This window comes from Rhodococcus sp. P-2, assembly GCF_016598535.1.
In the GTDB taxonomy this organism is placed as follows: Bacteria; Actinomycetota; Actinomycetes; order Mycobacteriales; family Mycobacteriaceae; genus Rhodococcus_F; species Rhodococcus_F baikonurensis.
Map to the genome: position 1 here is coordinate 3,148,248 of NZ_CP066779.1, position 57,671 is coordinate 3,205,918.

The window sequence follows — 57,671 nt, forward strand, 5'->3', positions numbered from 1 at the left end:
GAGCAGAGCGAGAGATGTTCGTCCTTGATCGTGATCAGTGCCGAACCGGGTGCACCGTCGTCGATCCTCGGAGTCGAGACTCTAGGCGAAGCACTGGCATCCGTGTCCGGCACGGAAACGCCTGCAGCCGCGGTTGTTCGTGAACCGACGGATACCGCGGTCATTCTCTACACCAGCGGCACGACCGGAAAGCCCAAGGGCGCCGAACTCACTCACTCCAACATGGTCTTGAACGCACTGTCGACCAACCGGTTGTTCGAGAGCGTTCCGTCCAGGCATGAGCGATATCTCCTGACTTTGCCGTTGTTCCACTCGTTCGGCCAGACAGTGACCATGAATGCGGGAATCTGCGTCGGTGCCACCTTGGTGTTGATGCCGCGCTTCGATGCGACCGCGGCACTCGAGATCATGGAACGCGAAAAGATCTCGGTCTTCGCGGGCGTCCCGACCATGTACTGGGGACTGCTCGGCGTGCTGGACGAGGTAGTGGAATTCGGGGTGGATGTCGAGACCGTTGCACAGAACATGCGGTGCGCGATCTCCGGTGGCGCAGCGCTTCCCGTCGAAATCTTGACACAGTTCAAGGAACGCTTCGGTGTTCAGATTCTCGAAGGATACGGCTTGTCCGAGACCTCTCCGCTGGCCTTGTTCAGTGACCCCGAGAGTGACCCCCGGCCCGGTTCGATCGGCGTGCCGATCTGGGGTGTCGAAGCGAGGCTTGTCGATGACTTTTGGCACACGATCACCGGCCCCGATGAAGTGGGCGAGTTGGCCATTCGCGGGCACAACGTCATGAAGGGCTATTTCAACCGACCCGAGGCGACGGCGGAAGTCATGTGCGACGGATGGTTTCGCACCGGGGATTTGGCACGGGTCGATACCGACGGAAATTACTACATTGTCGATCGTGCGAAAGACATGATCGTGCGGGGCGGATTCAACGTCTACCCACGCGAAATCGAAGAGGTTCTGCTCACCCACCCAGCCGTCTCACTCGTCGCTGTCGTCGGGGTGCCGGACACGAGCCTCGGCGAAGAAGTTGTCGCGTTCGTGATCCGAGAGCCGAGTGAAGAGATCTCCGAATCGGATCTCGTGGAATGGTCGCGGGAACAGATGGCCGCCTACAAATATCCGCGCCGCATCGAGTTCGTGCCGTCGCTGCCGATGACGGCAACCGGAAAGATTCTCAAACATGAACTGAATCAAGAATTTTCGATGGCCGGAGGAGATCGATGACTGACGTTCGAGCAAGTGAAGCATTTCCCGTCACCCAGGCCATGAAGGATTCAGGTGGCTGGAATCCGTTGTGGGACGGCCTTTCGGAGCTGGATCCCGAGTGGACCGAGCTGTACATGACGACAGCGATGCAGCCCTGGAACAGTGGGGTGCTGTCACCTCAGGTGATCCAGTTGCTGTGCATAGCCGTCGATGCGGCGAGCACACACATGTACGCGCCCGGCGTACGACGCCATATTCGCGCCGCGCTCGACATGGGAGTGACCCCGAAGGAGATTCTCGAGGTGCTGAAACTGACCACCGTCGTCGGGATTCATTCCTGCAATGTCGGCGTTCCGATCCTGATGGAGGAAATCGCGAACCGGTGAGGGCGGTCAGTCCCGCTCGCGGTTCTCCCGTTCCTCACGCTGACGCTGGAGGAACGGGCTGGGGTTCTGTCCACCGATCGGACCGTGGCCGAGGACTCCGTGCTCGTAGGCCGACTCCGCGTGCAGTGCAACGTCGATTCCGCGGGCCTCGTCTTCACGCGAAATACGGAAGCCGAAGGTCTTGTCGATGAGCTTTCCGAGACCGTAGGTCACACCGAAGGCATAGAGCGCGACCACGACGACACCGACGAACTGCTTGCCCAACTGCGCGAATCCACCGCCGAAGAACAAACCTTCCGGACCGCCCGTCATCACGGCCGTCGCGAGGAGTCCGATCAGCAACGAGCCGACGATTCCACCGACGAGGTGCACGCCGACGACGTCGAGGGAGTCGTCGTAGCCGAGCTTGTGCTTCCATCCCACGGCGTACGAGCAGACGATGCCGGCGATCAGACCGATGACGAGCGCACCGAACATGTTCACCGTTCCGCACGACGGGGTGATCGCGACCAGACCGGCGACGACGCCCGAAGCTGCGCCGAATGTGGTGGGGTGTCCGTCACGGTTCTGCTCGACGAACAGCCAGCCGAGTAGTCCGGTGCAGCCGGCGACGAGGGTGTTGAGGAAGATCTGCGAGGCCATACCGTCGGCCGCAAGGGCCGACCCGGCGTTGAATCCGAACCAACCGAACCACAGCAGGCCGACACCGAGCAGGACGAACGGCAGATTGTGCGGACGCATCGACTCGGCCTTGAAACCCATTCGCTGGCCGAGGACCAGTGCCAATGCCAGGCCTGACGCTCCGGACACGATTTCGACCACGAGGCCACCGGCGTAGTCGAGTGCGCCCATCTGGGCGAGCCATCCCTGCGGATTCCACACCCAGTGAGCGACGGGGACATAGACGAGCAAGGACCAGATGGGGACGAAGATCATCCAAGCGGAGAACTTCGCGCGGTCGGCGATCGCACCACTGATGAGTGCTGCAGTAAGGATTGCGAACGTCAATTGGAAGGTTGCGAACAACACTTCCGGAACGTTCCCGTGCACGGTCGACGGGTCGATGCCCGCCATGCCGATGTGCTCGAGTCCGCCGATGATGCCACCGTGATCGTCGCCGAACACGAGGCTGTAGCCCACGAACAACCACGCAACCGTGACGAGTGCGATGGAGACGAAGCTCATCATGATCATGTTGAGTACGCCCGTCGAGCGGACCATGCCGCCGTAGAACAGCGCGAGTCCTGGCGTCATCAGAAGTACCAGTGCAGTACTGACGAGCAACCAGGCAGTTGCTCCGGCATCGATGGTGGCGGGCACAGTCTTCTCCTCACGCACGCGGACCAGCCCGCGTGCACGGAACCCACGATGAGTGCGCGCGGTTTCCTCCGCACTGCGATTGTGTTGCGAACATGTTTCGGGAGAAGTCGACGGTGCACCCGCACCGGACCACCTGTCGTGGGTCGCCGGTAGTCTTTGCGCGTGGCCCTGTACCGGAAGTATCGACCCGCGTCCTTCGCCGAGGTGGTGGGGCAGGAGCATGTCACCGCACCGCTCAGCACGGCCCTCGACACCGGACGCATCAACCATGCCTACCTGTTTTCCGGCCCGCGCGGCTGTGGAAAGACGTCGTCGGCGCGAATCCTGGCGCGTTCGCTGAACTGTGAGCAGGGACCGACATCGACGCCGTGCGACGTGTGCGACTCGTGCGTTTCGCTGGGCCCGGGCGGCACAGGCAACCTGGACGTGACGGAACTCGACGCCGCAAGTCACGGTGGCGTCGACGACACCCGAGAACTCCGAGACAAGGCGTTCCACGCACCCGCCGCTTCTCGCTACCGCGTCTTCATCATCGACGAGGCACACATGGTGACGGCGGCGGGCTTCAACGCGCTGCTCAAGATCGTCGAAGAGCCGCCGGAGCACCTCATCTTCATCTTTGCGACGACGGAACCGGAGAAGGTTCTCCCGACCATTCGTTCGCGTACACACCACTATCCGTTCCGCCTGTTGGCGCCGTCGACCATGCGCGGACTCCTGGAAAAGATCTGCGCCCAGGAAGGGGTACCGGTCGAGCCCGCTGTATACCCGCTGGTCATCAAGGCTGGTGGCGGTTCGCCTCGTGACTCGTTGAGTGTCCTCGATCAGCTGCTCGCGGGAGCCGGCGAAGAAGGCGTCACGTATCCGCGAGCGCTCTCTCTTCTCGGGGTCACCGACGTCGCGCTCATCGACGAAGCAGTCGACGCTCTCTCCGCCAGTGACGGTGCCGCCTTGTTCGGCACTGTCGATCGCGTGATGGACGCCGGTCACGACCCACGCAGATTCGCGCTCGATCTCCTCGAACGTCTGCGTGATCTGATCTTGATGCAGGCCGTCACCGACGCCAGCGAACGCGGGTTGGTCGACGCGCCAGAGGCCGAGCTGGTCACGATGCGTGAGCAGATTCAACGGGTTGGTCCCGCCACGCTCACCCGCTTCGCCGAAACCGTCCACGCTGGTCTCAGCGAAATGCGAGGGGCAACGGCGCCGCGGCTGCTGCTCGAAGTGATGTGCGCGAGAATGCTGCTCCCTTCGGCCTCCGACACCGAGTCGGCCGTGTTGCAGCGGCTCGAGCGCCTTGAACAAGGTATTCCGGCTGCTGGAGTCGCGGCTGCCGCCGCCCCTCGCGCGGCAGCAGCGCCGGCACCGACCGTGCCGCCGCTCGAACCGGAGATTGCTTCCAAGTTCCAACGGCCCTCGCAACGCAAGGCCGAGCCTGAGGCACGGCCGGAACCAGCGGCACCTGCGCCAGCGGCGACGCCGCCGGTTGTGGAGGCTCCTGTTGTCGAACCGCCGGTAGCGGCAGTTCCCGTCGTCGAGCCTCCCACGGTCGAGATCGTCGATCCGCCAGTTGCCGAAGCTCCAGTGGTTGAAGCTCCGGCTGCCGAGGCTCCAATAGTTGAAGCTCCAGTCGTTGAAGTTCCAGTAGTTGAACCACCGGTTCCTGCTCCAGCCGAAGCGGAAGAGCCCATCGGACTCTCGGAGCCGGAACCGGACTACGAGCCTGAGTACGAGGAGCCGGCGGTTGCAGAAGCTGCGCCGGTCTCGGCAGGCCCCACAGTCGAGACTCTCCGTGAATCGTGGAACACCTTGCGCAACAAGGTCGGTGAACGAAACAAGGTTCTTCCGGCCATGCTGTCCGCGGCGACGGTTCACGATGTGCGTGGACATGTCGTGGTCATCGCTCACGGCTCGCCGGTCCTGGGTGCTCGTGTGACACAGCCGCACAACGCGGCGGTCATCTGCGAGGTCCTTGCCGAGATGTTCGGTGGCACTTGGCAAGTCGAGTATCAAGAAGGTGCACCTACGGCGCCGGCAGCGTCGAGTGCTCCCAAGTCGTCTGAAGCTCCGAGCCGCCCTGCCGCTGCGCCGCGATTCTCTCGCCCCAGCCAGGAGCGCGCAGCGCAGCAGCCCAAGGCTCCGCAGCCCCAGCGCGGGGATTCGGACGACATTCCGCCGCCTGAGGCTCCTGACTATCCGGAAGACCCTGGACCGGCCCCTGCTCCGGAGGTCGACTACGAGGCAACTCCTCCGCCTGCAACGCCGGAGGACGAGGACGAGATGTTCGCGGAGGCTGCTGAGCCCGCTGATCCGACTGCCAGACGTGATCCCGAGGATGTTGCAAAGGAACTCCTCAAGGACGTCCTCGGAGCTCGCCGCCTCGAAAGCTGAGTTGCCCCCTTGGCCTGTGTGCGTGAAACAGCTGTCGGAATGTCGCAGCACCACTGTGTGATCGAATTGTTATAAGTGCCGTTCCCTTGTGCGCGCACGTGCCGAAAGCGCACCTGCTCGGCCCGGCAAAGCTGAATTGTGTGTGGCCGGTTTGCTGGCACATTCGTTCGCTCAGTTCCGGTGTAACGAAATGCCGATCCGGACGATGGTCGCCGAAGAATATCTGGAATTTCTCGTAGTCTGATCGACATTCGAGTGCCGCTGTTAATTCTCTGTGTGTCACGAATGCCAGATTGAAAGTTGCCGGATGTTTGTTTTGCGGCGATCGACCAATTTGGGACATTCGGCGAATTGGCCACATATTCGGCATTGTGCCATTTCAGAGAGTACTCAACTAACTATTTGCCGATCTCGAGTAGATGATCGCCGTGACGCCGGGTTCCGGTACGTATGTTCAAACCCGCCATTGACCGGCCATGAAGCAAACAAGTAACTTCAAGTTACAGCTAACTATGGATTGCTGAAAAATTGCCGTGGTTCGTTCATGGTACTGAGCGACCTTTGTTATTTGTTTATGCCTTGAGGTGAATCTGCGTTTTACACACCGATGAATGCGTGGTTAGTCTTCGGTCGATTGAGTCTCCCGTGGATGCGCGTGAAAATAGGAAGTGTAAGATGACTGAAGATTCAACTAATCCCGCGATCGCGATAGTCGGGATGAGCATGTGGTCTCCCGGAGCCCATGATCTGCAAGGATTTTGGGAGAACGTCCTCGCGCGTCGGATGCAATTCCGAAAGTTTCCCGAGTCACGGATGTCCCTCGACGACTACTGGAGCGCGAGCCCTGACGACGTCGACAAGACATACGCCGACCGCGGCGCGTTCATGGATGGTTTCGAATTCGACTGGGTCGGTCGCCGGATACCGGAGCGGACCTTCAAGTCGACAGATCTCACGCACTGGTTGGCCCTGGAAACAGCACTCGGGGCTTTGACGGACGCGGGGTACAGCCGAGGATCGGTGCCCACCGGACGCAGCGCCGCAATCGTCGGCAACTCCCTCACCGGTGAAGAATCCCGGATGTGGTCGATGCGTTTGCGGTGGCCTTACGTCAAGCGCGCACTCGCTGTGGCAGCCGAAGCACGCCAGTTGGACCCTTCTGTCGTCGATGCTCTCGCCGAAACGATGGAAGAGGTCTACAAAGGCCCATTGGTGGAGCCGAGTGAAGACACCCTGGCCGGGATGTTGTCGAACACGATTGCAGGCCGGATCTGCAATTACCTCGATTTCAACGGCGGCGGGTACGTCGTGGACGGTGCGTGCGCGTCCGGAATGCTCGCGGTGGCGACTGCCGCCGAAAAGCTGGCGTCCGGCGCGGCCGACTTCGTCTTGGCCGGTGGAGTCGACGTCAGCCTGGATCCTTTGGAACTGGTGGGATTCGCCCGTTTGGGTGCACTGACCCGTGGCGACATGAACGTGTACGACGCAAGCCGAAGCGGATTCATCCCGGGTGAAGGTTGCGGATTCGTGGCCTTGAAACGACTCGAGGACGCCAGGGCGGACGGCGACTACGTGTACGCGACGATTCGCGGCTGGGGCATCTCCACCGATGGCAAGGGTGGAATTACCAAGCCCCGCGCCGAAACTCAGGCCGAAATGATCCGTCGCGCATATTCGGGAGCGGGATTCGCGGCCGGCGAGGTTGCCTTTGTCGAAGGACACGGAACTGGTACTCCCGTCGGGGACCCTGTCGAATTGGCCGGCGTCCAGCAAGCCGCGCAGACGGACGGGCCCGTCGAGGCTCGCAGCATCGGCATGACGTCGCTGAAGTCGCTGATCGGGCACACGAAGGCGGCGTCGGGCATCCTTGCGCTGATCAAGGCGACCATGGCCGTCAATCAACGAATCCTTCCGCCGCTCGCCGGTTGCACCGACCCGAACCCGGCGTTCGCAACCGAAGCACCGGCACTCTTTCCGCTTGTCAACGGCGAGATCAGAGATCCGTCGGAGAAGATGCGTGCCGGTGCGCAAGCCATGGGTTTCGGCGGTATCAACTGCCATGTCGCCATCGAATCGGCTGATGCACCGTCCAGCAAGCTGACACCCTCGCGGGACGTCCGCACGATGATGGCGTCGTACCAGGACACCGAGGTATTTGTTCTCTCCGCGGATTCGGCCGTGGACTTGGCGACGCGAGCGCGCGATGTCGCAGATCTGGCAGTTCCGTTGAGTGTTGCCGAACTGCTGGACTTTTCGGCGAAGCTCTCGCGAGTGATCTCGCCGACGGCACCCTTCCGCGCTGCAGTGGTGGCTGGTCGTCCCGCGCAGTTGGCCGAACGCATGCGTCAGCTAGCCGTGATCTGCGAGAACTCCGCTCCCGCTTCCGGCCAGGTGAAGGTCGTGAGCAACGAGATCTCGATCTCGAACAACGTTCGCCACGACATCGGATTCCTGTTCCCTGGACAGGGATCCCAACAACTCGAGATGGCTCGTGTGCTGATCGAGCGCTTCGAGTGGGCACGCGAACTGGCGGCCAAGGCGGACGGCTGGTTGGAGGGAGTCGGAGCGGAGGCGATCACGCCGCGGATTCTGCGGAACCCGGTCAAGAGCGCTGACGCTGCGGAATTGGCGAAGTGGAAGCTGGACCTCGCCCAGACGCAGTTCACCCAGCCCGCCGTCGCCTTGGCTTCGCTGCTCTGGTTCGAGTACCTCCGACGATTGGGTGTCACACCCAGTGCCGTCGCCGGCCACAGTCTCGGGGAGTTGACCGCACTCTACGCGGCAGGAGCTTACGACCAGAAGACGCTGATCACCTTGGCTGCGGCGAAGGGCGCGGCCATGTCGGTCAGTGGTGGTGGAAACGGCGCAATGGCGAGCCTGGCCTGTGACCGATCGACGGCCGAGGCGATCATCGCGGAAGCAAAGGGTTACGCGACCGTCGCGAATCTGAATACGCCTACGCAGACTGTGGTTTCGGGAACCAAGGATGCAGTCGACGCTGTGGTTGCCATCGCGAAGGCGCGCGGAGTGTCGGCTCAGGCGCTTGCCGTGTCGAATGCTTTCCACTCCGAGATGATGAACGAGGCCGAACGGGAGCTCAAGTCCACTGCGCCCGTTGACGAGCAAGTCGATTCGTTGACTTGCACCGTGTATTCCTGCGTCGAAGGGGAACGCGTGCAGACGCCACTGGCACTTCGCGAATTGGTCACCAAACAGGTTGTCTCACCGGTCGACTGGGTCAAGACGGTAAGTGGGATCTCGCAGGAGGTGGACCTGCTCGTCGAGGTCGGACCCGGCCGTGTGCTGACCGGGCTCACCAAGGCGATCAATGGGACCGACGGCGTGCGCTGCTTCCCCGTTGCGTCCAAGTCCGGACGTGACGAGGACTTCAACGTCGCGCTGGCAGCGATGTACGTACACGGCGCTCAGGTTCGTTGGAACGAACTTTTCGACGGCCGGTTCGTGCGTGAATTCGTTCCTGCCGATCAGAAGGTGTTCATCGAGAACCTGGCCGAGGCGAAGCTGTCGGTTACATCTGCTCCCGAACCGCTCGAACTGGGTACGTCCGGCGGGGATCCGGCTGCGGCGCTGGCCGATTACCTGAGCCGGCGCGGGACCTTCCTCGTCGACGTGATTCGTGCCGACGTGGGCAGTGGGGTGAGTGCTCCTTCATCTCCGATCCCGCAGGCCGTCACCAACGGGCACGAATCTGCAGCAGTGAAAGCTACTACGCCCGCTCCGGTTCCGGTCGTGGAAGTGCCGGCTGTCGTGGGTGCGACGTCCGTGGAAGGTGAGTTGATCAGGATCCTCGCCGACACCACGGGGTTCCCTGCCGAGTCGATCACGACGGATCTGCGTCTGCTCGATGATCTCAATCTCGACTCGATCAGTGCGGCAGAGGCTATTTCGAAGGTTGCGCACCAGTTCGAGGTTGTCGACCTCGACCCTGCCGAGTTGGCCAATGCCACCATCGGAGAAGCAGCATCGCTGATTCTTGCGGTATCACCGAATCCCGGCTCTGCCGTTCCGGAAACGCGTTCGGTGCAGTCGGACGTATCGCGAATACTGCTCGAGGTAATCGCGGAGGACACCGGATTTCCGGTGGAGTCTCTCGACGTCGATCTCCACCTTCTGGACGACCTGAACATGGACTCGATCAAGGCCGCCGATGCAATCGCGACGGTGGCAACACGATTGGGTGTTCAGGGCGACCTGGATCCGGCCGAACTCGTGAACGTCAGCCTGGGTGAACTGATCGAAGTGCTCGATCGGTCCGCGAAGGAGAAGTCGGGGCAGCAGCAGCCGGCTGCGCGAGCGCTGCCGGCGAAGGCGAAGGGTATGTCAGCCGACAGCTTCACCTGGGTTCGCGATTACACCCTGGAAAAGGTTCGGAGCGAGACAGCGTTGCACGGAGTCCGAGACCTCACGGACACGACGTTTGTCGTCATCGGCGACGACGCCGGTTTGGTCGGAAGGTTGGAATCCGAACTTCGAGGTCGTGGTGCTCGGGTCGACATTCGCACATTCTCCGACAGTGCTCCTGCGCATGCGCACCACGTGGTTGCCGTAATGCCGCGCGTGACAGATGATTCCGTCACCGAACTCGGTTTGCGCCGTGGGATCGAACACATGTACAAGATCGTTCCGGCGCAGCAAAGGGGCGGCGCGCGAACCACATTGGCAGTGGTCCAGTTCATCGATGTCGAGTTGGGCAATCCAGCGCCCGTGCCGAGTGCGGCGGCTTTTGCCGCTTCGGTGCATCACGAGCGCCCCGAGTTGGATGTACGCGTCATAGGATTCGACGGCTCGACTGCGGACGCGGAGGTGGCAGCCACCGTCGTCTCCGAGTTGGATTCGGTTGCACCCTATGTGTTTGCGACCTACGACGCCGAGATGGGACGCACGGCACTGCAACCGAAGGTTCTCACCTCGAGCGACTACACCGTCCGCGAGAGCGGGTTGGGAAGTTCGGATGTCGTGGTCGTGACCGGTGGCGCGAAAGGCATCATGGCCCAATGTGCTCTGGCCCTCGGTCGAAAGACCGGCGCCGAACTGGTGCTGATCGGAAGCTCTCAGCGACAAGCGGGTGACGAAATCGCCTCCACTCTTGCGGACTTCACGTCTGCCGGTTTGAGCGCTCACTACTATCGCTGCAACGTCACGGATGCCGCGGCGGTGGCCGGCATCGTCGCCCAGATCGAGGTCGAGGTGGGGCCGATAACCGGGTTCGTCCACGGTGCGGGAGCGAATGTTCCGCGGCGGTTCGAGAGAGTCGACAGCGCTGTGGCTTTCACGGAGGTTGCACCTAAGGTCCTGGGCGCAGCCAACTTCGTCGAAGCGCTCGCTGATCGTGACTTGAAGCTGTTCGTGGGCTTCTCCTCCATCATCGGATTCACAGGTATGCCCGGAAACAGTTGGTATGCATACGGAAACGAGCTTCTCGATGACATGGTCGCGCGGTATGCCGCCGGTCACCCGAGGGCTCGGACGTTCTCGCTCGCGTACAGCGTGTGGGGAGAGACCGGAATGGGCGCCCGTATGGGCAGTGTCAACCACCTCGCGAAGATGGGTGTCATGCCGATTTCGACGGCTGCGGGAGTGGATCATTTCCTTCGCCTGGTCGACAGCGGACCCGAGGCGAGTCGTATCGTCGTGACCAGTCGACTCGGCGGTCTCGACACCTGGGCGCCGGCAGCACCGGCTCTGCCGGCGGTGTCGCGATACATCGACCAAGTCGTGACGTTCGAGCCGCAGGTAGAACTGGTGACCCGGACGACGTTGTCCACCTCGGCGGATCCCTTTGTCCTCGAACATGTCTGGAAGGGATCGGCGCTGCTTCCGACGGTGTTCGGACTCGAGGCGATGTCGCAGGCAGCGGCCTATGTCACCGGACGCGTGACCCTGGGCCGCGTCCGCATCGACGACATCAAACTGGATCGACCGATCGTCGTCGACACGGTCGAGGGCACCGGAGTCGAGATCAAGGCAAGCGTCGTGGAGCAGGATCGTGATGCCGCAGGAACGCGGGTGCATGTCACGATCGGCACCGAACGGACCGGATACGGGCGGCCCCATTTCTCGGCCGACTTCATCTTCGGGCTGGACGAAACACTGCCGGAGTTCGAGAAGGAGTTGCCGCGACCGGTGCTCGACATCGATCCGTTGGACGACCTTTACTCGTGGTTGCTGTTCCAGGAGGGCGATTTCCGCCGACTCGAAGAGATCTCGAGCCTCGATTCCGAGCACATCCTCTTCAGCGCCATTTCGCGGGCCGACCGTAAGCAGCACCTCCTCGGTGATCCTTACTTCCTCGATTCCCTGCTCCAATCGGGCCAGATCATGGTTCCGCGGGAGATCTGCCTTCCGGTCAACATTGCGCGAATCGACATGTACGACGGACGATTCGAGGCTCGGTCGTTCACTGCGTACGCCTACGACAAGGTGCAGACAGAGACCCACATGCAAGCCGACGTGGCGGTGGTGAAGGACGGACGAGTGGTGATGCAGCTCGAGGGATATCGCTCCCAGATTCTCTCCCACGACGAAAGCCGTCCTACGGCTGAGGAAATCGCGGACCCGACTGCGCGCGACGCACAGATCATTCTCGACAAGCTCGCGCAGCACAGCCGGGCGTTGGGCGTGAAGAGCCCGCGGGTTGTGGTCGCGCATACCCCGGGGATTCACGAGTTGACCAAGTCGGAACGCCACGAGCAGGAGAAACCGATCGCCGAGGCGGCCGTGAACATTCATCTCGATGAGGATGCGGTGATCAAATGAGCAATGCCTTTGCCATCGAATGGCAGGAAACCGGAAAGCCCGTCGTTGTCGGTGACGTTCCACCCTCTGTGGATGTCTCGCTCTCGCACGACGGCAGTAAGTCACTCAGTTCGGCCGGCGACTGGCCTCAGGGGTGCGACATCGAACCGATTCGTTCCCGGACCGTCGTGCAGTGGAAGGCGCTTCTGGGGTCGGCACGGATTCCGCTGCTCGACGAGTTGATCGCAGGCGGCGAATCACTCGATCGTGCGGGAACCAGGTTGTGGGCGGCGGCCGAGGCGATCCGAAAGGCCACGGGGCAGATGTCGGTTTCTCTGGCGATGGGCGCCAGAGAGGACGACGCAGTGACCTTCCGCGGCGGCGCAGAGGCAAGCGTGGTGGTTCTGACCTTTCCAGCTCTGTTGACGGACAACGAGGAGCGGATTCTCGCGTTCGTGACTCATGAGGAGGATGCGGAAGAACCGGCGCAGGACTCGGCACCGCAGTTCGACTCCGGCCCGTTGTCGGCGAATTCTCTCGCGCAGTTCGATCCGATGGCGTACGGCTCCGACGTGCATGTGGTGGCCCGAAGCGGCTATCCGGCGGTGTCGATCCGATTCCCCGTCGGGTTCCGGGACGCGTGCAACGTCGGTGGATCAGTGGGGTTCGCGAGCTTCGCGCTGTGGTTGGGCGCTTTGCGAGAGAGGGGAACCGGACCGATCTCGAAGCAGATCGTGGAGGACATGGCGACGGGTCGTTGGGGGATGGTGACCAACAACTCCGAGGTGTTCATCGATGCGAACCTGTACACCGACGACATCGTCGAGGGGACGATCTGGATCACTGAGCTCACCGGTCCGGACCGGGCAACGACCAATCTGCATGTGGAATGGTGCCGGGTCGACGGTGAGACGCGCACTCATATCGGGTGGAGTGCGATGCAGACGACGTGGGTGGAAATCCTTTCCCACGGTGTGGTGGCGGCACGGCCGATGCCGCAGTATTTCCACGATTTCATCGAGCCGATGACGATTCCGACGGGGGCGAAGAACATCGCTGTCCCCACAGAACCGACGGACGTCGATCGTGGTTCCTTGATCCGCTCGGCTCCGATGGTGCCGCGCAATCCGTACCTGCTCGAATCCGAGGTGTTCTCGACGACGTTGCAGGACGGAAATGTCGTGGGCAACATCTACTTCGGCAACTATTACATCTGGCAGTCGAGGGTTCGGGACAAATTCCTCGTCCGTTCTCAGCGTGAAGCCATGGCGGCAAGAGGTGCTCTCGGGGAACTGCGTTGTGTGCACACAAGGGTGGAGCATCTGCGCGAGGTCATGCCGTTCGACGACGTCCTGGTCACGATGTCCTTGGCTGCCCTCTACGAGCGGGGGATCGACCTCGAGTTCGAGTACTTCAAGGTCAATCCGGACGGATCACGGGAGAAGCTCGCGATCGCTCGGCACAGAACTGTCTGGACGGTGCCGGGCGCTCCGGGAGAACTGGAAATCTCTCCGCCGTCGAAACTTCCGCAGTCACTGATCGATTCGGTGCTGGAGGCGATCGACGGAAAGTAGACGGGGGTTTTCCGAGATCGAAGTGGAGAGACGGGTTGCGTTTTCCTTGCCGGAGAACACAACCCGTTTCGATGGGGAGGGGTATGTATGGGTATCGGGGTTTCGAGAAGGTCGGTTCTGAAGGGGTCGGTAGTCGGCACGGCGGCGATTGCATTGGGTGCAAAGGCAAGTGCTGTTCCGTCCGGGAGTGCGGACGTCGAGTCACCGTTGATTTTTCATTCGCCGGAGTTCGAGCCGTTCTGTGACGAACTGCCCTCGTTGTCGACGCTTTCCGGAAACGAGATCACGCTGACAGCGCAAGTCGGGCAACATGCTTTTCATCGGGATTTTCCATCGTCCCCAGCACTGTCGTACCGCAGCGGAGAGATCGGTGGCGGTTTTCTGGGCCCGACCGTCGAGGCGTATTCCGGCGAGCCGATCATGGTGACGTTCGAGAACGATCTGACCGGATATCCGTTGGCCGCGGACATGGATATGACGCTGCACGGAATGCAGGCCGACTTCCGCGCGAACCCGCCGACGTCGTTGCACTTGCACGGAGGAGTCACTTCACCCGAGAGCGACGGCCACCCGGAGCTGCTCGTGATGCCGGGACAGGCTGCGATGCATCACTTTTCGCACGGTCAGGAAGCCGCGCACCTCTGGTATCACGATCATGCGATGGGCATCACCCGGCTCAACGTCTACGCCGGTCTGATCGGCAACTATTTGATCAGGGATGAATTCGACACCGGCAAGCTGGGAAACCCGTTGGGGTTGCCGGCCAAGGAATTCGAGATCCCATTGATCCTGCAGGAGAAGATCTTCACACCGACCGGCGCCCTGAACGGCCGATCCACCATCTTGATCCCGGAAGGATCGTGGGAAGGCGGAGCCGTGGGCGACGTCGGCTTGGTCAACGGCAAGGTGTGGCCGGAACTGGCTGTGGCTCGGGGCCTTTACCGTTTCCGGATCGTCAATGCGTCGTCGGCAAGTGTGTGGAATCTTCACTTCTCGAACATGATGACGTTCTGGGTCATCGGTAACGACGCCGGAATGCTCGACGCGCCCGTCGCGGTCAATGCCTTCCGCTGCGCACCGGGGGAGCGGTACGACCTCCTCGTCGATTTCACCGGACTGTCGGAGGGATCGACGGTGGAGCTTCGCAACGACGAGGCGCCCCCGCTACCCGCTGCTGTCATCGGTGAAGTGACGATGCCGCTGTTCTGCCGGTTTCGCGGCGACCCCAGGCGCGGATTCACCGGTGGTGTTCCGTCGCAGCTGCGCGGTGGACGCCGGCAACGTGACGTTCTCGCCCCGTTGGAGCAGCCGACGGTAATTCGCACGGTGACGGTCAGCCAGCAACTGGAACTGCGGAATCCACCGGCTCAGATGACTCTGAACAACCTGACGTTCAGCACCACCGACGTCGAGAGGCCGCGGCAAGGCACCGTCGAGCAGTGGAACATCGTCAACACCACGCCTGACCCGCATCCGATACACCTGCACCTGGTGAATTTCCGGATTCTCGGCAGAACGCCGATGCGGACGTTGGAGTACCTGATCCGTCATCCCCAGCCGACGATCGGCAACAAGTGGACTCCGTCTCCCGACGGGTTCGAGGCGGGGCCGATGATCTCGCCGGCGCCGTGGGAAGCAGGGATGAAGGACACCGTCAGGGTGGACGGTGGCACGGTCACGCGGATCATCGTGCGATTCCCCACCGCAGACGAGTTGGGTTTCGATCCCGACGCGATGTTCGATCGACTACCGAAGGCTGTCATGACGGGCGGTGCGATGACGGGCGGTGCGATGACGGGCGGTGCGATGACGGGCGGTGCGATGACGGGCGGCGATCAGGCGCATCAGGGAAACGGGCACCACGGTATGAGTGACCCTGGTCGACTCCAGGGGTACGTGTGGCACTGCCACCTGCTCGATCACGAAGATCACGACATGATGTTGCCCTATCGCATCGTGCCGTGAGCCCTTCCGAAGACGCTCGTGAAATGAACAGGAGCGGGCAGGCGCACGCACGTCGGATCACCTCGGTCACCTAGCAGGATCGCTTCGGTCCTTCCCATGAATTTGGAACACGTTCTACAGTGAAAGGGCTGAGGTCTGTACCTCGGCCATGCGCCACCACCGAAGGCGGCGCGGACGATCTGCAGACCGGTTCGACGAATTACACGGAAGGAACACCTCACAGTGACCACAGAGGCATTCATTTATGAAGCCATCCGTACCCCGCGAGGCCGCGGCAAGAAGACCGGGTCGTTGCACTCGGTCAAGCCGATCTCGCTGGTCACGGGTCTGATCCAGGAACTGCGCGTGCGCTTTCCCGACCTCGACGAGGATCGGATCTCCGACCTCATCCTGGGCGTCGTCACCCCCGTTGGCGATCAGGGAATGGACATCGCCCGCGTTGCAGTCAACGATGCTGGACTGCCCGACACCGTCGGTGGCGTTCAGCTCAACCGTTTCTGCGCTTCCGGCCTCGAAGCCGTGAACATGGCAGCTCAGAAGGTTCGGTCCGGCTGGGACGAACTGGTGATCGCCGGCGGCGTCGAGTCGATGTCCCGCGTTCCGATGGGATCCGACGGTGGACCGTGGGCGCTCGACCCCGCCACCAACTACGACAACTACTTCGTGCCGCAGGGCGTCGGCGCAGACCTCATCGCCACCATCGAGGGCTTCTCGCGTGACGACGTCGACGCATACGCCGTGCGCTCGCAGGACCTCGCCGCCAAGGCGTGGACCGGCGGATACTTCGCCAAGTCGGTAGTGCCGGTCAAGGACATCAACGGCATCACCATCCTCGACAACGACGAGCACATGCGTCCGGGCACCACGGCAGAGAACCTCGCCGGCTTGGCTCCCGCGTTCGGTGTGATCGGTGAAATCGGCGGATTCGACGCCGTATCGCTGCAGAAGTACCACTGGGTCGAGAAGATCAACCACGTTCACCACGGTGGCAACAGCTCGGGAATCGTCGACGGCGCTGCCCTCGTGCTCGTCGGTAGCGAGCAGGCCGGCAAGGACATGGGTCTGACGCCGCGCGCTCGCGTCGTCGCCACCGCCACCAGCGGCGCCGACTCCACCATCATGCTCACCGGCCCGACGCCGGCGTCGAAGAAGGTTCTGGCAGCTGCCGGCCTGACGGTCGACGACATCGACCTCTTCGAGATCAACGAGGCATTCGCTTCCGTCGTCCTGAAGTTCCAGAAGGACCTGAACATTCCGGACGAGAAGCTCAACGTCAACGGTGGCGCGATCGCCATGGGTCACCCGCTCGGTGCCACCGGCGCGATGATCACCGGAACGATGGTCGACGAGCTCGAGCGTCGTGGCGGCAAGCGCGCCCTCATCACCCTGTGCATCGGCGGCGGTATGGGCGTTGCCACCATCATCGAGCGCGTCTGACGCGGCGTCCGTCCTTCCAACGAGGCTTACCAGGAGTCAAGCAAAGTGACTGATCAGAACATCATCAACTGGGACCAGGACGCCGACGGCATCGTCGTGCTCACCATCAACGATCCCAACCAGGGCGCAAACACCATGAACGACGCGTACATCGCGTCGATGAAGGCCACCGTCGACCGTCTGGTCGCCGAGAAGGACTCCATCACCGGTGCCGTCATCACCTCCGGCAAGAAGACCTTCTTCGCCGGTGGCGACCTCAAGAACATGATCAAGGTCGGACCCGAGCAGGCCGAGGAGATCTACAACCACAGCGTCGAGATCAAGGCTGACCTGCGTCGCCTCGAAACTCTCGGCAAGCCGGTAGTCGCCGCGATCAACGGCGCGGCACTCGGTGGCGGCCTCGAGATCGCTCTCGCGACCCACCATCGCATCGCGGCAGACGTCAAGGGCGTCAAGATCGGCCTGCCCGAGGTCACCCTCGGCCTGCTGCCGGGTGGCGGTGGCGTCGTGCGCACCGTGCGGATGCTCGGTCTGCAGAACGCGCTCATGGGCGTCCTGCTCCAGGGACAGCAGCGCGGACCCGTTCAGGCCAAGGAAGTCGGCCTCATCGACGAGGTCGTCGGCTCGGTGGAGGAACTGGTTCCGGCTGCGAAGGCATGGATCAAGGCCAACCCCGAAGGCGGCGTTCAGCCGTGGGATGTCAAGGGCTACAAGATCCCTGGCGGAACCCCGTCCACCCCGGCATTCGCTGCCAACCTTCCGGCGTTCCCCGCGAACCTGCGCAAGCAGCTCAAGGGTGCTCCGATGCCGGCTCCGCGCGCCATCATGGCTGCAGCCGTCGAAGGCTCGCAGGTCGACATCGACAATGCGCTGCTCATCGAGGCTCGCTACTTCACCTCGCTGGTGACCGGCCGCGTCGCGAAGAACATGATTCAGGCGTTCTTCTTCGACCTGCAGTCGATCAACGGCGGCGGTTCACGTCCGGCAGGCATCGAGAAGTCCACCATCAAGAAGGTCGGCGTCCTCGGCGCAGGCATGATGGGCGCGGGCATCGCGTACGTCTCCGCGAAGGCCGGCTTCGACGTCGTCCTCAAGGACGTCACCATAGAGGCCGCCAACAAGGGTAAGGCGTACTCCGAAGGCATTGAGGCCAAGGCACTCTCGCGCGGCAAGACCACGCAGGAGAAGTCCGACGCACTCCTCGCCAAGATCACCCCGACGGCTGACCCGGCCGATTTCGCCGGCGTCGACTTCGTCATCGAAGCCGTCTTCGAGAGCCAGGAACTCAAGCACAAGGTGTTCCAGGAGATCGAGGACATCGTCGATCCCAAGGCGCTGCTGGGCTCGAACACCTCGACGCTGCCCATCACGGGTCTCGCCACCGGCGTGAAGCGTCAGGAAGACTTCATCGGCATCCACTTCTTCTCGCCCGTCGACAAGATGCCGCTGGTGGAGATCATCCGCGGTGAGAAGACCTCCGACGAGACTCTGGCTCGCGTGTTCGACTACGTCCAGGCGATCCGCAAGACGCCGATCGTGGTCAACGACTCGCGTGGCTTCTTCACCTCGCGTGTCATCGGAACCTTCATCAATGAGGCCATCGGCATGCTCGCCGAGGGCGTCGAGCCTGCCACCATCGAGCAGGCCGGTATGCAGGCCGGTTACCCCGCTGCGCCGCTTCAGCTTTCGGATGAGCTCAACCTCACCCTCATGCAGAAGATCCGCAAGGAATCTGCCGACGCCGCCAAGGCCGAAGGCAAGGAACTGCCGGCAGATCCGGCCGGCGAGGTCATCAACACCCTCGTCGAGAAGTTCGATCGTAAGGGCAAGCTCGGTGGAGCGGGCTTCTACGATTACGCAGAGGGCAAGCGCACCGGCCTGTGGTCCGGACTCCGCGAGAACTTCAACTCCGGAACCTCCGACGCCCCGATCCAGGACCTCATCGACCGCATGCTGTTCATCGAGGCGATCGAGACGCAGAAGTGCTTCGACGAGAACGTCCTGATCACCACGGCGGACGCCAACATCGGCTCCATCATGGGCATCGGATTCCCGGCCTGGACCGGTGGCGTTCACCAGTTCATCGTCGGTTACGAGGGCGGCACAGCCGGCTTCGTCGCTCGCGCAAAGGAACTCGCTGCGCAGTACGGCCCGCGGTTCACCCCGCCGGCGTCGCTGGAGGCATAAACCCCCGTGCGCGGTTAGGGAGTCTCAGCACTTCCTAACCGCGCACAGCTTTATCCACAGGTTGGTTTTTTCGGCGAAATCCGTCTGTATGTTTTTGCAGGCTCGGCGTATGCCTTCACATACAGAAATCGATGAACTGCAGACAGTCGTCGATGCTCAGCGCGGACTGGTCAGTCACACCCAACTTCACGCCATCGGATTTCCTCGCTCCCGCGTGAAACAACGAGTCGAGGTCGGGCGCTGGCAAACTGTTCTTCACGGCGTCTACTCCGTCACCACGGGCCCATTGACCAGGCATGAGGTACTCGAGGCCGCGCTCCTGTACGGCGGCGGTTCGTCGATGCTCAGCCATCACACTGCCGCTGAGGAATGGTCGATGCGTCGGCCGGACAACACTGCGCCAGTACATATCACCGTTCCGTACGGGAAGTCTGCGATCTCTCAGGCTGCCACTTTCGTTCGTGGCCTCGGCGCCGAACGGCATCCGTCACCCCTGATCGGCACCGTCCTCCATCCTGGCGTCGTGGTCCACCGTTCGAGGGCTCATCGTCACATCGGTGTCGACGCGCAGATGCCGCGAACCAGCAAGGCTGATACGGCTCTCGATCTGGCCGTCGCAGAACCGACTCCGCGCGAGGCCTATGTCTGCCTTATCACCACAGTCACCAACGGCCGCATCCGTTTGACGGACATCCGTCGACGCATGGAGGAGCGCTCACCGCGTAGATACCGGAAGGCCCTCGACAGTGCGGTGAAGCTTTTGGCAGACGGGGTGCAATCGACTCTCGAATATCACTATGCGGTGGATGTGGAGCAGGCACACGGGTTGCCGTCGGCCAGACGCCAATCACCGGTTCGCGTCGACGGTCGCACGCTGTACGAGGATTGCGATTACAGCGAAGTGGGTGTGCCGTTGACAGTTCGTCTCGACGGTCGGTGGGCGCATTCCATGGCCGAGGTGGCATTCCGTGATCGCCGCCGTGACAATGCGGCAGAGCTGGCAGGTCGTCCGCGGTTGGTCTACGGATTCGACGAGGTGGTGAAGACCCCGTGCGAGGTTGCGCGCGAGGTGGAGACGGTCTTGCGACGTGGAGGTTGGGAGAGAACGGGGGAGAACCCCTGCAGGGCCTGTGAGTGGTTAAGGAGTGCAGAGACTCCTTAACCACTCACAGGGAGCGGAGCTCCCTAGGCCTTCCACCACGGGCGAAGCGGCACATGCGCCTCACCCTTGGGGCCGAGCTTGACGGCCAGAACCTGGTGCAGCTGAACGACATTGCGCTCGAACCCGAGGCGAGAGCCGGCCATGTACAGGCCCCAGACGCGTGCGGTTCCCTCACCGACCTCGGCGACGCAGGCGTCCCAGTTGTCGACGAGGTTCTGGCACCATCCGGCGAGTGTCAGTGCGTAGTGCTCGCGCAGGTTCTCCTCGTGCCGCACCTCGAGACCGACGTTCTGGATCTCGGAGATGATGCGTCCCGATCCGGTGAGCTCCCCGTCGGGGAAGACGTACCGGTCGATGAATCCGCCTGCCTTGGCGCTGCTTCGGTTGTCCGGACGGGTGATGCAGTGGTTGAGCAGACGCCCACCCTCACGCAGCTTGCCCTTGAGGAACTCGAAGTACGCCGGGTAGTTTCCGACGCCGATGTGTTCGGTCAGGCCGATGGACGATACTGCGTCGAAGCCGGTCTCGGCTACGTCGCGGTAGTCGGAGAAACGGACCTGGGCGAGATCGGCGAGGCCCTCGTCCTCGATGGCCTTCTGTGCCCAATCTGCTTGCTCGCGTGAGAGAGTCACACCGATCACCTTGACGCCGCGCCGGGCGGCGTAGCGGACCATCGAGCCCCAGCCGCAACCGATGTCGAGAAGTCGGTCACCCTCCTGGAGTCCGAGCTTCTCGAACACCAGACGGTACTTGTTCTCCTGGGCTTCTTCGAGGGTCTGTTCCGCATTGTCGTAGGCGGCGCAGGTGTACGTCATGGACGGGCCGAGTACGTACTCGTAGAAGGTGTTGGAGACGTCGTAGTGGTGGTGAATGACTTCGGCGTCACGAGTCTTGGAGTGACGCAGGCCTTCTGCGACGCGACGCCAGCGAGGAAGGTGTTCCTGGGGCGGCGGAGCGATGGGCCGCAACAGATCCCAGCCCAGTGAGCGGGTGATGCTGGCGAGCGTCAGTGCCGACGGGCGCTTGAGGTGGAGTTCGTCACCCATGATGCGCAGAATCTCGTACGGATCACCGGGGTGAACACCCTCGGCTTCGAGATCGCCGGAGACGTACGCGCGGGCCATACCGAGATCGCCGGGCGCCGTTGCGAGATAAGTGGTTCCGCGAGTCGACTTGAGATGCAGTCCGTAGTCGGCATCTTCGGGGCCGGCGGTGCTGCCGTCGTACGCGGTGAATCGAAGCGGCAGCATGCCGTCGGAAAGCGTCTCGAGAATCTCTGCGATAGAGAGCTTGTCCTGGCTTTTGGAGTCTTTGAACGTGGTCATTTACGTTGCACCGCCTTAGAGAATAGATCCAATAAACGGGATTTCGGGTCGTAGCGTTCCTTGAGTCCGATGTACCGGTCGCCGCCGTAGTACAGCTCCTCGAAGTCTTCCCTCGAGTAGTAGGAGTCGGAGTAGAGCGATTTGTGTCCGTCGAAATCGCTGACCTTTTCTTCGATCAGTCGATTTGCTGCCCCCTCGCGCTCACCGGGAACGATCGGCACCGAAGACCAGAAGCCGATGTTGACGTAGGTGCGCTTGGGTTCGAGGGGGTAGAGGGGCCACGGCCGCGATGCGGAGGCAGCGGCCGGGCTGGGCTCACGTAGGCGCAACGGGCACAACCACAGTGGTTCGATCGGGATTTCCTCGAGGAACCACGAGACGAAGTCCGCGGTTCGTTCGATGGGTACCTCGACGTCCTGGACGACGCGTTCGCGCGGGGGCTTGCCCTTGCGCTTTTCGAGGCGATCTCCGATGTCGTACTTGTGGTCGAGGGCGATCAGCTTCCAGTAGAAGCTGCTGCGCAGGTACTGCTTGGGCCAGAAGCGTCGAATCTTCGGGTTCTGTGCACCGAAAGCCCGTGAGCACCAGAACCAGTCGGTGTCCCAGCGCCACAGGTAGTCCCGAATGGTCAAGCGATCCGTCTTGGGCTGGGTGAGCGACGAGTGCTGGATCGACCGGTAGAAGATGTCCTGATCGGTGTAGTCGCTGACCGGGCCTTCCTCGTCGGTCTGCACGCCGAGGGTGAGGTAGCTCTCGGAATCGGTGAAGACCACCCCGTCGAGATAGTCGACGGCAATTCCGTTGTACTCACGCTCGGTGACGATGCGGTCCATCGTTTCTTCGAGCTTCTTCAGCGAATCGAAGCGCACGTGACGCAAGGCGACGTACTTCTTCACAGGCTCGAGTGCGATCTTCAATCGCGTCGAATAGCCAAGGGTGCCGTAGGAATTGGGGAAACCGAAGAACAACTCGGCGTGTTCACCGTCCGGTGTTGCGGTGATGATCTCGCCGCTCCCAGTCAGCACGTCGATCTCGAGTACAGACTCGTGCGGCAGTCCGTTGCGGAAGGAGGTGGACTCGATGCCCAGGCCTGTCACCGCACCGCCCAGGGTGATGGTCTTGAGCTGAGGCACGACCAACGGCGCCAGCCCGTAGGGCAGCGTCGCGTCGACGAGGTCCTCGTACGTGCACATGCCGGCGACGTCGGCTGTGCGCGCCTGCGCATCGACGGCGATGACACCGGCCAGACCGCTGACGTCGAGGCCGGGGGCCGACGTCTTGGCGCGAGCGCGGAACAAATTGGATGTCTTCTTTGCCAGGCGTACAGAAGCATCGGCGGGAATGGCGCGGTATGACGCGAGTAGGCGTTCGACGCCTTCTCTGTGCTGCTCGAACCCCATTTCACGCGCAGCATCGGAACCCGGGCCTTGCTTTGTCCGGATTCGATCTAACTTCTGAACTACCCCATTGAACGAGAGAGTCACACCCTGACGCTATCGGTAGTTGCGTGTGCAAGCTATCTGGAGGGGTCTTAATGCCCGAATTTGATCGAGTTGTTGCAAACGAACTCGGTAAATGCGCCGAGTGGTGAACCAGCTCACACGGAATGGGTAGATGGTCGAGATACCCGGGCGCAGCAGGCAGTATGGAAAGGAATATCTGCGCAGTTCGAGGTGCGGATTCGGGTAGTCAATCGCGGTATCGAGCCGCGTTGGTCGAGCAAGGAGACGTAGGGCATATGGGTCAGGTCAATGCAATGAGTTCGATAGTCGTCACAGCAGCACCCGACAAGGTGCTCGCGGCGCTCTCGGACTACGAGACGGTTCGCCCGCGAATCCTGTCCGAGCAGTACCTCGACTACAAGGTCGTCGAAGGCGGCCAGGGTGACGGAACCGTCGCGCAGTGGACGCTCAAGGCGACGGAAAAGCGCTCGCGCAACGTCAAGGCCACCGTGACGGTCGACGGCAACGTCATCACCGAGAAGGACGCGAACTCCAGTCTCGTCACCACCTGGACCGTTGCCCCCAACGGCACCGGAACGACGGTGACGACGCTCACCCAGTGGCAGGGTGCCACCGGTATCGGTGGTTTCTTCGAGCGCACCTTCGCTCCGAAGGGTCTGCAGCGTATCCAGGCCCAGGTCCTGGAGAACCTCAAGCGCGAACTCGTCTGACTGATCCTGCATCACCGAGATGGCGTCGTACCTTCACCGGTACGGCGCCTTCTTTCATGGGCCGGTAATGATCCGCCCCAATTCGGTGAGTGCGGGGTTTCCGCTTTCCCAGTAGTCGCTGTGAACTCCGAACCCAGGCTCTCCGGGTGATCCGGTGAATACCTGCGCGCCGAATTCCGGATCCGAGGGGTCGAACCCGTGGATTCCGAGGATCTTGGGGATCAATTGGACCGGATCCCAGTAGGCCGTCGTCGAATGAACATGGCGCGCCACCTCGGCCGCGTCGACGCGGTCCAGGCTCAGTTCGTTCACGCGCTCGGCATCGACGCCCGGGCTGGCGACGAAAACCAGTTCGTCGACGTCGAGGGAAGCGCCACGGGTAGTCGCAGCACCGACGACGGTGCTGCCGTAGGAATGACCGATCACCACGTTGTGCGACGGCGGACCGTCGTGTGAGGCGCGTAGCCCGTTTTGAAAACTGTCCAGCCTCCGCGCCGCGGAGTTGGCGTAGAGATCCGATGCTGCGTCGGGAATGCCTGGGGGAGAGTCGTATCCGGACCACAGGATCACTGATGTGGCTTCCGTTGGTACCGTCCCGACGGCCGCGTCGTACATGGCCTTGGTTCGTTGCAGATCGCCGCCGACGCCGGATAGCCCGGAGCCGGTTCCGGGAACCAGTGTTGCGACGTTGTCGGCGGCATCGGGATTACCGACTGCCACGACGGCGTGCCCATCCGTGACCGAGAGAAGGAACGTGTCCGGTCGAAGTTCGCCGTGCACGGCCGCATATCCCGCGGCTACCGTTCGATCCGGCAACCGCTCGAGCACAGTGAGGTACCGCCGGTTGTAGTAGTCCCGGTCGAGAGCGGGAAGGCCGTCGAGGCTACCGATGGACGGATCCCACCTCGCCAACGCGTCTTTCTCTCCGGGGCTCAGTGTTTCCCACAGTCGGTGTAGTTCTGCGGGTGTCCCGGGGAGTGTCGACCTCCCGTCGAGAATGTCGACGACTGTGCGGCCCAGAGAATCAGGCTGACTACCCAAAAGTGATCCGATCTCCCGGAATGCCTCACCCAGAGCAGTCGCGGCCCGGTTGTCTTGGTCGTCGAGCAACGTCAACGCAGTGGAGATCTTCTGCTGAAAAATCTGTGCAGCCGTGGCGTTTTCGGAATCCTGCATGACGTCGACCACATTCCACGGCTGCTTCGGCGCGGGTGCCGATACAGCCCCACTGTCTGACACCGTCAAGCCGTGTTCGAGCGTCGCCTCCTCGACCAGATCCAGAACTGATTTTTGCGCCACACCAATCGTATTGGCCGCTCCGCCATACAGATCCGCAACTACGCGAACCGCGATCGACAGCCGAGACGAGGAAAGCGAGATGCCAGACCACAGCACTGCCGCCGCGCTCGACGCTTGTCCCTGCCAGAATTCACGGACGGCGTCGACGCTGCGTCCGGCGTCATCGCCGAGAACTTCGATCTGCCGGTCGATTTCGATCAGTTCCGAAGCGCTTGTGCGCAATCTCTCCGGTGACCACGCGCGAAGCTGAGAAACGGTGGGCCGCATCAGTAGGCTCCGCGCAGCTCGGACACCACTTCTGCCTCGGCAGCGTCGTACAGACCTGCTGCGGCAGCGGTTCCCGACGCCATCAGTCCCAACTGCGTAGCCAGGTGCCGGTACGCGTCCGTGATGACGTCTGCATTCCCGATCGACACAGCCGTGACGGCGGACGAGTTCAGGGCCGCCGAGGCTTCGAAGATCGGGCCGGCAGAATCGATCCCCGAGATCTGATCCGCAATTCGAGACAGATCAGCCGAAAGTTGCTGCAACGCAGCAATGTCTACCTGAAGTATCGGCCCCATGGCAGAACCGTATCCAGGTGAGCGGGCTACCGGGGCTGTGACGACTTTCCTGTGGACAAGCGGGATTTCTCCACAGAAGCGAGGTCAGGGGGTTGTCAGGAAGGCGGTGACTCCGCTGGTGACGGCGGCTGCATACTCCTGCTGACCGTCCGGGCTCGTCATGCGCGCTGCCTCGTCGGCATTTCGCATGTTGCCGAGTTCGACCAGAATCGACGGCCGCTGCGACAGGTTGAGGCCAGTGAGGTCGGCGCGTGGTGCCAGCCCGTCGTCACCGATGTAGGTCGACGGGGTGAGTCCGGCCGTGACGAGTGAGTCGCGCATGGTTTCGGCGAAAGCCACGGACGGGCCGGCCTGAACCGTGTTCAGCGGGGGAGCGGAGTAGCAGACGTGGAAGCCCTCGGCGCCAGCTGCTGCGCCATCCGCGTGAATGCTCACCACGACGTCGGCGCCGGAGGAATTGGCCGCTTCGGCGCGTGCGTCGACGCATGATCCGACGCTGACGTCATCGGGTCGACTCAGGACGACTGTGGCGCCTCGGCCTTCGAGTTCGCTCTTGACCAGGCTCGCGACTTCCCAGTTGAAGGTGTGCTCGGGGAACCCGGCATCGGTGTTGGTGCCGGTGGTCTGGCAGTTCTTGGTGCCGCCGCGGCCCGTGGGGACCTGGGTATTGATGCTGTCGTCGTTCGCCCCGCTGTGCCCGGGATCGAGGAAGACGACCTTGCCGGTGAGCGCAGCGGGGACGTCAGCGGCGACAGTGCTGAGCGGAGACACCTCGACCGAGGTCGTGGCCTCGGCAGTCTCAGTCGGAATCGTGCACGCAGCGCTCAGAAGCCCGGCCCCGACCACGGCAATCAGGGCAGTGGAGCGGAACACACGTGATGCCATGTTTGACCTACCTGACGGTTTTACGGTGTCTGACTGGTTCCGGCGCACCCGCTCACGGTAGCGCGCACCGACTACGCTGGTGGGGATAACTCTGTAGAAAGGACCGCTCGTGCAACCAGGTGGAGCACCCGACATGTCTGCTCTGTTGGCTCAGGCTCAGCAGATGCAGCAGCAATTGATGGCGGCGCAGCAGGAAATGGCTCAGGCCGAAGTGACCGGTCAGGCCGGTGGCGGACTGGTTGTCGCCACGGTCAAGGGCACCGGCGAGGTTGTCGGTCTGCAGATCGACCCCAAGGTCGTCGACCCCGAAGACGTCGAGACGCTGCAGGATCTGGTGATCGGCGCGATCGAGGACGCTTCGCGCAAGGCACAGGAAGTCGCTGCTGAGAAGCTCGGCCCGTTGGCCGGCGGACTCGGCGGAGGCCTTCCCGGTCTTCCCGGCTTCTAGAAACGAGAACGCGTGTACGAAGGTCCGGTTCAGGATCTGATCGACGAACTCGGGAAGCTTCCCGGAGTCGGGCCGAAGAGCGCTCAACGCATCGCTTTTCACCTGCTTTCGGTGGAGCCTCCCGAGATCGACCGTTTGAAGAATGCATTGCAGCGCATCCGTGACGGCGTTCAGTTCTGCACGGTGTGCGGAACTGTGTCCGATCAGGAGAAGTGCCGCATCTGCGCCGACGCACGTCGCGACCGCACGGTGATCTGCGTCGTAGAGGAGCCGAAGGACGTCCAGGCCGTCGAGCGCACCCGTGAGTTCAAGGGTCGCTATCACGTGCTCGGTGGTGCGCTCAATCCGCTCTCGGGGATCGGGCCGGACCAGTTGCGCATCCGGGAGTTGTTGGCTCGCATCGCAAATCAGGAGGACGGTGTCGACGTGTCCGAGGTCATCATCGCCACCGACCCCAATACCGAGGGCGAGGCGACAGCTACGTATCTCGTTCGCATGATGCGAGACATCCCGGGGCTGACGGTGTCTCGGTTGGCTTCGGGCCTTCCGATGGGTGGCGATCTCGAATTTGCCGACGAGTTGACGTTGGGTCGGGCATTGTCCGGCCGTCGTGAATTGTCGCGGAACGCTTGATGAGCGGCACGGGGCAAGGTCAGCAAGTGCGGCGTACGTCCGAGCAGACCCGTGCGGAGATCATCGCGTCGGCAGGGAAGGCGTTTGCGACTCGGCCGTACCGCGAGATCACGCTCAAGGACATTGCCGAAGACGCGGGAGTCAGCGCTCCGCTGATCATCAAGTACTTCGGATCCAAAGAGCAGTTGTACGACGAGTTGGTCGACTTCCGCGCGGCGGCGATAACGGTATTCGACGCACCGAACGACTCCCTGGGCGAACGCATGGTCTCTTTGTTCACCAAGCCGCTGGAGTCGTACAAGCCGCTGTCCATGAGCTTGTTGTTCATGAGCGGTGTCAGTGAGGAGAGCAACCGCAAGCTGCGCGAGAACTATTCGACGCAGATGATCGACACTCTCGCTGCTCGCCTGTCCGGCCCAGACGCCAGATTGCGCGCGGAACTGGCGATGTCGATGGTGGTCGGAGTGGCGATCATGCGCCGACGGATGATGGCCGGCCATGCCACCGGCACCCAGGACGAGGTGGTTGCCCTGTACGCACCACTTGTCCAAAAGCTCCTCGACGGGTGAGCGGCGTCACAATTCTTGCTTGGTAAATATCCGTTCACCTAATGTAGGTGAACGGATATTTACCTAGTGGGAACAGGTGGTGTGGGGTGACGACGCTCGACCGTCCGCCGGGCACACCAGCAGTCCCCACCCTCGATACGAGTCCGGCGCTGCCGCGCTCCCGCTTCCTGTTTCCCATCGTTGTCGCCGCCGCCGTGTTCCAGGCAGTTCTGCAGACCGTCATCGTTCCGTTGCTGCCGGAGTTGCCTCACTTCACGGGTGCCGGGCGCACGGCCGTGTCGTGGTTGGTGACCGTCACGCTGCTGGTCGGCGCCGTGGTCACTCCCATCTTCGGCCGGCTCGCAGACATGTTGGGCAAGAAGAAGATGCTTCTCGTCGCTTTCTCGATGATGACTCTCGGCTCGATGTTGTGTGCACTGTCCTCGGACATCGCGGTCCTCATCTTCGCGAGAGCGTTGCAAGGGGCCGGGTCGGCAGTCATCCCCATCGGAATCTCCATGCTGCGCGACGAGTTGCCACGCAACAAGGTCAACGGTGCGGTGGCCATGATGAGTTCGACGCTCGGCGTCGGAACAGCTTTGGGCATACCGTTTTCCGCGATGATCGCGCAGTACTCGAACTGGCACGTCCTGTTCTGGGTAACCACCGCCATCGGGCTGTCCGTGACTCTTGCTGCGGTGCTGTTCATTCGAGAGTCCGAGCCGAATCCGTCGGGAAGATTCGACGGCGTCGGGGCTGCAGGTTTGAGTGCCGCGATGATCGCGCTACTGGTGCCGATCACTCAGGGGTCGAGTTGGGGATGGACCAGCGGAGCGGTGATCTCCATGCTGGCCGCGTCGGCGGTGCTGTTCACACTCTGGGTAATTCAACAGCGGCGCAACGTCAATCCGTTGGTCGACGTCCGTGCTCTCGTCAAGCGTGCGGTGTTGATCCCGCATCTGGCGGCTCTGCTGGTCGGGTTCGCCTTCTTCGGGAACACGCTGATCACCACGCAGCTGCTGCAAGGGATGAAGGGGCCGGGTGCCGGGTACGGCCTGTCGATTATCGCGGCGGCGCTGTGTCAGATTCCGGCCAGTATCGCGATGGTGCTGTTCTCACCGGTCGCGGTGCGAATTACCGACCGCTTCGGTTCACGAACTGCGATGTTGACCGGTGCCGTGTTCCTCGCCGGAGGGTACGGGATTCACGCAGTTGCCGGTAAGCCGCTGTGGGGAGTGGTTGCGGCGCTGGGTATCACGGCAGTCGGGACTGCAATCGTGTACAGCACGCTCTCGCTGCTGATTCTGGTTGCCGTGCCGCGTCAGCGACTGGCGGCAGCCAACGGGGTGAACTCACTTCTGCGGACGTCCGGAAGCACGATCTGCAGCGCGACGGTGGCAACCATCCTCGCGGCATTCGTGATCAGCGGTTCGGAACATTCCACGTCGTGGACCGGATTCTCCGTCGCCTACCTGGTGTGCGCGGGTTGCGCGGTGGTCGTATTCGCAGTGTCGATCCTGTTGCCGCAGGGGCGAACCCCGAAACACATTGATCTGCCGGATCTCGTCAGGCGACCCTGAATCCCGAGAGGAAGAGCGTGATCATCAGATCCGCGAACTCTTCGGTGGTGTACTTCTGGCGGTCCGGCCAATGCGTTGTCGACCACAGGGTGTCGCGTACCGATCGATAGAAAATCTCCGGGGCCACGTCTTTGCGGAAGATTCCCTGATCGACACCTTCGGCAATCGCTTTCATCCAATGCTCGCGGACCTGGCGGGAAGGCCCGTCGACGGATTGCAGGAGATCGTTGTCGCGTAGGTAGGCCCGATCGTTCTGGTAGATCGCCGTCGGGTGGGGGTGCAGTTCGATGACGATCAGCGTCTCGCGGATCAGGCCGCGTAGGACGTCCTCGGGGCCGTTCGCCGTCTGCTCCACCTGATCGAAGCGGAGCTGAATGTCGGTGATGAAGCCGCGCATGAGCTCGGCAACTATCGCATTCTTCGACTTGAAGTAGTGGTAAAGGCTGCCCGAGAACACTCCGGCGGCGTCGCCGATCTCGCGAACGGTCGTGGTGGCGACACCCTTCCTGGCGAACAGCTCGGCTGAGCTCTCCAGGATCTTCTCCCGACGATCTGGTGATGCCACTGAAATCTCCACTGGTTGTCGGTCCTGCTCAGGGCAGGGTTTCGCGGGTGCCGGGCTGCCGGCGTCGAACGTAGCGCAATCCTGCCTGATAGCTCCGGCTCGAACCAATTCGTCGGTGAGATCGCGTGTTTCCACTTCCGGATTCCTATGCTAGCTTCAGAATCAAGCGCTTGCTCAACTTTCGTTCACGGAGGATTTCAGTGCAGAGCCTGCAGACGCAATTTCCGAATTTCATCGGCGCAGAGGCCGAACCGGCCCGGGTCGCCCGCTACGCGGTCAACGAGGCGATGATCCGCAACTGGGTCGAGGCGCACGACGACCGCAACCCGATCTACGTCGACGCCGAGGCCGCCCGCAGTACCGGCCGTCGAGACGTCGTCTGTCCGCCCGCCATGATTTCGACCTGGGTGATGGCGGGTTACCGACGTTATCGGCAGGTCCAGCAACTTCGCGCCGACGGAGCCTCCGAGGACTTCGCGTATTCACGACTGCTGGCGTTGTTGGACGAGGCCGGATACACGTCCGTTGTCGCGACCAACGTCGAGCAGGAGTATTTCGCGGAGCTGAGCCCCGGAGATCACGTCACCGCGCATTTCATCATCGAAGCGATCTCGCCGTTCAAACAGACTGCCCTCGGTCACGGGTGCTTCATCACTCTGTTCAAGAAGTACGTCGACCAGGACGGAAAGACGTTGGTCGAAGAGCGCTTTCGATTGCTCAGGTTCAAACCAGATGCCCAGCCCGATACCCGGCTCGATGCCCAGGAGGTAATCGCATGAGCGAGACCGGCTCCCGCAACACTGCTGTACCGAGACTTACCGTCACCGACGACAACGATTTCTTCTTCTCCGCCGCACAAGAGGGTCGCCTCGAGATCCAACGGTGCGCGGATTGCAAGACGTTGCGCCACCCACCCGCGCCCGCCTGCCCGGAATGCCGCTCGTTCAGTTGGGACACAGTCGAATCCACGCGTCGATGCACGTTGCACAGCTTCACAGTCATCCATCACCCGAAGGATCCTGCCTTCGAGTACCCGCTCGCCGTCGGGCTCGTCGACCTCGAAGAAGGCACGCGACTGGTTGCCGACATCGCGGGGATCGATCACGAGGAACTCGAATTCGGCATGGAACTCGAAGTGGCGTTCTCCGAGCACGCTCACGGCGAGATGCTGCCGCAACTGAGGCGACGGGGATCGGTGCAATGACGAATCTTTTTGATTACGAAGTGGGTTCGGCCCTCCCCAGCCTCGAACTGCCGTTGGACCGAACGCTCATCGTCGCCACCGCGATCTCTTCGCAGGATTTCGAGGACGTGCATCACGATCCGGGTAAGGCACAGGGTCGCGGAACTCCCGACATCTTCATGAGCATCAACACCACCAACGGGCTCATCGACCGCTATATCACCGACTGGTCCGGCCCGGGATCGCGAATCGTCAAAACATCACTACGGCTTGGTGTTCCGAACTTCCCCGGAGACACAATGACATTCACCGGCAAGGTCACCGCCGCAGACGGCCGGGCGCTCACCGTGACAGTTCTCGGGCAGAACGCGCGCGGAACACACGTGACGGCCGACGTGACTCTCGAACCGGTGGAAAGGGTAATCGCATGACACGAGGATTTTCGAGGCAAGCCGCCATCGCCGGTATCGGCGCCACCGAGTTCTCCAAGAACTCCGGCCGCAGTGAATGGCAGTTGGCGTGCGAATCCGTGATCGCCGCGCTCGACGACGCTCACATCGAGGCAGAAGAGGTGAACGGATTCGCACTGTTCACCATGGAGAACAATCCCGAGATTGCGGTCGCACGCGCCCTCGGGATCCCGGAACTGACGTTCTTCAGTCGTATTCCACACGGCGGCGGCGGTGCCTGCGCACCGGTTCAGCAAGCAGCGCTTGCCGTCGCCAGTGGTGTCGCAGACGTCGTGGTCGTCTACCGTGCCTTCAACGAAAGATCAGGTCACCGATTCGGCGCCGGGCCACCGCCCTTTGCGTACAACGCGTCGACGGACCAGGAGTATCGGAACTGGATCAACCCGTACGGGCTTCTGACCCCGGCGCAGCAGGAAGCCTTCCTGGCCAAGCTGTACATGTACAAGTACGGGGCAACCAGCGCCGACTTCGGTCAGATCTCGGTTCTCTCACGCAAGCACGCCGCGAACAACCCCAAGGCCTGGTTCTACGAACGCCCGATCACTATCGAGGACCATCAGAACTCACGCATGATCGCCGACCCCATCCGCCTGCTCGACTGCTGCCAGGAAAGTGACGGCGGACAGGCGCTGGTCATCGTCAGTGCGGAGCGCGCCCGCGACCTGCCGCACAAACCGGCGATCATCAGCGGTGCTGCGCAAGGCGTAGGTCCGCAACAGATCTCGATGAGCAGCTACTACCGCGACGACATCGACAGCATGCCGGAAGTCGAACTCGTGGCGCGCCAACTGTGGGACCAGGCCGGTATCGGCCCGGACGACATCGATGCCGCAATTCTCTACGACGCTTTCACCCCGATGGTCCTGCTTCAACTCGAGGAGTACGGATTCTGCGGTCGGGGCGAGGCCAAAGACTTCATCGCCGACGGCAATCTCGAGCTGGACGGTCGCCTGCCGATCAACACCCACGGCGGTCAACTCGGTGAGGGATACATCCACGGCGTCAACGGTATTGCCGAAGGTGTTCGCCTGATCCGCGGCACCTCCACCAACCAACCCACCAAAACTCTGGACAACGTGCTCGTGACCGGCGGCTCTCCCGTCCCGCACAGTGCGCTCGTCCTCTCGGCAGATCGCTGAATCTGCCGCCTATTCGAGAAAGCAGGAACAAGATGAGCGAGCGGATCACCTACGCCAGGGCCACCCACGGCGAGGAAGAAATACAGGCGGTTGTCGACGTCTTGCGCAGCGGGCATCAAGGATTGCGCATCGGCAAGAACGTCTTCGAGATGGAAGAACGCATCGCGGCCTTGGCAGGCAAGAAGTTCGGCGTCATGTGCAACTCGGGATCCTCGGGTTTGTACCTGGCAGTCGAGCTGCTCGGGCTGCCTGCCGGAAGCGAGATCATCACGTCGCCGCTGACGTTCTCCACCGACATCGCACCGATCGTTCGTGCCGGTCTGGTGCCGGTGTTCGTGGACGTGGAACCCAACACGTTCAACGTCGACGTCACCAAGATCGAAGCCATGGTCACCGAGAAGACCGGTGCCATACTGATGCCGAACCTGGCCGGCAACTGCCCGGACTGGGACGTCATCCGCGACATCGCAGATCGACACGGACTCAGGGTGATCGAGGATTCGTGTGATGCGATCGGCGCCACGCTCCGCGGCACTCCTACCGGCTCTCGGGCCGACATCGTCGTCACCAGTTTCTCGATGGCACACATCATCACGTGCGCGGGAACCGGCGGAATGGTGTGCGTCGACGACGAAGCCAGCCGAGACAAGGCTCTTCTGCTTCGCCGTTGGGGCCGTCGTAGCGAGCCGAACCTGTTCGGCAGCACCAAGTCCGGTCGAGTCTTCCGTGAAGAACTCGACGGCGTCGACTACGACAACGATTTCATTTTCGAGCTCATGTCGTGGAACTTCGAGCCCTCCGAACTCGGCGCAGCCTACGGCGTGGTGCAGCTCGACAAGCTGGAAGAGAACTACAAGACGCGCAAGGCCACCTTTGCGGCCTTCACAGCGGCATATGGTGCTCACCCCGAATTCTTCACGACGCCGGTAGAACTCGACGGTCTCGATACCGCATGGCTGTGCTACCCGGTGATGATCAACCACAACGCACCCTTCACGCGTAGTGACCTGCAGGAGGCCATCGAGGCCGACGGTATCGACACACGAACTGTGTGGAGCGGCAATGTCACTCGCCACCCGATGATGAACAACATCGAGTTCCGTCAGCCGGCCGAGGGTCTGCCGGAAGCCGACGCGGTCTTTGCCCGCGGCATGACACTCGGTATGAGCCACGGCCTGCGTGACGACGAAGTTGCTCGGATTGCAGAGAGCATCAATCGCTTCGCTTCGAAGTTCAAATAGCATGACGAGGCGCTTTGACGGCCGCCGAGCGCTTGTCACCGGTTCCAGCCGCGGAATCGGTGCGGGCGTAGCAGAGCGACTGGCAGCTGAGGGTGCCGACGTCGCCCTTGTGGCTCGGACACTCGGCACGCATGCAACCCTGCCGGGCAGTCTCGAAGAGACTGCGGCTCGAATTGCCAAGTACGGAACCAGAGTCGAGATAGTTGTCGCAGATCTGACGGACGAGCAGCAGCGCGACACCGTTGTGCCGCTGGCGATCGAGAAGCTTGGCGGGACGATCGACATCCTGGTGAACAACGCGGCAGCGGCGATCTATCAGCCGCTGTCGGATTACCCACTGCGGCGACGACGTTTGATGTTCGAGGCAAATGTCCATGCACCGCTCGATCTGATGCAAGCCGTGGTGCCGGGGATGGTGGCAAACGGATACGGCTGGATCGTGAACGTGTCCAGCGGCACCGTCAAACCGTGGCATGGCCCGCCTTTCACGTGGGTCGAACCGGGAACTGCCATGACCGTGTACGGCGCCTCCAAGGCGGCGCTCAACAGGCTGAGCAACGGTATGGGCGTGGAACTCTACGGCCAGGGGGTTCGCGTCAACACGGTTCAACCGCGGGCAGCGGTGCTCAGTGAGGGCGCAAGAGTCCTGGTCGGTGAGACTATCCGGCCGGATCAGGTCGAATCTATGGAACAAATGGTGGAAGCGGTCACAGCGTTGTGCGATTGCGACACCGAGTTCACCGCTCGATCGTGCGTCAGCTTGGACCTGATCGACGAGTGGTCCCTGACCGTACGCGGTCTGGACGGAACGGCACTACGAACCGAGGAGTTGGCATGAAGCCCGTCATCGTGGACGCAGCACGAACGCCGTTCGGCAAGCGTGAAGGTTGGCTGTCCGGAGTCCACGCGGCAGAACTGTTGGGTTATGCGCAGAAGGGCGTGCTGGATCGGGTCGGCGTGGATCCTGACGCGGTCGACCAGGTCATCGGTGGCTGTGTGACACCTCTCGGTGAGCAGTTCGGCAACGTCGTGCGTACGTCCTGGATGCATGCGGGCCTTCCGTTGAAAGCGGGCTGCACCACGATCGACGCGCAGTGCGGCACAGCGCAGCAGTCTGTGCAGCTGATCGCCGGGCAAATTGCCATCGGTGCAGTCGAGGTGGGGGTGGCGTGCGGAGTCGAGCTGATGTCCCGCGCGCCGTTGACGTACAAGGTGGGTACGGGCCTGGGGACACCCCGGCCCGAGTCGTGGTCACTCGATACCGTCGACCAGTACACCGCTGCCGATCGGATTGCGGTCAAGCGCGGTTTCAGCCGCGAGGATCTCGACGCCTTCGGGTTGCGCTCGCAGCAGCGAGCCGCAGCAGCCTGGGAGGCAGGGCGCTTCGACTCGCACATCATCGACGTGGTCGCTCCGGGCTCCGACGTTCCGGTTCACCGGGATCAGGGACTGCGCGAATCGAGCCTCGAAGGACTCGCGAAACTGCGCACCGTCCAAGAGGGCGGATTGCACACCGCTGGAACGTCTTCGCAGGTCTCGGACGGTGCGAGTGCGGCTCTGCTGATGTCCGAGGATCGAGCCAAGGCCCTCGGCGTGCGGCCGCGGGCAAAGATACTGGCGCAGTGCGTCATCGGCGGGGACACCGAGTTCATGCTCGACGGCCCCGTCGACGCGGCGAATATCGTGCTCGGACGCACCGGTCTGACGATCGACGACATCGATCTGTTCGAGGTCAACGAGGCATTTGCTTCGGTACCGATGTCTTTCGCAAAGGTTCACGGCGTCGATCCCGAATTGCTGAACGTCAACGGTGGCGCAATTGCACTGGGCCATCCAGCCGGTGCAACAGGAATCAGGCTGTTGGCCAATGTCATCGACGAATTGGAGCGCCGGGACAAGTCCATCGCCCTGATCGCGATCTGCGCGTCCGCCGCTACCACCTGCCTGATTCTCGAACGCATCTGACCAGAACCGAAGATTGAGGAACCTGCCATGGCACTACCCCTGCTCGAAGATCACCGTGACCTGGCGGAAGCGGTAGCCGCATTCACGAACCGCTTCGGCGGAATCGCCGATACGCGGAGCAACGTCAAGCGGTACGCCGCCGGTGATCGGCCGGACTCGTGGGATGGGTTGGTCCGTCAGGGCCTGCACGCAGTGCACCTGCCGGAGCAGTACGGCGGTGACGGGGCGGGTCTTGCCGAACTTGCGGTGATAGTCGAGCAATTGGGTGCTGCGCTCTATCCGGGACCGTACGTTCCGACGGTCATCGCGAGTGGGATTCTCGCGACAGCCGCCGGATCGGCTGCGGAAACAATGCTGACCGAATTGGCTACCGGTGCAACCGGAGCAGTCTGTACCGGCGCGGGGTTGCGTGCCGCTCGCGGCGATGCGGGGTGGACAGTGAGCGGTTCTGGCGACCCAGCTCTTGGTCTGCCCGGAGCCGATGTTGTTCTCGTACGGGCGAACAGCGAAGACGGCGATTTGTGGTTCCGGCTCGGACCGTCGACTTCCGCTGCGGTGGCGATCGAGGACGGGGTGGATCTGACACGGTCGATCGGGACCCTGACGTTGACCGAATACCAGGTCGACGACGGACTGATCGTCGACGGTCTCCAGGCGCACCGAGTCGAACTGATCGCCAACACGGTGTTGGCTGCGGAGGCGAGCGGTATCGCCGGTTGGGCGCTACGCACCGCGGTCGACTATGTAAAGTCCCGGCAGCAGTTCGGCCGTCCGGTCGGAAGCTTCCAGGCAGTTCAGCACAAGGCGGCCATGATGCTGGTCCGCTCCGAGATTGCCTGTGCCGCAGCGTGGGATGCGGCTCGGTCCGAGGATCACGACGAGGATCAGCAGAAACTCGTCTCTGCTCAAGCTGCGTTGGCGGCTTTGCCCGTCGGCATCGAGAACGCCCTCGAATGTGTGACTTTGCTCGGCGGAATCGGATTCACCTGGGAGCACGACGCGCATCTGTACTGGCGACGGGCGATCAGTATTGCCGCGGTAGCAGGATCCGAGGTCAAGTGGGCACACACCTTGGGGGACCGGTCTGCTGATTCGGCCCGCGACTTCTCCTTTGTCGACCCGGAGATGCTGCCGGAACTGCGGGAGCAGGTTCGCCGGGTTCTGGACGAGGTCGCGCTGCTGCCTGACGACGGAACCACCAGCGCGAGTTGGGCCCCGGCCAAGGGTAGTGCTCGACGGGCGCGATTTGCCGAAGCCAAACTGGTTGCCCCGCACTATCGGGCGCCGTACGGGCTGGGAGCGGGACCGAGGGAACAGGCTGTCATCGCACATGAATTCGCGATGCGAGGTTGGGCTCAGCCGTCCACGGTGATCGGGGAATGGGTGCTGCCCACGATCCTCGAACATGGTAACGCCGAACAGCAGGACAGGTTCGTCGAGCCTTCTCTGCGAGCCGACATCATCTGGTGCCAGCTCTTCAGCGAGCCGGGCGCGGGATCAGACCTTGCCGGTCTGAGTACGAAAGCGCGGAAAGTCGACGGTGGCTGGGTCTTGTCGGGGCAGAAAGTGTGGAACTCGGGTGCGCACGAGGCAGATTGGGGAGTATGCCTGGCACGCTCCGACGCCGACGCTCCGAAACACCGTGGGCTGTCGTACTTCCTGGTCGACATGACCTCGAAGGGCATCGACGTACGTCCGCTCAAACAATCCACCGGAAAGTCGGAGTTCAACGAGGTATTCCTCGACGACGTGTTCGTGCCGGACGACTGCCTGGTCGCGGAACCGGGGCAGGGTTGGAAGTTGGCTGCGACCACACTGTCCAACGAGCGCCTGAGTATGGGCAGCACACTGCACCACGGTTCGAGCGATCAATTCCGCCAGGTGATAGCCGAGGCGAGCCACGACTGCTCCCGCGAGGAGGCGGTGGAAGGCCTCGGCCGCAGTATCTCTCGCGAACTGGCGCTGTCCGCGATGAATCTGCGCGGGGTATCGGCGCGACTGGCGGGTCAGGAACCGGGTGCCGAGATCAGTGTCTCGAAGGTGTACAACGCCCTGGCGCAACGTGAGGGCTCGCGCGATCTGTTGCGACTGCTCGGACCGCGCGCTGCCGTTGTCGATCCGGCAGCGAATTACGCGATAGACCACATCGGACTGCCCTCGATTCTGTTCGGCGGCGGAACCGTCGAAATTCAACTCAACGTCATCGCGCAGCGCGTACTCGGCCTGCCGCGTTCGTAGATCTTAGGAGCTTCACCATGTATCTGGATTTGTCGGAGGAGTCGAAGACTCTGCGCAAGGAATTGCGGGCCTACTTCGCGGAGATCATCAACGAGGAAGATCGCCGCGCTCTGGTCGATCAGACCGAAGGGGGCCCCGTCTTCGATCGCATCCTGCGCCGGATGGGCAAGGACGGCTGGTTGGGCTTGGGGTGGCCGGAAGAATTCGGCGGGCGGGGTGAGGACCCCGAGGCTCTGTACGTGTTCTACGACGAGGTGATTCGCGCCAATGCACCGCTGTCGCTGGTCACGCTGAACACCGTTGGCCCAGCCTTGATCAAGCACGGAACGCAGGCGCAGAAGGATTTCTTCCTACGCCCGATCCTCGCCGGCGAGTTGATCTTTGCCATCGGCTACACCGAACCGAATGCGGGCACCGATCTCGCGGCACTGGAAACTCGCGGCCGCATCGAGGGCGACGAACTGGTCATCAATGGCAACAAGATCTTCACCAGTGCCGGTGTGTTTGCCGACTGGGTCTGGCTGGCCGTTCGTACCGATCCGGATGCGCCGACGCATCAGGGTATTTCCGTGGTCCTGGTGCCGACGAACTCCCCGGGGTTCTCGGTCACCGAAATTCACACCGTGGGCGGAATCAGTACTTCGGCAACCTATTACGAAGATGTTCGGGTCCCGATCGCCAATGTCGTCGGTGAGCTCAATCAGGGGTGGAAGCTCATCACCAACCAGCTCAACCACGAACGTGTCGCCCTGGCAGCACGCGGAGGCATCGCCAACGAGCTCTTCGCCGAGGTGGTCGAGTGGGCGAAGACAGAACCCGCGGGTGACGGCCACGTCTACGACATCGGTTGGGTACGTGAGAAATTGGCGGAGGTCTACGCGCTGCTCAGTGCTGCTGATCTGATGAACCTGCGGCTGGTGGCGGACGTCGCCGCCAACACCTTGGGCGGTGGGGACTCGGCCGCGGCCAAGATCTTCGGTACAGAAGCCGTCGTCAGTGCGTACGGCATGCTGCAGGAAGTGCTGGGCGCCAAGGGCTTGCTGCGCCCCGGCACACCCGGAGCTGTACTCGAAGGGCGAGTCGAGAACCTGGGTCGCCGTGCCCAGAACAACACCTTCGGCGGCGGTACCAACGAAGTGATGCGTGAAATTGTCGCAGCCAAGTGCCTGGGTATGACGCTCGCTGCGCGTCGCCGGCCCGCTGCACAGAACGAAAAGAGCTGACATGGAATTCGAATTCGACGACAATCTGTCCGCCGTGCGGGATCTGAGTGAATCGATCTTCTCGGCGAAGTCCGGAGTGGACCGACTGCGGGAAGTGGAGGGCGCCGGCGGTTTCGACGCCGAACTGTGGAAGCTCCTCGCCGACTCCGACGTCCTGGGGATTGCTCTGCCAGAGGAGGTCGGGGGAGCGGGACTCGGAATGCTCGGGCTCGCCGCCGTTCTCGAACAACAGGGCCGACGCGTTGCTCAGGTTCCGTTGTGGTCGGTAGTTGCAACGGCGGCGCTACCGATTGCCGAGTTCGGCAGCACGGAGCAGAAAGCGTCGTGGCTTCCGGGACTGCTCGACGGCTCGGTGATCGTCACCGGTGCCTTCGACACCGGCTACAACGCCGAGACGGCGGTTCGCGCCGAGCCCGCCGCGGACGGCTGGGTACTGTCCGGACGTGTCGACTCCGTCCCGGCGGCCGAGTTCGCTGCCGCACTGGTGCTTCCGGTGACGATGCCGGACGGCAGTGTCACCGTCATGATCGTGCCGACGGACCGGGACGCGCTGGTGCGTACACCGCTACAGGTGACGAACCGCGAGAACAACAGCGCTGTGCAGTTCGACGGGGTTGCGGTTACTGCAGCTGACGCACTTCCCGCCGACGGCGCGGTGGTTCGAGACTGGACGTTGCGGCGAGCACGGGTGGCGCTGGCGGCCCTGGCCACCGGCGTTTGCGAGGAAGCGCTGGCGATGACGGCGAAATACACCTCCGAGCGAGTGCAATTCGGTCGTCCCCTCTCGACCAACCAGGCAGTTGCCGTCCGGGCCGCCGACGCGTACCTCGACACCGAGAGCACAAGGTTGACCACGCACCGTGCTGCCTGGCTGATGGACAGCGGAGTCGAGAGTGAAGCGGAAGCAGCTGCGCTGGTCGCCAAATGGTGGGCGTCGCGCGGTGGCCTGCGCGTGGTCCACGCGACCCAGCACATGCACGGCGGAATCGGCGCGGATGTCGACTACCCGATTCACCGCTATTTCCTGTGGGGACGGCAGATCGCCTTCACCTTGGGGAGCGCGGGGGCGATAGGCGCCGAACTCGCCGATCAGTTGGAGATCCGAGCCCAGATCGGCGCGTCGGCGTGAATATCTGAGACGACAGGTTCCAGTGACGGGCAGCGCGTCGGCAATCGTCGCGCTACTCTGCCCTTCGTGAATCGCACCAGTTCGTTCATCAGGCCGTTGGTTCCGCGGGATCCGCACGAGCCGCATCGGGTGGCGACGCCGCTCGAGCTGCTCACCGACCTCTGCTTCGTCGTGGCGGTCGCTCAAGCGGCGACCGGTCTGCACCACGCGATCAGCGAAGGGCACGCAGCTTCGGGCGTCGGACACTTCGCGATGGCGTTCTTCGCGATCTGGTGGACGTGGCTGAACTTCACGTGGTTCACCTCGGCGTACGACAACGACGACGGAATCGCCCGGCTGCTGACCATCTTCCAGATCCTCGGATCGCTGGTCCTTGCAGCCGGCATCGTCCGCTTCTTCAACGACGACGCCCTGCTCATCATCGTCGGCTACGTCATCATGCGAATAGCCCTGGTCATCCAATGGCTCAGGGTGTCGCGGAACGACCCCGAACATGCGCTCACGGCTCGTCGATACGCTCTCGGGATCGTCTTGGTCCAGATCGGTTGGATCGGTTTCTACTTCGTGCCGTCCGCCATTTACGTCCCGACGTTCCTGGTGTTGGTTCTGTGCGAATTCGCGGTACCGATCTGGTCGGAGAAGCCGGGCATGACACCGTGGCACCCGCATCACATCGCAGAGCGGTACTCGTTGTTCTTCATCATCGTTCTGGGCGAGACGATCCTCTCGACCACCATCGCGATTCAGGACGCCGTGGACGGTGAGCATCCGGCAGCGCAGGTCACCTACGTCGTGATCGGCGGCATTCTGATTGTCTTCAGCCTGTGGTGGCTCTACTTCCAACGCAATGCAGGCGAAGTGATCGGCGGTGACAACGTCTCACCCTTTGTCTGGGGGTTCGGTCACTACTTCATCTTCGCCGCTGCTGCCGCCATCGGTGCGGGGTTGGCCTCGCGCGTCGACTTCTGGACTCACCACGGTGACGGCAGCGCGCTGGTGACGGGTGCTGCAGTCACCATTCCGGTCGCGGTCATTCTTGCAGCGTTGTGGTTCATCCACATTCGACTGCACGACTCCTCGGTGCGCACCCTCGCACCGTTCTCGGTAGCGATAGTCGTCGTGCTCGGCGGCACCTACACCGCGGTGCCCGAACTTGTCGCGGGACTGGCTTGCGCCGCGCTGTTGGCCGTGGAACTGATTCTGACCGAGGGTAAATCGGAAACCGTCTGAGCTGGCTCAGCGAATCGCGAGTCGCTCCTTGCGGAGCTTGTCGACCTCGGGCAGGTGCAGGGGTTCGAGCTCGTCGACGCCCAAGGCCCGCATGAGCAGGAGGTCTGCGAGTTCCGGGTTACGCGCCAAAGCGGGTCCGTGCATGTACGTCCCGATCACCGAACCCTGCACGACGCCTTCGAATCCGTCACCGACGCCGTTTCCGACGCCGTGGGTGACTCGCGCGAACCCAGAGGCTGAGCTGCCCAGAGTTGTTCCGCCGCGGTGATTCTCGAAACCCGAGAGAGGAGCGGTGAGCCCGTCGATCAACGGTTTGGTGATGACCTCGCCGATGGAACGCTTCTCCTGCGGAGAGGTCGTGACGTCGAGCATCGAGACACCTTCGACGCGTTCGCCACTGGAGGTTTCGTACCAGTTGCCGAGCACTTGAATGGCAGCGCAGATCGCCAGAACCGGTGCACCACGCTCGGCGGCGCGTTGCAGGCCAGGGTATTTCGCGAGGTGACGCGTCGCGAGTCGCTGAGCGGAATCCTCGGCGCCACCCAACGTGTACACGTCGAGTGAATCGGGGACCGGATCGCTCAAGGTGATGTCCACGATCTCGGCGTCGTAGCCGCGCATCCGTAGGCGCTGACGCAGGATCAGGGCATTGCCGCCGTCGCCGTAGGTGCCCATGACGTCGGGGAGTACCAATCCGATGCGAATTTTCGAGTCAGACATTGCGAGACTCCTTCGCGATGGCGGTGTTGAGATCACGGAAGGCCGTGTAGTTCGCCAGTACCTCCACCCGTCCGGGAGGGCAGGAAGCGATGGCGCGCAACGGATCCGGATCGAGGGTGTGCTCGACGCCTGCGTACGTGAGGCGAACGGCGAGATCGGTTCCGCGTTCGCCGGCGGCCACTACCTTGACGCCTTCGAAGTGCTCGAACTTCACGTCCCACAGCCAGGAGAGGTCCTCGCCGTCCGGCACCTGACCGTTCACCGCGATGACCAGGCCGTCCACCGTGGGATCGATCATCGACAGTGCTTCCTGCCAACCGGCCGGATTCTTCGCGAGCAGCATGTGAACGGAGTGCGGTCCGACCTCGACGGTGCTGTACCGGCCGGCGACTTCCTGGACCGTCGACGCGGCGGCAACTGCCCCGACCGGATCTGCGCCCAAAGCCGCCGCTGCCGCTACGGCCTGAGCGGCGTTACCGCGGTTGGCTTTTCCGGGGAGAGTCAACGTCATCGGAATCTTCAGGCCGTCGGGGCCGTAAAGATTGTCGTCGTCGAGCCACCAGGTCGGCTCGGGCCGCGCGAAGTCTGAACCGGTACTGCGCCAGTGCTTTCCCTCCCACACGATGGGTTCGCCGGTCCGCGGGCAGCTGACGGAATCGCCGGCCCAGCCGCCGCCGGCAGCAACCCACACGACGTTGGTGGCGTCGTATGCCACGGAGGTGACCAGTACGTCATCGCAGTTGGCGACGATCACCGCGTTCGGATGAGCATTGACGCACGCGCGGAGCTTCCGTTCGATCATGTTGATCTCGCCGACCCGGTCGAGCTGATCGCGGCTGAGATTCAGCAGCACGATCACTTCCGGGTTCACGGCGTCGGCTACGTGGGGGACGTGCAGCTCGTCGACCTCGAGTGCTGCCAGCGTCGCGTCCGTACGCGCAGCCAGAGCGGCCACGATCCCGGCATCCATGTTGGCGCCGTCGGCCTGCGTGGCGACGTCACCGAGTGTCGCGAGCGCTGCGGCGGTCATACGCGTGGTCGTCGACTTGCCGTTGGTGCCGGTGACCACGACGGTGCGCTTGCCGCGTCCGAGTTGAGTCATGAGCGTCGGGTCGATCTTGAGGGCGATCAACCCGCCGATCATCGAACCCTTGCCGCGCCCGGCCTTCTGCGATGCCCAAGATGCTGCTGCGGCAGCTCGCATGGCGAGCTTTCCGCGCGCTGTGATCGATAGTCCAGTTCCCACGGCCCGAGTTTGGCACAGGGCGTCGTCAGACGCCGAGTCGCGCCGGTGGTGAGGCTGCAGGTGTGTCCGAGAAAACAGTGCCGGCGGGTTTGCGCCTCATCTGCGCGGCACTCGCTCCGGCAATCACGATGACTGCCCCGACCAGTGACAACGGGCTCGGATCCTCGTGCAGGAACAACCAGGACGCGCCGATACCCACAACCGGCACCAGCAAGGAGAGCGGAGCCACCATGCCGGCGGGATAGCGGCCCATGAGCATCGTCCAGAGCCCGGATCCGGCGATGGTGCCGAGCAGAATGATGTAGGCCAACCCGACCAGTGACGGCCAGGCGTCGGCGCTGAACGCGGTGCCGAGTGCGTGCCAGCCGACAGTGGGGCCTTCGACCACCGCTGACAGGGCGAGCATCGGCAATGGCGGGATGACGCACATCCACAGCATCAAGCGCATCGGTGCGGGCTCACCGACGGTGTTCGCCGCGGCCAAGCGGCTGCCGAGATTACCGAACGCCCAGGACAGACCGCCGAGGAGCGTCAGGATGACGGGCAGCAGTGCCGCGTGGTGTGAACGGTCCCAGCCGATCAAGGACATCCCGGCAACGGCAACGGCGATCCCGGAGACCTGCCAGACGCTGAGCTTCTCGCGGAGCAGAAACGCGCCGAGTACGACGGTGAACGGCGCTGACGACTGCAGAACCAGTGATGCAAGACCCGTCGGCATCCCCGAGTGCATCGCCCAGAAGAGGAAGACGAACTGGCCGAATCCGAAACCGAATCCGTAGAGCAGCAGCCAACGGAGCGGTACCTGCGGACGCGGCACGAAGACGACCACCGGAATTGCGATGATCAGAAACCGGAGCGCAGCGAAGAAGAACGGTGGGAAATGATCCAGGCCGACACGAATGGCCAGGAAGTTCAGACCCCACAAGACGATCACGGTCAGGCCGAGGAGACGGTCGCGGGGAGTCATGACGTTAATCGTGAGCCGTACAAAGCATCAGAACAAGCGAATATAGATGCACTATCCATGTAGTTTTGCTACATGGATGCAGGGCGCTACAAAGAAGCTGGTCACTAGATGGACGCCACACGTTTGCGAATCCTCCGCGAGCTCGCCGATCGAGGAACTGTCGGTGCCACTGCTCTCGCTCTGTCGATGACGCCGTCAGCGGTCTCGCAACAACTCAAGATCCTCGGACGAGAAGCGGGGGTCTCGCTCCTCGAACCGGACGGGCGCACGCTGCGCCTCACCGACGCGGGCCGAGCGCTGGTACTTCGCGCCGACGACGTGGTGGCGGCTCTCGACCGGGCAGCGGACGAGATGGCGTCGTACCGAGGCTCACCGCGCGGCAAGGTGCGAGTCGCGTTCTTTCCTTCCGGTGCGGCACTCCTGCTGCCCGGTGTCCTGACGGCGCTGAAGAACTCGGATGTGGACATCGACGCCTACGACGTCGACAAACCGGCGTCGGCCGTCCCTGGGCTGTTGGCCGATCACGACGTGATCCTCACTCACCGTGACGAACGCGGAGCCGAGACGTCGTTTCCCCGGGTCAGTGTGCAACCGCTGATGCGTGAACCGATCGATCTGGTGCTGCGGCCTGATCATCCACTCGCCGAGCAGGATTCGGTTCGGTTGGAACAATTGGCCGACGAGAACTGGATCAGCGTGCGCGGCGGGTTTCCGGTCGACGACGTTCTGTTGTCGGTTGCGTCCGTGACCGGCGTCCAGCCTCGCGTCGCTCATCGGATAAACGATTTCCGCGTCATCGAAGAACTGGTGGCGGCCGGTCACGGCGTGGCTTTGATGCCGCGTTACGCCATCACGCATCCCGGAGTGTCGAGGAAACCGGTGGCGGGAGTGCGCGCTGCCCGCGTTTATGAATTGGCAACTCGGTTACATGCCAACCGCAGTCCGGCTGTCGGAGTGGTTCTCGACGCTTTTCGCGACGTCGCGCGTGCTGTTGGTGAATGAAGGGCTGTTGGTGAATGAAGGGCTGTTGGTGATGGAGGGCTGTTGGTGAATGAACACAAAACGGGAGCGACACGATTAGTGTCGCTCCCGCTTCGGTAGTGCAATCCTCACGGATTAGTGAGGGCCGCTTAGTGAGGGCCGGTATCAGGCGAGAGCCTTGGCCTTCAGTGCTGCGAATTCTTCTTCGCTGATGGTTCCGGCGTCGAGAAGGGCCTTTGCATCTGCGATGGATTCGGCCGGGGACTTTCCGGCAACCTCACGGATGTAGCTGTCCTGTGCGTTCTTGACCTGCTGCGCAGCCTCGAGGGACCGCTGTGCCATTCCGTCGCTGCGAACGATCAGGTAGACGAGCGAGGTGAGCAGCGGAATGAAGAACAGGAAGACAATCCAGATTGCCTTCACCCATCCGGAGGTCTTGTGATCGCGGAACAGGTCGGTGATGATCGAGAAGAGCAGGATCAGGTACGCGATGAACGCGAAGCTGATGATGATCAGCCAGAGGAAGTCCCAAAAGGAATCCATTGTCGAGCTCCATTTCACAAGTCGGATTTGTCTGAGCTGACTATCTCACGCGCACGTGGCGTCTGCATCATCCTCGATGGGTGAATTCTTTTTGTTAACTTCGCTAACCGACTCTTTCGGGACCAATGTCATGTGGAATCGAAATTATGAAGCGATAGTCTTCAGCGCCCTGAAAACGACCCTGGTCTCACCCGAAAATCGGGTGAGACCAGGGTTTGTTCAGAAGCAGGGTTTATCAGGCGTTGAGTGTCAGCTGGCGCGGTTCACTGCCGAGACCACGGCACGCAGCGACGCTGTCGTGATCGACGTGGCGATACCCACACCCCAGACGACGGTGCTCTGACCGTCCGGGCCGGTCACGGCGCACTCGACGTAGGCCGCGGCCTGGGCGTCGTCACCGGCGGACATCGCGTGCTCGGAGTAGTCGAGGACACGGACGTCGAAGTTGATGCTTCCCAGCGCGTCGACGAAGGCAGCGAGCGGGCCGTTACCGGTACCCGAGATCTCCTGCTCCTTGCCGTTCACCTTGACGATCGCGGTGATCGCGTCGGTGCCGCCGTCTTCCTCGGACGCGGTGACCTTCTGCTTCATGCGCTCGAGCGGGGTGATGGGAGCGAGGTACTCCTCGTGGAATACGTCCCACATTTCCTTCGGCGAGACCTCGCCGCCCTCGCCGTCGGTGATCTTCTGGACCGACTGCGAGAACTCGACCTGCAGACGACGCGGCAGCACCAGACCGTGATCGGCCTTCATGATGTACGCGACGCCGCCCTTGCCGGACTGCGAGTTCACGCGGATGACTGCCTCGTAGCTGCGGCCGACGTCCTTCGGGTCGATCGGCAGGTAGGGGACCTGCCAGAGAATGTCGTCGACGTCGGAGTCCTGGCTGTCGGCGTCGACCTTCATGGCGTCGAGGCCCTTGTTGATCGCGTCCTGGTGGCTGCCGGAGAACGCGGTGTAGACCAGGTCGCCGCCGTACGGATGACGCTCGTGGACGGGCAGCTGGTTGCAGTACTCGACCGTGCGACGGATCTCGTCGATGTTCGAGAAATCGATCTGCGGGTCGACGCCGCGCGTGAACATGTTCAGAGCGAGGGTCACCAGGCAGACGTTGCCGGTGCGCTCGCCGTTGCCGAACAGGCAGCCTTCGATGCGGTCTGCGCCGGCCTGGTAGCCCAGTTCGGCTGCAGCGACGCCGGTCCCGCGGTCGTTGTGGGGGTGCAGCGACAGGATGACCGAATCGCGGCGAGCCAGGTTGCGGTGCATCCACTCGATGGAGTCGGCGTACACGTTGGGTGTAGCCATCTCGACGGTGGCGGGCAGGTTCAGAATGACCGGGTTGGCAGGCGTCGCACCCAGGGTTTCGGTGACGGCGTCACATACTTCCTTGGCGTACTCGAGCTCGGTACCGGTGTAGGACTCGGGCGAGTACTCCCAGCGCCAGTTGGTGTCCGGGTACTTCTTCGACTCGGCCAGGACCAGTTCGGCGGCGTCGGTGGCGATCTTCTTGATCGTGTCCTTGTCGGCGCGGAACACGACGCGGCGCTGCAGGATCGAGGTGGAGTTGTAGAAGTGCACGATCGCGTTCTCGGCGCCTTCACACGCCTCGAAGGTTCGCTTGATCAGTTCGGGACGCGACTGCGTCAGCACCTGGATGGTGACGTCGGACGGGATCGCGCCGTCTTCGATGATCTCGCGAACGAAATCGAAGTCCGTCTGGCTCGCGGACGGGAAGCCGACCTCGATCTCCTTGTAGCCCATACGAACCAGGAGATCGAACATACGACGCTTGCGTGCCGGGCTCATCGGATCGATCAGTGCCTGGTTGCCGTCGCGCAGGTCAACGGCACACCACTGCGGTGCTCGGTCGATGATCTTGTCCGGCCAGGTGCGGTCGGGCAGCGTGACCGTCTCGACCTCTTCGGCGAACGGGCGGTAGCGGAACGTCGGCATCGACGAGTTCTTCTGCGTGTTCCACGCAGGCTGGTCGGAAGGTGCCGGCTTCGTGGGCGGGGTGATGGTGCGAGTGCCGGTGGTGAATGCGTCAGCGGGGGACATGGGTGTGATCTCCAGGATTGTGGACCCGGCCTGTTGACCTGTTGGTCAAGACCATAAGTCCGGAAGGCTTGGTCGACCGGCGCACAAAAACCCCGCGGCGGGAGGCCAGTCTGGATCAGACCCCGTCGCGGCAACCAAGAAGGAGTGCGCGCTGCATGCAGAGCACTCTACTCCTGGATTTCGGGAGAAATCGGTGGGGTTCGCCCTCATGTCCAATTTGTCGCCGAATTGTGCTGCCGTTTCGGCCCCGAAAATGGTGGACTGTCGTCCATGGATCCCCGAATCGCCGTGGCGAGCACGTACCTCGACGCGCTCCGCAGTCACGATGGCAGTTCCGTACCGCTGGCTCCGGACGCGGTACGTCACGAGGTCGGGTTGAAGACCGGGTTTTCGGGGAATCATTTGCGGCGCAGCCTTTCCGGAGGTCCTCAGTATCGCGTGATCCGCGACATTCGTGAGGTGGAGTGGACGGTCGACGGGGACGACCTGACGGCTGACTACCTCCTTGACGCCGGGTTGTTCGGGCGGAACCTGATGACCGTTCGGGTTACCGAGACCTTCCGGATACCCGCTGACGATCACCGCATTCACCACATCACCGCGAAGATTCGACCGGCGCGCGCCAAGCACACGTGATGCGCTCGATCCGCTGGATCGTCTGTTCACTGCTGATCGTTCTCGCTGGTCTCGGTTCTGCCGGCTCGGTGCTCGCGCTGTTCGTCCACACCCAGGTGAACGACACCGACAGCTACGTCGAGACGGTTGCCCCGTTGGCTGCCGACCCCGCTGTCCAATCGGCGGTCGTCGACCGGCTGACCGAGGAATTGACGCAGCGGTTGGACAGATTTCCGCAGGTGGTGACGAGACAAGCCGAGAGACTCGTTCGCGAGGCCGCTCAGGCGTTGGTCTCGAGCGATCAGTTCGCGACGCTCTGGACCGCGGCCAACCGACAGGCTCACGCGCAACTTGCCGCGATGGTGACCGGCCGAGCCACCGACGGCATCGTTCGCGCCGACGACAGCGGAACGGTCACCCTCTCCCTCGAACCGATCATGACGGAACTGCGAACGAACCTCCGCGATCGCGGATTCACCGTGGTCGATCGCCTCCCGACCTTCGATCCTCAGTTCGAGATCGTGCAATCCGACGAGTTGGTGCGGGCTCAGGACTTCTCGGACACTCTCGACCGAGCAGCGGCCTGGCTGCCGTGGGCTTCGGTGGCCTGCGCGATTGCGGCCGTCGCGGTTGCGCCGGGGCGAAGGCGCGCGCTGTCCCTGGTCGGGCTGGCGACGGCGGTGGCGATGATCGCCCTGTTGGTGGCGCTGGCCGTCGTGCGCCGGGTCTATTTACAGAATTCAGACATACCGTCGTCCGAGGCGGCAGTCGCGGTGTACGACGCGCTGGCAGTTTCCCTGATCAGCAGTATCCGCATGCTTCTCGCCTGCGGAGTTGCCGTCGCGGTGGTCGGTTACGTTGCCGGTGGTTCGCGTTCTGCGACGTTGATGCGAGCGCGGATCTCGCAACTGATCCCGCGCGGATCTGAGGCGAACAGCAGTACGCATCGGGAAGTCCCAGGACCACCTCGGTAAGCTCGACCTCTGGTATCTGTAAACAATTTCGACCTGGAGGTAGAAACGCGTGGCTCTCGTCGTCCAGAAGTACGGCGGATCCTCGGTGGCAACCGCCGAGCGCATCCGACGAGTCGCTGAACGGATCGTCGAGACCAAGAAGGCCGGCAATGATGTCGTCGTCGTGGTGTCAGCGATGGGCGATACCACCGATGAGCTGCTCGACCTGGCTCAGCAGGTGTGCCCTTCCCCGCCGGCCCGTGAAATGGACATGTTGCTGACCTCGGGTGAGCGCATCTCCAACTCCTTGGTAGCGATGGCAATTCACTCCCTCGGCGCCGAAGCTCGTTCGTTCTCGGGCTCACAAGCCGGAGTCATCACGACCGGCAGCCACGGAAACGCCAAGATCATCGACGTCACGCCCGGCCGTGTTCGCACTGCGCTCGACGAAGGCTCGATCGTTCTGGTCGCCGGATTCCAAGGCGTCAGCCAGGACAGCAAGGACATCACGACGCTCGGACGCGGTGGCTCCGACACCACTGCCGTGGCGTTGGCAGCTGCACTCAACGCTGACGTCTGCGAGATCTACACCGACGTCGACGGCGTTTTCTCCGCCGATCCGCGCATCGTCCCCGACGCTCACCGCCTCGAGACGGTTTCCTTCGAGGAAATGCTCGAACTCGCAGCGTGTGGCGCCAAGGTGCTCATGCTCCGGTGCGTCGAGTACGCCCGTCGTTACAACGTGCCTGTGCACGTCCGTTCGTCATACACCACCAAGCCCGGAACAATCGTGTCCGGATCGATGGAGGACATTCCTGTGGAAGAGGCCCTGATCACCGGAGTCGCGCACGATCGCGGCGAAGCCAAGATCACCGTTGTCGGATTGCCGGACACACCGGGACACGCTGCCAAGGTGTTCCGCGCAGTTTCCGATGCCGAGATCAACATCGACATGGTGCTGCAGAACATCTCCAAGGTGGAGACCAACAAGACGGACATCACCTTCACTCTTCCGACGGCCGACGGCCCCCGCGCCGTCGAGATCCTGACCAAGCGCCAGGAAGACATCGGCTTCACGCAGATCTTGTTCGACGACCACATCGGCAAGGTTTCCCTGGTCGGCGCCGGAATGCGGAGCCACCCGGGCGTCACCGCCACGTTCTGCGAGGCGCTGGCCAAGGCAGACATCAACATCGACCTCATCTCGACCTCTGAGATTCGCATCTCAGTGCTGGTCAAGGACACCGAATTGGACGACGCTGTACGTGTCATCCACGACGCTTTCGGGCTCGGTGGCGAAGAAGAAGCAGTAGTACACGCTGGAACGGGACGGTAATTTCTCATGACGACTATCGCTGTTGTCGGTGCGACCGGTCAGGTCGGCATCGTCATGCGCACTTTGCTCGAAGAGCGGAACTTCCCCGCGGACAAGGTGCGGTTCTTCGCATCTTCACGCTCCGCCGGTAAGAAGCTGCCCTTCCGCGGCGAAGAGATCATCGTCGAGGACGCGGCCGCCACATCGGATGAGGACCTGAAGGGCATCGACATCGCCCTCTTCTCCGCTGGTGCGACGCTCTCGCGCGCCCAGGCTCCGCGCTTCGCTGCTGCCGGAGCAACGGTTGTCGACAACTCTTCGGCATGGCGTAAGGATCCCGAGGTTCCCCTCGTGGTCAGCGAGGTCAACCCGCAGGACACGAAGAACCTGGTCAAGGGCATCATCGCGAACCCCAACTGCACCACCATGGCAGCGATGCCGGTGCTCAAGGTTCTGCACGACGAAGCCGGTCTGCAGCGTCTGATCGTCTCCAGCTACCAGGCGGTGTCCGGTAGCGGCATCGCCGGCGTCGAGGAACTCCTCGGCCAGGTGCGCGCCGTTGTCGGTGACGCCGAGAAGCTGGTTCACGACGGCAGTGCCGTCGACTTCCCGGCCCCGAACAACTACGTCGCCCCCATCGCGTTCAACGTTCTGCCGTTGGCCGGTTCGCTGGTCGACGACGGAAGCGGCGAGACCGACGAGGATCAGAAGCTCCGCAACGAGAGCCGCAAGATCCTCGGACTTCCTGATCTGCTGGTTTCGGGCACATGCGTGCGCGTTCCCGTCGTGACCGGGCACTCGCTCGCGATCAACGCAGAGTTCGCCAACCCGCTCTCTGTTGCTCGCGCCAAGGAAATCCTCGCCGACGCTCCGGGCGTCGAGCTGGTCGAGGTTCCGACGCCGCTGGCCGCTGCCGGTGGCAACGCGTCGCTGGTCGGTCGTATCCGTCAGGATCCGGGTGTCCCGGAGGGCCGCGGACTCGCGCTCTTCGTTTCGGGTGACAACCTGCGTAAGGGTGCCGCGCTCAACACCATTCAGATTGCCGAGCTGTTGGTCGGCTAGATCTTTCGTTCGGTACCGGCCCCGCACCTAGGTGCGGGGCCGGTGTCGTTTTGCTGGTGGGTATCAGTCGAGTTCGGAGATCGCGACCAGGCCGCCGAGGTAGTCAGCATCCGAATACGCTTTGGCGAGAAGCGCTCCGAGTTCACCGAGAGCTTCGTTGTCGCCGCCGTACGCAACGAACATGCCGGCTTCGGGATCGGTGCCGAATCGACATTCCAGATGCGGTGCATCCCGACCCACCACTGCATGGGCCACCGAAGCCCAGTCGTAGCCGGAACCTTCGAAGCCTTCTACCTGCTCGAATACCGCTGCAACCTTGCCGAAGTGCTGGTCGGTGAGCATCAGCGACCAGTTTCCGGGAGACGTTTCGAAAAGCTGCAGCGGTTCGATCGATGGTGATGTCATGCGTGTATTGAAGCAGATCCGACCGACAGGTTTCGGGTCTCTGTCTAACGGCCTACCGACTGTGCGAGAGCCACGGCGAAGCTGGAAAGCCGTTCTCGGGTATAGGTTTCGGGGTCGCTGACCGCCAACCGTCCAAGCATTTCGGCAAACGACATCATGGTGTGTGCGAGGAGAACCGGATCAAGGCCTTCGAGCTTCGGTTCGAGTGCAATCCCGGCACGGGCCAGTTCTTCGGCGCGGGCGAAAACAGCTCCGCGAGAGAGTTTCAACAAGCCGTGATACTCGCTGGGGGCGTTCTCGACAGACGTCAGAATCAGGCGCCAGCGCGTCGGGTTCTCGAGTACGGCGTCGACGAAGGCGCCAACGGTCCCGGTGTACGACGCCGCTGGGCCGAGCTCGCTCAGATCAGTCGGCATGGTTTCGAGCACCTGAGCGATGGCTCGCTCGTGCTCGCGGCGCAGGAGTGCGGCGACGAGATCGGTCCTGGTATCGAAAATCGTGTAGAGGACGGGCTTGCCGACGCCGGCTTCGGCGGCAACTGATTCCATGCTGAGGTTGTGCAGGCCAACACGGCCGGTGACCTCGAATGCTGCGTCGAGGAGCTGTTCGCGTCGTTGCTGGGGCGCCATACGAGGGGCGTATTTGCGTCGCGGTGTATCCGTTGCGTCAGCTTGTGACCTGGTCATCGTGTGCCTCACCTCCGCTCCCACCCTAATCTGCCTGCCACTTCCTCGTGAATCATACGCAACCGTTGTATTCGAGGTCTGCAATTGTTACGGTGGCGTTGTATTCGAAGAGGCGGTCAGTGAGGCGCCTCTGCCGAGATCTCTAGGAGAACAACCGCGATGACAGCGCCGACCTCTTCAGTGCCGAATGATCTGTTGCTCCATCCCTCTACATACGATCGGCCGGAATTCGACGCGACCACGCGGAGACTGCTGGGTGCGACCGTCGACTGGTTCGAGGCGCGTGGAAAGAATCGACTTCTGGCCGACTATCACGACAAGACCTTCTACTCCGACTTCCTCGACTTCGCGGCAAAGGAAGGCCTGTTCGCGACTTTCCTGACGCCCGCCCGCGACAGTAGCGGTGACTCCGACAAGCGCTGGGATACCAGCCGTATCGCCGCGTTGTCCGAGATTCTCGGTTTCTACGGACTCAACTACTGGTACCCGTGGCAGGTGACCATTCTCGGGCTCGGGCCGGTGTGGCAGAGCGACAACGAGACTGCAAGGGCGCGAGCAGCTTCCGCTTTGGCTTCCGGAGGCGTTGCAGCATTCGGATTGTCCGAGAAAGAGCATGGCGCCGACGTCTACTCCACCGACATGGTGTTGACGCCCAACGGCAGCGGCGGGTACCTGGCCAGCGGTTCGAAGTACTACATCGGAAATGGCAACTGCGCCAACACGATCTCCGTCTTCGGTCGTGTCGACGGAGTGGAGGGTGCCGATCAGTACGTCTTCTTCTACGCCGACTCGGAGCATCCGGCATTCACCGTGGCGAAGAACATCGTTCCGGCGCAGATGTACGTAGCGGAGTTCTCACTCACCGACTATCCCGTTGCAGCAGAAGATATTCTGCATACCGGTGAGGCAGCATTCAGTGCCGCACTCAACACCGTGAACATCGGAAAATTCAATCTCTGCTTCGGCGGAATCGGTATGTCGACGCATGCCTTGTACGAGACGATCACCCACGCGCACAATCGAATCTTGTTCGGCAATCCCGTCACGGCTTTCCCACACGTACGACGTGAATTCGTCGACGCGTACGCGCGCCTGCTGGCGATGAGGCTCTTCTCGGATCGCGCGGTGGACTACTTCCGCACCGCATCGCCCGAGGACCGCCGCTACCTCTTGTTCAACCCCGTCACCAAGATGAAGGTGACAACCGAAGCACAGAAGGTGATCGGACTGCTTTCCGACATCGCTGCGGCAAAGGGCTTCGAGAAGGACAGCTACCTCGCGGTGGCCAAGATGGATGTCGACGGGTTGCCCAAGCTGGAAGGCACCGTCGCAGTCAACCTCGCGCTCATTGCAAAGTTCATGCCGGCGTACCTCTTTGCTCCTGAGTCATTTCCGGCGGTTCCGACGCGCAATGACGCAGCCGACGACGAATTCCTGTTCCGCCAGGGCCCGGCACGGGGGTTGTCGAAGGTTCGATTCGACGACTGGCGAGCGGTGTACGCGAAGTTCGTGGATGTTCCCAACGTCGCGTTGTTCGTCGAGCAGGCAGAAGCGCTCGTGACCCTCCTTGCCGAAGCTGCACCGGATGCGGCGCAGCAGGTCGACTTGGACTTCGGCCTGGCGATTACCGAACTCTTCACTCTCGTCGTCTACGGCCAGTTGATCCTCGAACAAGCTGAGATCGTGGGATTGGACGAGGGACAGCGGAATGGTGGAGTGGTGGATCAGATCTTCGATGTCCTGGTCCGCGACTTCAGTGCTGCAGCGGTTGAGTTGTACGGAAAACCCAGCGCCAGTGACGATCAGCAACGGTTGGCTCTCGCGTCTATTCGCCGCCCAGCGTTTGCGGCCGAGCGATTCGAGTACGTCTGGCAGCAGGTAGTCGCTTTGTCTGGTGCCTACGAATTGAACGGTGCCTGCGAAACGAACGGGGAGGAATGAAATGTCTGAACTGGCGATGAATCGACCGCGTGAGGATTACGGTTTCTTCGGCCCAGGATCACCCAGCTGGAAGATATGGGCGGCGCCGACAGCACTGATCGGTTTCCAGCGATCAGTGGTGCTCGAGCACTTCGACCCCTTCCTTGCTGCCGCAGTGGCAGATATGAGCGGGATCTACAGCGATCCGGCCGGGCGACTCGACCGAACCTTGGCGTACTTCCTGACCGTCGCCACTGCCGACGGGCGGACGGCACTGGCGTTGTCCGACCATCTCATGACGGTTCATGCTCAGGCCACGGGCATCGAACCGATCACCGGAACGCGTTACAGTGCAAACAATCCGGCGTCACAACTGTGGATCCACGTGACCGGTTGGCATTCGGTGCTCAAGTGCTACGAGATGTACGGGCCGGGCCCTCTCTCCACCGTCGAAGAGCAGCGGTACTGGGAAGAATGCGTGATCGCTGCCGAACTGCAGACATGCAAAGCGTCCGACGTTCCGCGCTCGCGAGATGAGGTACGGGAGTACTTCGCTGAAGTCAGGCCCAGATTGTGTACCTCCGAGCGTGCCAACCGCGCGATGCACTACTTGCTGAGAACACCGAGAGCGCAGGGGAAGACGAAGTTCGCGACATTCAGCCGACTCGTCGCGCCGGCAACTATCGCGACATTGCCCGGCTGGATGCGAACGATGGGTGGGTTCGATCAACCCGCGTTGTTGGACAAGGCGATTGCGCCCGCGGTGCGAACTGCGGTACGAGTGGGTAGTTCGCCGAAAAATATGACCACAGCTCTGAAAGTCATTGCGCCGATGACCGGCAAGGTGTTGGAGCGCCACCTGCGCGACGAGCAACCCCTCGACCCGAGGGTTGTCACCCCGGCCGAGATTCGGGAGCGATTCCCGCGAGGAACCATGGTTCCGCAGGCGGTCTGACGGAATCCACGGCTTTCGGCACCGCATCGAGGTTTTCTTTGATGCGGTGCTCGGCCGTGTTCTGTTGTGCCTGAGGTTCGTCCTCAGGTTTTGAAGGTGGTGTTCGCCGGCCGCGGGTGCCGCTGCGGGTCGATCGACGGCGGCGGAATGAACCACGGCTTGTTGTCGACCCCGATCCGGATCTCCCACTTGCCGACGAACCCGGATTTGCGGTGCATCAGGCGGTGATGTGAACGGCACAGCAGGACCAGGTTGTTCATCACGGTCGGGCCGCCGTTGGCCCAGTGCCGGATGTGGTGGGCATCGGTCCAGGCGGGCACGCATGTGCAGCCGGGGAATGCGCAGCCTTTGTCGCGGGCGATCAGGGCGACGCGTTGTTCGGCGCTGACCAACCGTTTCCCTGGTTTCGCATCGAGCGGTGCGCCGTGATCATCGAGCAGAACGGTTGACAGGAAGCAGTCGCACCCGAGAAGTCTGGTCTGCGAGATCGAGAGTGGTCCGAGCCAGGGCATGTGCCCCACATCGAGATTCGACAGATCCAGATCGAGTGTGCCTTCGTCGGCATCAGCGGCAGCGGCAGATGCTGCGCAGTCCCGGTGCTCGGCGAGATCCCGGGCGTTGATGTGTACGTTCACGTGCGGCCGCTGCCCACCATCCATACCGGTCTTGGCGCAGTCCAGATACCGGCGGATCAGTTCGGTGAACCCGTCCGCGGTCCGCTTCGCCGCCGACCGAGCATCGGGGGTTCCATCGGGTGCCGGGGTGGGCATCGTCAGGTTCGACAACGCCGACAGCAGCATTTCGCCGGTGAGGGCATCGAAATCCCCGCGAACTACCACTCGACCGTTCAACGTCGACGCGATGCGGAGTTCGTTGCGGTCGATGTCTTCGGCGGGTGGAATTTCATCGGATTCGAAGATTCGCTCCAACGTCGCGATGACGTTCCGCACCTTCGTGGTCGTCGCCTCCACACCCGACGCGGCAGCCAACAACAAGTCGATGCACTTCGGTA

47 protein-coding genes (2 of these 47 cut by a window edge) are annotated in these 57,671 nt (G+C 62.4%); 32 read left to right on the forward strand and 15 right to left on the reverse strand.

Annotated elements, in window-relative coordinates; translation table 11 throughout:
• Together I7X09_RS15000 and I7X09_RS15005 are read left to right on the forward strand one after the other, a co-directional pair.
• Window positions 1-1,236, forward strand: partial view of a long-chain-fatty-acid--CoA ligase gene (locus I7X09_RS15000; protein WP_200317575.1) — the 3' portion only. It extends 366 nt beyond the left edge of the window; 1,236 of the gene's 1,602 nt are visible here — the last part of the coding sequence; its start codon lies beyond the left edge, outside the window; the stop codon is at window positions 1,234-1,236.
• Window positions 1,233-1,604 carry a carboxymuconolactone decarboxylase family protein gene (locus I7X09_RS15005; RefSeq protein ID WP_095969600.1) on the forward strand — a complete coding sequence of 124 codons (372 nt, stop codon included), beginning with the start codon at window positions 1,233-1,235 and terminating at the stop codon, window positions 1,602-1,604. Before I7X09_RS15000 ends, I7X09_RS15005 begins: the two co-directional genes overlap by 4 nt.
• A gap of 6 nt (window positions 1,605-1,610) precedes the next feature.
• On the opposite strand, the gene I7X09_RS15010 is transcribed toward I7X09_RS15005, so the two are convergent.
• Window positions 1,611-2,924: an ammonium transporter gene (locus I7X09_RS15010; RefSeq protein ID WP_003943791.1), complete on the reverse strand. Its 1,314-nt coding sequence runs from the start codon at window positions 2,922-2,924 to the stop codon at window positions 1,611-1,613.
• A 162-nt stretch (window positions 2,925-3,086) separates the two neighbouring features.
• Between I7X09_RS15010 and I7X09_RS15015 the strand changes: the two genes are divergently transcribed.
• From I7X09_RS15015 to I7X09_RS15045, 7 genes are all read left to right on the forward strand, one after another.
• Window positions 3,087-5,315, forward strand: a complete 2,229-nt coding sequence (locus I7X09_RS15015; RefSeq protein WP_200317577.1) for a DNA polymerase III subunit gamma and tau — start codon at window positions 3,087-3,089, stop codon at window positions 5,313-5,315.
• A 675-nt stretch (window positions 5,316-5,990) separates the two neighbouring features.
• A complete protein-coding gene (locus tag I7X09_RS15020; protein WP_200317579.1) occupies window positions 5,991-12,092 on the forward strand; it encodes a type I polyketide synthase in 6,102 nt (2,033 codons plus the stop codon).
• Complete coding sequence (locus tag I7X09_RS15025; protein ID WP_124566706.1) at window positions 12,089-13,645, forward strand: hypothetical protein; 1,557 nt, start codon at window positions 12,089-12,091, stop codon at window positions 13,643-13,645. Before I7X09_RS15020 ends, I7X09_RS15025 begins: the two co-directional genes overlap by 4 nt.
• An 87-nt stretch (window positions 13,646-13,732) precedes the next feature.
• Complete coding sequence (locus tag I7X09_RS15030) at window positions 13,733-15,610, forward strand: multicopper oxidase domain-containing protein (RefSeq protein WP_200317587.1); 1,878 nt, start codon at window positions 13,733-13,735, stop codon at window positions 15,608-15,610.
• Window positions 15,611-15,832: 222 nt separating this feature from the next.
• Window positions 15,833-17,047 (forward strand): acetyl-CoA C-acetyltransferase, encoded by a 1,215-nt coding sequence (locus I7X09_RS15035; protein ID WP_007731553.1) that lies wholly within the window; start codon window positions 15,833-15,835, stop codon window positions 17,045-17,047.
• A 45-nt stretch (window positions 17,048-17,092) separates the two neighbouring features.
• Window positions 17,093-19,234, forward strand: coding sequence for a 3-hydroxyacyl-CoA dehydrogenase NAD-binding domain-containing protein (locus tag I7X09_RS15040; RefSeq protein ID WP_095969605.1), 2,142 nt, complete (start codon window positions 17,093-17,095; stop codon window positions 19,232-19,234).
• 109 nt (window positions 19,235-19,343) lie between these two features.
• A complete protein-coding gene (locus I7X09_RS15045; RefSeq protein ID WP_234036931.1) occupies window positions 19,344-20,396 on the forward strand; it encodes a hypothetical protein in 1,053 nt (350 codons plus the stop codon).
• A 23-nt stretch (window positions 20,397-20,419) separates the two neighbouring features.
• Here the strand turns inward: I7X09_RS15045 and I7X09_RS15050 are convergent, their stop codons facing one another.
• Window positions 20,420-21,721 carry a class I SAM-dependent methyltransferase gene (locus I7X09_RS15050; RefSeq protein WP_200317591.1) on the reverse strand — a complete coding sequence of 434 codons (1,302 nt, stop codon included), beginning with the start codon at window positions 21,719-21,721 and terminating at the stop codon, window positions 20,420-20,422.
• Window positions 21,718-23,121 (reverse strand): FAD-binding oxidoreductase, encoded by a 1,404-nt coding sequence (locus I7X09_RS15055; protein ID WP_200317593.1) that lies wholly within the window; start codon window positions 23,119-23,121, stop codon window positions 21,718-21,720. The genes I7X09_RS15050 and I7X09_RS15055 overlap by 4 nt, the downstream gene beginning before the upstream one ends.
• A 338-nt stretch (window positions 23,122-23,459) precedes the next feature.
• Between I7X09_RS15055 and I7X09_RS15060 the strand changes: the two genes are divergently transcribed.
• The gene (locus I7X09_RS15060; RefSeq protein WP_095969610.1) at window positions 23,460-23,894 is read left to right on the forward strand and encodes an SRPBCC family protein; all 435 of its coding nucleotides are present in this window, start codon (window positions 23,460-23,462) and stop codon (window positions 23,892-23,894) included.
• 54 nt (window positions 23,895-23,948) lie between these two features.
• On the opposite strand, the gene I7X09_RS15065 is transcribed toward I7X09_RS15060, so the two are convergent.
• The 3 genes from I7X09_RS15065 to I7X09_RS15075 form a co-directional block, all read right to left on the reverse strand.
• Window positions 23,949-25,460, reverse strand: coding sequence for an alpha/beta hydrolase (locus I7X09_RS15065; RefSeq protein ID WP_200312889.1), 1,512 nt, complete (start codon window positions 25,458-25,460; stop codon window positions 23,949-23,951).
• A complete protein-coding gene (locus I7X09_RS15070) occupies window positions 25,460-25,756 on the reverse strand; it encodes a hypothetical protein (protein ID WP_200312890.1) in 297 nt (98 codons plus the stop codon). Before I7X09_RS15070 ends, I7X09_RS15065 begins: the two co-directional genes overlap by 1 nt.
• A gap of 84 nt (window positions 25,757-25,840) precedes the next feature.
• Window positions 25,841-26,641 carry an Rv3717 family N-acetylmuramoyl-L-alanine amidase gene (locus tag I7X09_RS15075; protein WP_095969613.1) on the reverse strand — a complete coding sequence of 267 codons (801 nt, stop codon included), beginning with the start codon at window positions 26,639-26,641 and terminating at the stop codon, window positions 25,841-25,843.
• Window positions 26,642-26,750: 109 nt separating this feature from the next.
• Between I7X09_RS15075 and I7X09_RS15080 the strand changes: the two genes are divergently transcribed.
• The 4 genes from I7X09_RS15080 to I7X09_RS15095 all read left to right on the forward strand — a co-directional run bounded on the left by I7X09_RS15080 (window position 26,751) and on the right by I7X09_RS15095 (window position 29,850).
• Window positions 26,751-27,089 (forward strand): YbaB/EbfC family nucleoid-associated protein, encoded by a 339-nt coding sequence (locus I7X09_RS15080; protein WP_003943929.1) that lies wholly within the window; start codon window positions 26,751-26,753, stop codon window positions 27,087-27,089.
• Between the two features lie 12 nt (window positions 27,090-27,101).
• Complete coding sequence (gene recR, locus I7X09_RS15085; protein WP_003943917.1) at window positions 27,102-27,722, forward strand: recombination mediator RecR; 621 nt, start codon at window positions 27,102-27,104, stop codon at window positions 27,720-27,722.
• Complete coding sequence (locus I7X09_RS15090; RefSeq protein WP_095969614.1) at window positions 27,722-28,291, forward strand: TetR/AcrR family transcriptional regulator; 570 nt, start codon at window positions 27,722-27,724, stop codon at window positions 28,289-28,291. The genes recR and I7X09_RS15090 overlap by 1 nt, the downstream gene beginning before the upstream one ends.
• 86 nt (window positions 28,292-28,377) lie before the next feature.
• Window positions 28,378-29,850, forward strand: a complete 1,473-nt coding sequence (locus tag I7X09_RS15095; protein ID WP_200312891.1) for an MFS transporter — start codon at window positions 28,378-28,380, stop codon at window positions 29,848-29,850.
• Here the strand turns inward: I7X09_RS15095 and I7X09_RS15100 are convergent.
• Window positions 29,837-30,550 carry a TetR/AcrR family transcriptional regulator gene (locus tag I7X09_RS15100; RefSeq protein WP_172436514.1) on the reverse strand — a complete coding sequence of 238 codons (714 nt, stop codon included), beginning with the start codon at window positions 30,548-30,550 and terminating at the stop codon, window positions 29,837-29,839. The two genes, I7X09_RS15095 and I7X09_RS15100, sit on opposite strands and share 14 nt — an antisense overlap.
• Window positions 30,551-30,615: 65 nt before the next feature.
• On the opposite strand from I7X09_RS15100, the gene I7X09_RS15105 reads away from it, so the two are divergent.
• The 11 genes from I7X09_RS15105 to I7X09_RS15155 all read left to right on the forward strand — a co-directional run bounded on the left by I7X09_RS15105 (window position 30,616) and on the right by I7X09_RS15155 (window position 42,233).
• Entirely contained in the window at window positions 30,616-31,194 is a 579-nt protein-coding gene (locus I7X09_RS15105) for an FAS1-like dehydratase domain-containing protein (protein ID WP_200312892.1), read from the forward strand.
• Window positions 31,191-31,619, forward strand: a complete 429-nt coding sequence (locus I7X09_RS15110; RefSeq protein ID WP_095969617.1) for a Zn-ribbon domain-containing OB-fold protein — start codon at window positions 31,191-31,193, stop codon at window positions 31,617-31,619. Before I7X09_RS15105 ends, I7X09_RS15110 begins: the two co-directional genes overlap by 4 nt.
• Window positions 31,616-32,029 (forward strand): acyl dehydratase, encoded by a 414-nt coding sequence (locus I7X09_RS15115; protein WP_095969618.1) that lies wholly within the window; start codon window positions 31,616-31,618, stop codon window positions 32,027-32,029. The genes I7X09_RS15110 and I7X09_RS15115 overlap by 4 nt, the downstream gene beginning before the upstream one ends.
• A complete protein-coding gene (locus I7X09_RS15120) occupies window positions 32,026-33,207 on the forward strand; it encodes a lipid-transfer protein (RefSeq protein ID WP_166811920.1) in 1,182 nt (393 codons plus the stop codon). The genes I7X09_RS15115 and I7X09_RS15120 overlap by 4 nt, the downstream gene beginning before the upstream one ends.
• A 32-nt stretch (window positions 33,208-33,239) precedes the next feature.
• Entirely contained in the window at window positions 33,240-34,448 is a 1,209-nt protein-coding gene (locus I7X09_RS15125) for a DegT/DnrJ/EryC1/StrS family aminotransferase (RefSeq protein ID WP_200312893.1), read from the forward strand.
• 1 nt (window position 34,449) lies between these two features.
• Entirely contained in the window at window positions 34,450-35,286 is an 837-nt protein-coding gene (locus I7X09_RS15130; RefSeq protein ID WP_166811916.1) for an SDR family NAD(P)-dependent oxidoreductase, read from the forward strand.
• Complete coding sequence (locus tag I7X09_RS15135; RefSeq protein ID WP_124566718.1) at window positions 35,283-36,413, forward strand: steroid 3-ketoacyl-CoA thiolase; 1,131 nt, start codon at window positions 35,283-35,285, stop codon at window positions 36,411-36,413. Before I7X09_RS15130 ends, I7X09_RS15135 begins: the two co-directional genes overlap by 4 nt.
• A 27-nt stretch (window positions 36,414-36,440) precedes the next feature.
• The gene (locus tag I7X09_RS15140) at window positions 36,441-38,651 is read left to right on the forward strand and encodes an acyl-CoA dehydrogenase (RefSeq protein WP_200312894.1); all 2,211 of its coding nucleotides are present in this window, start codon (window positions 36,441-36,443) and stop codon (window positions 38,649-38,651) included.
• Window positions 38,652-38,668: 17 nt separating this feature from the next.
• Window positions 38,669-39,874, forward strand: a complete 1,206-nt coding sequence (locus I7X09_RS15145) for an acyl-CoA dehydrogenase family protein (RefSeq protein ID WP_200312895.1) — start codon at window positions 38,669-38,671, stop codon at window positions 39,872-39,874.
• 1 nt (window position 39,875) lies between these two features.
• Complete coding sequence (locus I7X09_RS15150; protein WP_200312896.1) at window positions 39,876-41,003, forward strand: acyl-CoA dehydrogenase family protein; 1,128 nt, start codon at window positions 39,876-39,878, stop codon at window positions 41,001-41,003.
• Window positions 41,004-41,069: 66 nt separating this feature from the next.
• On the forward strand, window positions 41,070-42,233 hold the full coding sequence (locus tag I7X09_RS15155; protein WP_124566722.1) for a low temperature requirement protein A: 1,164 nt from the start codon (window positions 41,070-41,072) through the stop codon (window positions 42,231-42,233).
• A 6-nt stretch (window positions 42,234-42,239) separates the two neighbouring features.
• Here I7X09_RS15155 and I7X09_RS15160 read toward each other — a convergent pair whose 3' ends face one another.
• Genes I7X09_RS15160 through I7X09_RS15170 form a run of 3 tightly spaced genes read right to left on the reverse strand, consistent with a single transcriptional unit; the run spans window position 42,240 to window position 45,166 of the window.
• Window positions 42,240-42,953, reverse strand: a complete 714-nt coding sequence (locus I7X09_RS15160; protein ID WP_200312897.1) for a type 1 glutamine amidotransferase — start codon at window positions 42,951-42,953, stop codon at window positions 42,240-42,242.
• Window positions 42,946-44,199: a Mur ligase family protein gene (locus I7X09_RS15165; protein ID WP_003943457.1), complete on the reverse strand. Its 1,254-nt coding sequence runs from the start codon at window positions 44,197-44,199 to the stop codon at window positions 42,946-42,948. The genes I7X09_RS15160 and I7X09_RS15165 overlap by 8 nt, the downstream gene beginning before the upstream one ends.
• A 25-nt stretch (window positions 44,200-44,224) precedes the next feature.
• Complete coding sequence (locus I7X09_RS15170) at window positions 44,225-45,166, reverse strand: EamA family transporter (protein WP_124566724.1); 942 nt, start codon at window positions 45,164-45,166, stop codon at window positions 44,225-44,227.
• A 108-nt stretch (window positions 45,167-45,274) separates the two neighbouring features.
• Here I7X09_RS15170 and I7X09_RS15175 point away from each other — a divergent pair, with 108 nt between their 5' ends.
• Window positions 45,275-46,168: a LysR family transcriptional regulator gene (locus tag I7X09_RS15175; RefSeq protein WP_162114058.1), complete on the forward strand. Its 894-nt coding sequence runs from the start codon at window positions 45,275-45,277 to the stop codon at window positions 46,166-46,168.
• 144 nt (window positions 46,169-46,312) lie between these two features.
• Here the strand turns inward: I7X09_RS15175 and I7X09_RS15180 are convergent, their stop codons facing one another.
• Both I7X09_RS15180 and leuA read right to left on the reverse strand, forming a co-directional pair.
• Entirely contained in the window at window positions 46,313-46,690 is a 378-nt protein-coding gene (locus I7X09_RS15180) for an SHOCT domain-containing protein (protein WP_003943489.1), read from the reverse strand.
• A gap of 249 nt (window positions 46,691-46,939) precedes the next feature.
• The gene (gene leuA / locus I7X09_RS15185) at window positions 46,940-48,748 is read right to left on the reverse strand and encodes a 2-isopropylmalate synthase (RefSeq protein WP_095969630.1); all 1,809 of its coding nucleotides are present in this window, start codon (window positions 48,746-48,748) and stop codon (window positions 46,940-46,942) included.
• Between the two features lie 270 nt (window positions 48,749-49,018).
• Here leuA and I7X09_RS15190 point away from each other — a divergent pair, with 270 nt between their 5' ends.
• Genes I7X09_RS15190 through I7X09_RS15205 form a run of 4 tightly spaced genes read left to right on the forward strand, consistent with a single transcriptional unit; the run spans window position 49,019 to window position 52,693 of the window.
• Window positions 49,019-49,384, forward strand: a complete 366-nt coding sequence (locus I7X09_RS15190) for a hypothetical protein (protein WP_003943492.1) — start codon at window positions 49,019-49,021, stop codon at window positions 49,382-49,384.
• A complete protein-coding gene (locus tag I7X09_RS15195; protein ID WP_124566726.1) occupies window positions 49,384-50,337 on the forward strand; it encodes a hypothetical protein in 954 nt (317 codons plus the stop codon). The genes I7X09_RS15190 and I7X09_RS15195 overlap by 1 nt, the downstream gene beginning before the upstream one ends.
• A 49-nt stretch (window positions 50,338-50,386) precedes the next feature.
• Window positions 50,387-51,652 carry an aspartate kinase gene (locus I7X09_RS15200; RefSeq protein WP_003943494.1) on the forward strand — a complete coding sequence of 422 codons (1,266 nt, stop codon included), beginning with the start codon at window positions 50,387-50,389 and terminating at the stop codon, window positions 51,650-51,652.
• A gap of 6 nt (window positions 51,653-51,658) precedes the next feature.
• A complete protein-coding gene (locus tag I7X09_RS15205) occupies window positions 51,659-52,693 on the forward strand; it encodes an aspartate-semialdehyde dehydrogenase (protein WP_124566727.1) in 1,035 nt (344 codons plus the stop codon).
• A 63-nt stretch (window positions 52,694-52,756) separates the two neighbouring features.
• Here I7X09_RS15205 and I7X09_RS15210 read toward each other — a convergent pair whose 3' ends face one another.
• On the reverse strand, window positions 52,757-53,098 hold the full coding sequence (locus I7X09_RS15210; protein WP_200312898.1) for an Imm51 family immunity protein: 342 nt from the start codon (window positions 53,096-53,098) through the stop codon (window positions 52,757-52,759).
• Window positions 53,099-53,142: 44 nt separating this feature from the next.
• Window positions 53,143-53,784: a TetR/AcrR family transcriptional regulator gene (locus I7X09_RS15215; RefSeq protein ID WP_166811898.1), complete on the reverse strand. Its 642-nt coding sequence runs from the start codon at window positions 53,782-53,784 to the stop codon at window positions 53,143-53,145.
• A gap of 159 nt (window positions 53,785-53,943) precedes the next feature.
• Here I7X09_RS15215 and I7X09_RS15220 point away from each other — a divergent pair, with 159 nt between their 5' ends.
• Together I7X09_RS15220 and I7X09_RS15225 are read left to right on the forward strand one after the other, a co-directional pair.
• Entirely contained in the window at window positions 53,944-55,725 is a 1,782-nt protein-coding gene (locus tag I7X09_RS15220) for an acyl-CoA dehydrogenase (protein ID WP_200312899.1), read from the forward strand.
• Window position 55,726: 1 nt separating this feature from the next.
• Window positions 55,727-56,659: an oxygenase MpaB family protein gene (locus I7X09_RS15225; protein ID WP_200312900.1), complete on the forward strand. Its 933-nt coding sequence runs from the start codon at window positions 55,727-55,729 to the stop codon at window positions 56,657-56,659.
• Between the two features lie 83 nt (window positions 56,660-56,742).
• Here the strand turns inward: I7X09_RS15225 and I7X09_RS15230 are convergent, their stop codons facing one another.
• Window positions 56,743-57,671 carry the 3' portion of an HNH endonuclease signature motif containing protein gene (locus I7X09_RS15230; RefSeq protein WP_200312901.1) on the reverse strand. The gene runs 391 nt beyond the window's last position, so 929 of the gene's 1,320 nt are visible here — the last part of the coding sequence; its start codon lies off the right edge, out of view — the gene reads right to left on this strand; its stop codon occupies window positions 56,743-56,745.

Coding starts and splice junctions, on each gene's coding strand:
- I7X09_RS15115 (WP_095969618.1), top strand. CDS start 31,616: ATGACGAATCTTTTTGATTACGAAGTGGGTTCGGCCCTCCCCAGCCTC.
- I7X09_RS15175 (WP_162114058.1), top strand. CDS start 45,275: ATGGACGCCACACGTTTGCGAATCCTCCGCGAGCTCGCCGATCGAGGA.
- I7X09_RS15070 (WP_200312890.1), bottom strand. CDS start 25,756: ATGGGGCCGATACTTCAGGTAGACATTGCTGCGTTGCAGCAACTTTCG.
- I7X09_RS15030 (WP_200317587.1), top strand. CDS start 13,733: ATGGGTATCGGGGTTTCGAGAAGGTCGGTTCTGAAGGGGTCGGTAGTC.
- I7X09_RS15190 (WP_003943492.1), top strand. CDS start 49,019: ATGGATCCCCGAATCGCCGTGGCGAGCACGTACCTCGACGCGCTCCGC.
- I7X09_RS15090 (WP_095969614.1), top strand. CDS start 27,722: ATGAGCGGCACGGGGCAAGGTCAGCAAGTGCGGCGTACGTCCGAGCAG.
- I7X09_RS15065 (WP_200312889.1), bottom strand. CDS start 25,460: ATGCGGCCCACCGTTTCTCAGCTTCGCGCGTGGTCACCGGAGAGATTG.
- I7X09_RS15195 (WP_124566726.1), top strand. CDS start 49,384: ATGCGCTCGATCCGCTGGATCGTCTGTTCACTGCTGATCGTTCTCGCT.
- I7X09_RS15145 (WP_200312895.1), top strand. CDS start 38,669: ATGTATCTGGATTTGTCGGAGGAGTCGAAGACTCTGCGCAAGGAATTG.
- leuA (WP_095969630.1), bottom strand. CDS start 48,748: ATGTCCCCCGCTGACGCATTCACCACCGGCACTCGCACCATCACCCCG.
- I7X09_RS15160 (WP_200312897.1), bottom strand. CDS start 42,953: ATGTCTGACTCGAAAATTCGCATCGGATTGGTACTCCCCGACGTCATG.
- I7X09_RS15170 (WP_124566724.1), bottom strand. CDS start 45,166: ATGACTCCCCGCGACCGTCTCCTCGGCCTGACCGTGATCGTCTTGTGG.
- I7X09_RS15005 (WP_095969600.1), top strand. CDS start 1,233: ATGACTGACGTTCGAGCAAGTGAAGCATTTCCCGTCACCCAGGCCATG.
- I7X09_RS15205 (WP_124566727.1), top strand. CDS start 51,659: ATGACGACTATCGCTGTTGTCGGTGCGACCGGTCAGGTCGGCATCGTC.
- I7X09_RS15060 (WP_095969610.1), top strand. CDS start 23,460: ATGGGTCAGGTCAATGCAATGAGTTCGATAGTCGTCACAGCAGCACCC.
- I7X09_RS15050 (WP_200317591.1), bottom strand. CDS start 21,721: ATGACCACGTTCAAAGACTCCAAAAGCCAGGACAAGCTCTCTATCGCA.
- I7X09_RS15055 (WP_200317593.1), bottom strand. CDS start 23,121: ATGGGGTTCGAGCAGCACAGAGAAGGCGTCGAACGCCTACTCGCGTCA.
- I7X09_RS15045 (WP_234036931.1), top strand. CDS start 19,344: ATGCCTTCACATACAGAAATCGATGAACTGCAGACAGTCGTCGATGCT.
- I7X09_RS15220 (WP_200312899.1), top strand. CDS start 53,944: ATGACAGCGCCGACCTCTTCAGTGCCGAATGATCTGTTGCTCCATCCC.
- I7X09_RS15215 (WP_166811898.1), bottom strand. CDS start 53,784: ATGACCAGGTCACAAGCTGACGCAACGGATACACCGCGACGCAAATAC.
- I7X09_RS15025 (WP_124566706.1), top strand. CDS start 12,089: ATGAGCAATGCCTTTGCCATCGAATGGCAGGAAACCGGAAAGCCCGTC.
- I7X09_RS15150 (WP_200312896.1), top strand. CDS start 39,876: ATGGAATTCGAATTCGACGACAATCTGTCCGCCGTGCGGGATCTGAGT.
- I7X09_RS15225 (WP_200312900.1), top strand. CDS start 55,727: ATGTCTGAACTGGCGATGAATCGACCGCGTGAGGATTACGGTTTCTTC.
- I7X09_RS15135 (WP_124566718.1), top strand. CDS start 35,283: ATGAAGCCCGTCATCGTGGACGCAGCACGAACGCCGTTCGGCAAGCGT.
- I7X09_RS15180 (WP_003943489.1), bottom strand. CDS start 46,690: ATGGATTCCTTTTGGGACTTCCTCTGGCTGATCATCATCAGCTTCGCG.
- I7X09_RS15075 (WP_095969613.1), bottom strand. CDS start 26,641: ATGGCATCACGTGTGTTCCGCTCCACTGCCCTGATTGCCGTGGTCGGG.
- I7X09_RS15120 (WP_166811920.1), top strand. CDS start 32,026: ATGACACGAGGATTTTCGAGGCAAGCCGCCATCGCCGGTATCGGCGCC.
- I7X09_RS15125 (WP_200312893.1), top strand. CDS start 33,240: ATGAGCGAGCGGATCACCTACGCCAGGGCCACCCACGGCGAGGAAGAA.
- I7X09_RS15140 (WP_200312894.1), top strand. CDS start 36,441: ATGGCACTACCCCTGCTCGAAGATCACCGTGACCTGGCGGAAGCGGTA.
- I7X09_RS15130 (WP_166811916.1), top strand. CDS start 34,450: ATGACGAGGCGCTTTGACGGCCGCCGAGCGCTTGTCACCGGTTCCAGC.
- I7X09_RS15210 (WP_200312898.1), bottom strand. CDS start 53,098: ATGACATCACCATCGATCGAACCGCTGCAGCTTTTCGAAACGTCTCCC.
- I7X09_RS15110 (WP_095969617.1), top strand. CDS start 31,191: ATGAGCGAGACCGGCTCCCGCAACACTGCTGTACCGAGACTTACCGTC.
- I7X09_RS15020 (WP_200317579.1), top strand. CDS start 5,991: ATGACTGAAGATTCAACTAATCCCGCGATCGCGATAGTCGGGATGAGC.